The sequence below is a fragment of the Pantoea sp. AS142 genome (genome assembly GCF_037152305.1).
Taxonomy (GTDB): Bacteria; Pseudomonadota; Gammaproteobacteria; order Enterobacterales; family Enterobacteriaceae; genus Pantoea.
Window position 1 is genome coordinate 172,758 of sequence record NZ_JBBCMO010000003.1, and the last position, 57,671, is coordinate 230,428.

Consider the following 57,671-nt stretch of genomic DNA (forward strand, 5'->3'; position numbering starts at 1 on the left):
GATTCAGCATGCCGAACGATGCGGATTTGATACTGCCTGGATTGCCCAGCACCACTTTCATCAGGATGAAGGCGGCCTGCCCTCACCGCTGGTCTTCCTGGCGCATGCCGCCGCACAGACCCGCACCATCCGGCTCGGCACCGCCATCATCACGCTGCCGATGGAGAATGCACTGCGGGTGGCTGAAGATGCCGCGGTACTCGATCTGCTGGCAGATGGCCGACTGGAGATCGGGCTGGGATCGGGCGGCACGCCAGACTCGTTTTTGCCGTTTGGCCTGACCTTTGCTGAACGCAGTGCCGCGTTTGCAGATAATCTGCATACGCTGCTCAGCGCCTGGCGCGGTGATTCGCTGGGGCATCCGGATAATCATCTCTATCCTGCCGCGCCGCAGCTGGCCAGACGGGTTTGGATCGCCACCTTTTCAGTAGAAGGCGCGATCCGTGCAGCACAGGGCGGACATGGTCTGATGCTATCGCGCACCCAGCCACGCCCGACGGGCCAGCCCGGACTCGCGCTCGATGCGCTGCAGAATCCGCTGATCGATGCCTATCTTGCGGCACTCCCTGTGGGGATTGCGCCACGGATTCTCGCCTCCCGCACCGCCTTTGTCGCCGATTCTGATCACTACGCGCGTCAGGTCGCTGAACCGGGCATTCGCAAGCAGGCCGCCCAGTACCGTGGTGAATTACGCGGGGAAAGCGTTGATGACCTGCTGGGGCAGTTTGATGCTCATGTCGGCGGTATTGAGCAGGTAGAGCGATCACTGGCGCAGGACAGCGTGCTGGCACGCGTCACTGACATCTCTTTCCAGGTGCATTCGGTTGAGCCTTCGCATGCCGACACGCTGCGCTCGATAGAACTGATTGCCGAACATCTTGCGCCCGCGCTTCGTACCGCTGGCGAACCCCACAGGAGAATTTCATGAGTCAACATGACGATTTGATCGCCACGCTGGCGGATATCAATCCCGCGTCCGATCTGGCCCAGGCGCGCCAGACACGTCACGCCGCCACCCTTCATGCCCAGGGAAGCTACAACGTGCTGTTTAACCAGGGTGATGCAGATTTCCCCTTAGCGGAGCGCCGTCTGCTGGCCGCACAGGTTGCAGGCTGGCATGCGCAGCCAGGCCTGCAGGCACACTATCAGCCGCAGCAGACACAGCCCGAGAGTGATTGGATCATAGCGGCACAGGCTTTTGCCCATCGCCTGACCTTTAAACCGGTTGCCGCTGCGCCTGCCCATCTTGAAGCCCTGAAACAGGCGGGCTGGAGCCTACGCGGCATCGTCACACTGGCGCAACTGGTCGCGTTCGTCAGTTTTCAGAGCCGGTTGCTGGCGGGTCTGCGCAGTCTACAGGGCGATGAGGCATTGGGCGAGGTTCCCCCTGTCGTGGCCGGTCACTGGCACGAGGCATTATGGACCGCCAGCGGCAAAACGGCCCTGACCGCGTTTACTCAACGTGAACTCGGCTGGGAGCCGTGGCTGCCCGCAAAACCACTGGCTGAATTCAGCGAGGACGAACAGGCGACGCTGGCAAAATTCGGCCACACCAACTCCGACTATTTTCGCCTGCTGGCACGTAACCTGCCCTTGCTGGAGCAGCGTACCCTGACCGATAAGGGCATTTTTTATACTCCGGGAGGGCTACCACGTGCCGAGCGCGAGCTGGCCGCCACCGTGGTAAGTAAGGTCAACGGCTGCATTTACTGCGCCTCGGTTCATGCCCGTAAAGCCAGCCAGCTCTCAAAGCAGGATGAGGCCGTTCAAAAGCTGCTGAACGTCGCGCCCGGCGCGGTATTATCCCACGGACACGCCCCCCGCTGGCAGGCGATCATCGCCTTTTCGGCGGCGCTGTCGCTGACCCCGGCACAGCCTGCACAGTCGCAGATCTCTGCATTGCGCGAACAGGGTCTGGATACGCTCGCCCTGCTCGACCTGATTCAATCAACGGCCTTCTTTGCCTGGGCCAATCGCCTGATGCTGACGCTAGGCGAGCCTTTTCTGCCGGAATAACAGGGATAATCATGACATTGCCTTTAACCGAACAACTGGTGCAGTGGCGTCGCGAACTGCATCAACATCCAGAACTCTCAAACCATGAATTTGCCACTACTGAACGCATTACCCGCTGGCTGAAGCAGGCCGGAATCCGGCTATTGCCGCTGGGGCTGAAAACCGGCGTAGTGGCAGAAATCGGTCACGGCGCAGACCTGATCGCCCTGCGCGCCGACATCGATGCGTTACCAATAGAAGAAATTACCGAACGTCCATGGCGATCGCAGCAGCCGGGTGTGATGCACGCCTGCGGTCATGACGTTCACAGTGCCGTGATGTTAGGCGTCGCCCTGCAACTGAAACAGCAGGAAGCCACGCTGCCTGGCCGGGTACGTATTCTGTTTCAGCCCGCCGAAGAGACTTTCAATGGCGCGCAACAGTTGATAGAGGCCGGTGCCCTGGAAGGTGTGAAGGCGATTTTTGGCCTGCATAACGCGCCAGACCTGCCGCTGGGCACGCTACGTAGTCGGGCGGGTGCGTTTTATGCCAACGTCGATCGCTTTGTGATCCGCGTTGAAGGTAAAGGCGCGCATGCGGCACGACCTCAGGAGGGCATCGATTCGATCGTAATTGCCAGCCATATTGTGACCGCCTTACAGACCCTGCCGAGCCGGGTGTTCAGCTCGCTGGAGACGGTGGTGCTGAGCGTGACGCGCTTTACCGCCGGAAATACCTGGAACGTGTTACCGCAAAGCGTTGAGCTTGAGGGCACCGTGCGTACCCACAACAATGAGATCCGGGCGCAGATCCCACACCGCATCCGATCGCTGATTCAGGGCATAGCCGCCGGATTTGGCGCGACCGCTGAGCTGGAGTGGACCGAGGGGCCGCCGGCCCTGATTAACACGCCAGGCTGGGTGGATGTGGCTCTGGACGTTGCACAACAGAGCGGCTATCACGCAGAACAAGCTGAGTCGCCGCAGATGGGTGGGGAAGATTTTGCCTTTTATCTGAAACAGGTGCCGGGCGCGTTTGTCAGCATCGGCAGCGCCAGCGAATTTGGCCTGCATCACGCCGCTTTCGATCCGGATGAAGCGTTGATCGGGCCGGCGGTTGAATACTTCACGCAGCTGGTGCCACGCGCGTTGCAGATTGTGGCGGCACAATGACGAGAAAGAGGAGTGCGACTATGTCTGTTCAGGTTCCGCAACCGATTCTGGATCATGCTGTGATTAATGTGGCCGACCAACTGGACAGCGCCAGCGCCCGCTTTCGGCGGCTCGGTTTTCAGCTCACCGAGCGGGGTCATCACTCGCTGGGTTCGAGTAATCATCTGGCGATCTTTGGAGAAAATTACCTGGAGCTGCTGGGCTATGAGCCAGGAAAGGGCAGCCAGCGCGCCGATCTCTGGCAGTCGCCGCTGGGATTGAGTGGGCTGGTATGGAAAAGCAACGATGCCGAGAGTGAGTTTCAGCATCTGCAACGCCAGGATCTGGATGGCGAACCGCCAGCTGCATTTCATCGTCCGGTCACCCTGCCTGACGGTTCAATGAATGAAGCGCGCTTTCGTACCGTGCGGCTGCGCCCTTCGCTGGTCCCTAATGGCCGTAGTTTTTTTTGCCAGCATCTGACGCCCGAGGCGGTATGGCAGCCGGTATGGCAGAGTCATCCCAATGGCGTGCGTAATATCAGCGAGTTTGTGATTGTGGCGCAGGACCCGGCGCTTTCTGCTCAGGTCTATAGCCGCCTGTTTGGTGCGGCTAAAGTTATTGCCTGTCCCCAGGGTGCCTTTGTCCTGCGTGCCGGTGCTGCCACGGTGCGGTTTGCTTCGGCAGAATATGCGCAGCAGCGGTTTGGCCCGCTGCCCGAAGACTATGATGGCAGTGCCCGGATGGTCGCGCTGGGTTTTGAGACGGAGGATCTCGCCAGGATGAGGCGCGCGCTGGTGGCGGGTAAGATTGCATTTCAGGAGCAAGCGGAGGCCCTGGTGGTGGAGTCAGATGAGGGGTTTAACCTTGCGCTACGTTTTTCCTGAGTGCGGATTGTGGGAAAACTAACGCCCCGATAAGGGCGTTAGTGTTAACGAACAACGCTGGCGAGCTGTCAGAGATGCCCTGAACCCGAATGTTTCTGATATAAAATATCGTCAGCAATGTCATTTCTTCCGGTTGACAATAAAGGTAGCGATCGTTTTCTTCTCTATCCAGACGCCGCTCAGAATAAACGAAGATAGAGTGCATTTTCGTAAACTCAATAGCAGGCGCCTTTCCACTAAGATTTCTGCGCTTGCCAAAGCGGAACTTTACGGGCGTCTGATCGCCTTATTTAAAATGCATCTTGATCTGCCTTCAGCCCGCTTTCGCGGACTGATGTTGCATATCGGGGAGGATGTTGAGAAGGAGGCGGATTGTTTTGCCTCTGCGCTCTTGATCCCCGGGATTCAATGAAAAAGAAGAAACTCACGTTGCTTCTCTTCTGGCCTGCATGCAGAAACGACGATCAAATCTGATTTATCCTCAGCATAATAAAAAAGCGCCTCGACTGAGGCGTTCGTCATAAGCTCCACAGGCATACAAATCCGAAGGTGTAGCTCGCGGTCACCGAGAAATTACGCGGTCCACCGTAGACCACTGAGCTGGCTACATTGGTGTCATACTCGTTGTCGAGCAGGTTATTGAGGTTGCCTTGCAGCGACAGATTCCTGTTCACCTGATAACGAGCAAACAGATCCACCAGCGTAAAGCTGCCCTGACGGGTCCGCCATATGCCATTGCCTTCCGGACCACCGACGTCATGCCAGACGCGCATTTGCCCGTTCACGCCGCCACCCAGCGTCAGCAGCTGCAGCATCGGCAGGCGATAGCTGCTGAACAGGTTAAAGCTGGTCTGCAGCAGTTGCGGATTAAAGGTGCTGCCATCGCGGTTTTCGGCAACATAGCGCGTGCTGCCAACGGTCATCTGCAGCGTGGTGTTATTCTGCTCTTCTTCACCGTCTGGCGTTTCACGGTTCAAGTTGGTGGAACGCGCGCCGAAAATCAGGTGCAGCGGGTCAGCGAGCGACAAGCGGGTCGCCATATAAGTCGACTTCTGGCGAGCCAACGGGGTATCACTGGCGGGCTGACGCGGCGTCCAGACGGATTCCGCATACTGGCCGTTGAAGGCGTTGTAGTTACCCAGCGATGCTGAAGAGATGTCCTCAAAGGTGCTGAAGTACTTGTTATCCTGACGGGTATAATTGACGCCCACCATCAGCTCATGCTGATGTCCCAGCAGTTCATAAGGTCCGCAGGCAAAGGCATCGACCGCATCCACTTTGCGTTTACCGGTGTTGTAGCTGTAGAGATAAAACCTAAGCAACTGATACTACACGGTTATTTATAATCAGGTATGATTTTCTTCTAACTTTTATACGATTTTTTAATCATTTGAGATCAAGTAGTTGCTCATGGTTTTGCAGAAAGCACATTGCTTAGTTGATGAACATAAAAAAAGTTTGAACTTTTCTTAAATGTTAATAGCAATAACAATCATTTGCATTTAGTATGCTTGCGCTTACTGAAATTTACCAAAGTTGCCAAAAAGATTTAGCAAGGCTTGGGTGAATGTTTAAGTCAAGAATATTAATTAAATGAAGAGGTTATGGCATGTCTTTCACCCGGGTTAATGCAGAATCTAATCGTGGCGGCAAGTCTCAGCTAACAAGAAACACCACTTTTGCTTTCTCAGTCATAGCGCTGATGGTAGGTAATGCGTTGTTTAGCAGCAGTACAAATGCAGCTGAGCTTTCTGATAACAGAAACGCATCTTCAGAACAGACCCTAACGGTTACTGCAGATGAAGCCGTTACTCCAGCCACATTGGCTGAACAGTCTTATACTGTTCCAGCAACGCGTGCTGGGACTAAACTGAACTTAACCCAGCGTGATATTCCGCAGTCAGTCAGCACGCTGACTGAGCAGCGCATCAAAGACCAGAACCTGCAGAACGTTGGTGATGCTTTGGCGAACGTTACTGGTATCTCAGCCTCACAAAATGACTCTGAACGTGTAGACTTCTATTCACGTGGTTTTTACGTCAACAATTACACCTATGATGACATCCCTTCTACTCAAACGGGTATGTGGAACTTTGGTGAAACTGACGGCGATTCCGCAATTTATGAGCGCATTGATGTTGTCCGCGGCTCTACAGGTTTAATGACTGGCACAGGTAATCCGGGTGCTGCCATAAACATGATTCGCAAGAAAGCTGACAGTAAAATTTTTACAGGTAATCTCTCGACAAGCTATGGCAGCTGGGACAATCAGCGCTATGTTGCCGACCTATCAGGGCCACTTAATGACGCCGGCACGCTGCGCGGTCGTGTGGTGACGGGTTATCAGGATCAAGACAGCTGGGTTGACCGTTACCATAAACGTAAAAAGTTCCTATATGCCACAGTGGCGGCAGACCTCAGCGAAAATACGACGCTTGACCTGGGGTACGACTATCAGTCACGTAATACAGAGGGTCCGACATGGGGTGGCCTGCCAACCTGGTACAGCAACGGGAGCAAAATTCATTACGATCGCAGCGACAATCCATCAGCCGACTGGACGCATTACAATATTCTGTCCCGTAAGGTATTTGCGAACCTGACAACAAACTTTGATAACGGCTGGCAGACACGTATCAATGGCACTCATAGTGAATCAGACTTTGATAGTAAGTTACTGTATGTCGAAGGTTATCCTGACCAGCAAACTGGAATACTGAATACTGCAGGATATGGATATGCGGGTTGGTACAAGGGTGTGCGCACGCAGACAGCTATAGACGCTTATGCCACTGGCCCATTTGAGCTATTGGGAAGGCAACATCAATTAGTGGCTGGCCTGGATTATAGTCGCCAACGCAACAAATATATCTATTCCTCTGAGATAATGTCACCGGCCCAGATTGGAAACTGGAATGAGTGGTCGGGTAACATTGATGAACCCCAATGGCCAGCTTGGGCATTATCCTCGGAAGACACAATACGCCAGAAATCTGCATATACAGCAGCCCGTTTTTCCCTTGCCGATCCCCTTTCCCTTATTCTGGGAGCACGCTATACCCAGTATAGTGCGAATGGCACATCTTCCAATATGGATAAGAATAACATTACTCCATATGGCGGCCTTGTTTATGATATTAACGAAACCTATTCTGCCTTTGCCAGCTACACATCAATCTTCCAACCTCAAACTTATCGAGACCAGCAAGGCAATTACCTAAAACCTGTCACTGGAAAAGATTATGAAACTGGAATCAAAGGCGATTGGGAAGACGGTCAAATTACATCGAGCCTTTCTGTGTTCCGTATTGAGCAGGATAATCTCGGCCAGATCCAAAGCGAGACCTACGTAAATAATAGTAGCGAGAATGCATACAAATCATCTAAAGGCGTTGTAAGTCGCGGTGTTGATTTTGAAATAAATGGTGCTGTTACTGAAAATCTAAAGATGACTTTTGGTGCAACTCGCTATGTTGCTAAAGATGCTTCTGGAGATCGTTCAAATCCCTATATGCCACAAACCAGCTTGAAGCTTTTCACGAGCTATAACCTTCCCATCCTTCGTGAGTTGACTGTAGGTGGAGGTATAAACTGGCAAAACCGGACTTATAAAGAAGCAATTAACCCTTCAGGTGAAACCGAACGCGTTTACCAGGGTAGTTATCCTATTGCTAACCTGTTTGCGCGTTATCAAGTTAACAAAAACCTTTCTGTCCAAGGTAATGTTAAAAACATTTTTGACCGAGAATACAATACTGACCCATCAGGTGGCGTTGCATTCAACGAGCCACGAAATTATTCAGTCAGCCTGAATTACAATTTCTAACTTTATAAAATAACCCTTTAGCCCGGCAAACCACGCCGGGCTTTTTTATGCATCCAGAACATCGATTGCATTCATGCGATTTTGCAATTCATTGATTAAATCATCGCGTCTTTGAATTGCCTCTTTGACATCAATAAGAACATTGAGCATGTCAGCCATAATAGCCCTGTCAGAAACACCCATGATTGCTGCTCCGGCTGAATCAGTCGAAGAGACGTTCCACAGTGACCAGGGTAGCCACTCTACGAGCAGGCAGTTCCGGCAGTTACTGTGGCGTTATCGGATCAGGAAGAGTATGAACCGATGCGGAAACTATAGGGATAACAATCCGATGGAACGCTTCTTCAGGAAGTCTGAAAAACGAGGGGGTGTCGGTGACAGGTTATATAAACTTTAGCGATGTAGCTCTAGCGATCACAGACTATATCGTCGGGTATTACAGCTCGCTAAGGTCACATGAATATAACGGTAGGTTACCCCCAAACGAATCGGAAAGCCGATACTGGAAAAACGCTAAAGCAGTGGCCAGTTTTAGTTAACCCCTACAGGATGCTTCAGGAATTAGGTGGGGTGAGAAAACACATCCGACTTTCCACGAGCCAAGGTCTTTGTCTGAAAGGCGATATTGGGCGCAGGATATCAACACTGAAACCTTGGCAGGCTATTCAAGTCAAAAAATGACAGATAATTAAATGATGACCGGAACTCTGGCTGGAAAAAGCTGGCTATTTAATATGCGGTTTTGCAGAAGAGGCTTTATGGTTACGGAGACACAAAAACTTTAATATTTATTTTACTTTAGAAATATAAAGTTAAAATACGCTATCATTTCAATGGAACGGCGTAATTCACACAGCAACGATAAGATCCAGCAAGGCGGAGCGGAATGGGCGTTGCCGAGCAGACGCGCCCGTAATACTGGGGTGCTGAAGTTCGAAAGCGTTCATTAATTCATCAATTATATTAATGTTTTTTATGCTGCCACTCTCACGACCATGCATCCTGCGGACATCGCTGCCCTGCTTTTGGTTTGAGTAACCAGATACCCTTCCGTGAGCGCCTGCGCACGGGTGTGATGAATGCCTGAAGCAAATGAGAAATATACGCATTGCGATTACCATTGCAAGATGTTGTTAACAAATAATGCGAATTTTTTAGGAAATCGTCTGCCCCCTGACAGGATGCAGCATTGTAAGACATGCAGAAAAGTGCGTATGTGCGTAAGTGTGCCTGCAGATTTAACAGAGAAGCGCAGATGCCGTTTCGCTTTCAATAATTATAAAATTCTGCGATACCCCATCATTGAACCGAAGTTGTCTACTTTTATGCCACAATAGCCGCCTTAGCCCTTTTATTTCCTTATTTAACACCAGATATTGCAGGAATTCGTACATGCGCAAAATTTCTACTCTTAAAGCGCTGATGATGACGACCACCATTTTCAGTGTTTTTTCAGCTTCTTCCGCCACGCTTGGTCAGAATGTGAGCGCAGGCTGGGAAAATTTCAGTGATAAAGTCGCCACAACCTGGCAGCAACCTGAGGGTATCGATTTTTATCTGCCCGCGATTACCTGGCATAACCGCGCCACTTACGATCGGGAACATATCAATAAATATAATGAAAGACCCTGGGGTGCGGGTGGCGGTATCTCCCGCTACGATGAGAAAGGTAACTGGAACGGCATCTACCTGATGGCATTTAAGGACTCCTTTAATAAATGGGAGCCCTTTGGTGGCTATGGCTGGGTGGCGACATGGCGTCCGCTGGCCGATCAGAATTTTCACTGGGGCGCGGGTTACACGGCGGGTGTTACGGCCCGACATAACTGGAATTATATTCCGGTGCCCGCTTTACTGCCTCTGGCCTCCATCGGTTATGGCGATCTTGATTTCCAGATGACCTATATTCCCGGCACCCATAACAACGGTAACGTCTATTTTGCCTGGCTGCGCTACCACTTCTGATTGCGAGAGAATGACAGACGTTAGCGCGACATCGCCATAACGGAGAGATCGCCCAGCGTAAGGGTTTCGCCATCGTAGCGATGTCGCAGCAAATGATAACTTTCGCACTCTATAATCTGTTCAATCGCTGCGGAAAAGGTATCCATGGCGCTGCGCATCTGGCTCAGATAGTCATGGGTGTCATAGACCCGGTCGATTCCTTCCAGCGCATGGTTCATGATTTTACGGGCGACATCATTAGGCGTGTCGAGCGAAGAAAGTTTAGAACGTGCGGTCCGGCGCAGGTCGCGCGGCGTAAAAGCCTCCAGCCCCAGTCCACGTGGGGCGCGGATCATCCGGCGCAGTGCCTGATTTAATGCGCCCTTTGACAGCGGCTGCTGTGGGTCACGGGGGGAGGGAACCAGCCAGGGTGAGTCGGGATCGGCGACACTCAGCAATGCTTCGATACACTGACGCATCAGCGGTGAAATGGGCAGCACATGTTCCCGCTCAGATTTATTGCGTGTGCCCTGCATCCATAAACCTAACTGCAGATCGAATTCCGCTTTCTGCGCCTGCACAATTTCATCCGGACGGCGGGCGCTCACCAGACATAAACGCAGCGCCCAGCGCGCCTGTTCAGATAACGCCCAGTTATCCAGCCCGTGCCAGAAGACCCATATTTCGGCATCGGTGAGTTGCCGACTGCGAGGCGGCGTAGCGCGACCGGCGACATCCCTTTTTTTCATTGAAGCGATAGGTGAATGTTCGAGATAGCCCTGCATCTCAGCCCAGGCGAGAAATTGTTTAGTCAGGGCGAAAACCCGACGCGCCTCCTCTTTTTTACCGTCGGCGATCAGAATGTTGTACAGCCGGTTGAGGCGTAAACGGTTGAGCATTTTGAGTGGCTGCGAACCAATGTTGGGCAGGACATGTTTCAGTAACGAGGAGATGGCGATCTCAGGACGACGCCGACTCATCAGCAGCGAGAGTTTTACCCAGACCTTCATCACCTGCTCTACCGTGCCTTCATCGCCAAAATTATCCAGTTCGCCCAGTGAGGCGGTTTTAACCTGCTTAAGCCAAATCAGTACATGGCGACCCACATGGGCTGATCGGTCGGCGGTGACTCTCTCGTTGGTTTTCACATTTCTGCCCAGTATCACCCTGAAAGGGACCATTTTAACGACTGACTGTCTATGACTCCAGACCTGATAAGTCTGGAGTCATAATGACGCATTCTGAAGCAATCAGCAGATTTTTCTGGTGTGTAACCCAAGGCCACAGACAGGTAAATGGCCATTACCTGCGGCCTCTCATCAAAAGGGTAAATAAATAGCCCAGTGGCAGGGAATGTAAAGGTGGCTTACCGAGATATACAATGATAACTATTATCATTATCATACGCATTTGCTTACAAACCTTAATAATTCAGGGAGATTTTCTAAGTGAATGTAACTATGCGTGTCCATAAGCGTCCTGTGGCGCTGTTACTGGCCGGTTTGTTGAGTACTACTGCTAACGGCGCTAATCAGGAAGAGACGGAAAAGTTGGCTGATGATGAAACGATGCTGGTCACTGCTGAACAGGAATTGAAACAGCAGCCCGGCGTTTCGGTGATTACCTCGCAGGACATTGAAAAAAACCCGCCGGTCAACGATCTCTCCGACATCATCCGCAAAATGCCGGGAGTTAATCTAACCGGTAACAGCGCCAACGGTGTGCGTGGCAACAATCGTCAGATCGATATTCGTGGCATGGGGCCGGAAAATACGCTGATTTTGATCGATGGCGCGCCTACCACCTCACGCAATTCAGTGAGATATAGCTGGCGTGGCGAGCGTGATTCCCGTGGTGACTCTAACTGGGTGCCACCAGAAATGGTTGAGCGGATTGAAGTCATTCGTGGACCCGCGGCTGCCCGTTACGGTTCCGGCGCGGCCGGTGGCGTGGTTAACATCATCACCAAACGCCCGACTAACGACTGGAGCGGGTCGCTGTCACTCTACACCAACCAGCCGGAAGATGATAAAGAAGGGGCAACCCGACGCGCCAACTTCAACCTGAGTGGCCCACTGGCGGGTGATGCCCTGACGATGCGGCTCTATGGGAATATTAATAAAACCGACAGTGATGCTTTCGACATTAATCAGTCGCACAACGGTTCTGGCGCAGCGGGTCGTGAAGGCGTTCGCAATAAAGATATAAATAGTGTGCTGTCGTGGAAGATTACGCCATTACAGGTGCTGGATTTCAGCTACGGATACAGTCGTCAGGGCAATATTTACGCCGGTGATACCCAGTACAGCAATGGTGCCGGTAATGCGCTGATCGAATCTCTTGATGGATCGGAAACCAACCGTCTTTATCGTCAGACCTGGGGCCTCGCTCATAATGGCATCTGGGACTGGGGACAATCGAAACTCACTTTTAACTATGAAAAAACCAATAACACCCGCCTGAATGAAGGCACAGCGGGTTCTGGTGAAGGGCGAATCAACAGCAACACATTTTCGACCAGCCGCTTTGAAAGTTATCGGGCTGGAGGAGAAGTGAGCTTCCCGCTGGAACTGCTTCGTGAACAGACTGTTACGCTGGGGGCCGAATGGAACCGTGATGAGCTGAACGATCCTAACTCAATGAACGGCACCAGCGCGCCAGGCGTGTCTATTAATGGTGTCAGTGGTGATACAGGCAGCCGCAACAGTAAAAACAGCGCGACGCTGAGTTCACTTTATTTTGAAGATAACATCGCCGCGACCGATAGCACGGAAGTGATCCCTGGTCTTCGCTTTGATTATCACGATACCTTTGGTGCGAACTGGAGTCCGTCGCTGAATATTTCTCAGGCTCTGGGAGAAAGTTTTACCCTGAAAGCGGGTATCGCACGCGCGTTTAAAGCCCCTAACCTTTATCAGTCCAGTGAAGGTTATTTACTGGCTACGCGGGGAAATGGCTGTCCGATCAACGTTACCCGCGGCAGTTGCTATCTGCTGGGCAATGAAAATCTGGATCCTGAAGTCAGCGTCAATAAAGAGCTGGGAATCGAGTTCAGTCAGGATGGCTATATCGCGGGCATCACCTGGTTCCGCAATGACTACAAAAACAAAATCGTCTCCGGAACAGAGGTGCTGGGTTACGCCTCCAATGGCAACAATATCCTGCAATGGAGTAACGGCGGCAAAGCGGTTGTTGAAGGACTTGAAGGCAATGTCACTATTCCGCTGGTCACTGACACGCTGGAGTGGCGAACTAACGCGACTTACATGATTGAGTCGAAGGATAAACAGACCGGAAATCCGCTGTCGATCATTCCGAAATACACCATTAACTCTATGCTGGACTGGCAGGTAACGCAGGATTTTTCTACTGCTCTGAACTGGACGATGTATGGTCGTCAGAAACCGCGCCAGTATGCGGAGTCACGCACAGAAAGCAGCGCGATGTCGAACCGTGAAGTCGGGGCTTATTCGGTATTTGGCGTCAATTTCAATTATGACATTACCAAAAATCTGCGTGCCACTGCCGGGATGAGTAACTTGCTGGATAAGCAGTTGTACCGCGAAGCAGAGGGTGCCTCGACTTATAACGAGCCGGGTCGTGCTTATTATGCGGGCCTGACCATCTCCTTCTAATCCGCATCACTGTATCAGCGCTTTCAAATGGAAGCGCTGATTATCAACGTTGGTTAACAACCTCCTTTCTACACTCTCCTCCGTTGTCCTGTTAAGGGTAAGGTCAGGCCAGGGTTGAACGAACATCCAGCAACCCAAATCGCTGAGACGACATTAAATAGTGTTATTCGGCCTGAAAAGCGTAACGCCAGGTAACTAACTTCGCGATTCCTGTATCCCGTACCACATTACGCCTCAGAGTATGGCTATGCTCTGTAGCGTTCAACATACAACTATGACTACCAGGAATTGAGTGATGAAAAAATTATCAGTAATTGTTATTGCTACCGGTCTGTTTCTGTCCGTAAATTTAGAGGCTAATGCCGAAGGATGTCTGAAGGGAGCCGCTGTGGGAGGCGTGGCAGGTCATGTTGCTCACCATGGTGTGGCCGGTGCTGCAGCGGGCTGCGCGGTCGGACATCATATGGCGAAGAAAAAACAGAAAGAAGCTGAGAAAAATCAACAGACACAGCCGGCACAGAAATAAGCTGAGGTTGTCGTGAAAAGATAATTTAGCTGATGGCCGGGCAACATTCTTGCCCGGCCATCATTTGCACGCATCGATCGGACTCGGGCATAGTTGAAAATCACTCGGAATGAAGAAACGTTATTTCCCGGATGATGACTTATGCGGGATAGCTGTCGGTTCAGGAAACAGTGCTAATACGGTGACGACAGATAACGCCCTTCCCTACTATTCATAAAGCTGCGTCTTAAATAGCAATAGAGTCCAGGCAGGCTGGATGACTTTCTCATTTTTATGACATGACCGATCAGACAATAACTTATTAAAAATTCTGGCGATTGATTACTCAAGCGCCATGACTATTACGCCAGTCATCGACCATTTCTTTCGTAATCTCTTTTTTATAACAGACAGGGGCGTATCCTCCCTGCTTGCTCCATGCACTTCGTCTGCCACAGCTACTTCCATTACGCGCAGCGTTAAAAGGACAGGCACACACGCCAGGATAGGATGCGATTGAATCTTCAATAATAAGTTTGCGGATTTGATCATCGGTTTGCTTCAAGGTTTTAGCTTCAGGCGCACCAACCCAAAATAGACACATGACCATAACCAGAGAAGCGACAATTTTGCTGTTATTCATGATTACCTCCAGAAGTGAGGAGGATAAGTTAACGCAGTGCAATCTTATGCAATCGTTCGAAAAAGAAGCGATGCCTTAGCTATTCTGACGGAATGGATTTGCACCACAAACCTGAGTTAACTGAAACCCGCCGGACCGTCCCAGGCCTGGCGGGAAGCGACCTGGATGAGATGCCGCTAAAAAGGAATATCTACGCTGGGGCGAATTCAGCAAGAATAATGGCCATTTTGAGGGTTCACACTTCATCAGGCTGGCCGGGCATGACGCTATTACAGATAGTGTTAAATGTGGAAAAGTTGTCAGAAAATGAGTGGACTGAGACTTTTTCGCCCATTTATCATGGTGAGCAATGTAAGATACTGATTGATCATTTGGGTATTCAGGCACAGACCATTTCAGACATCCATCAGAATGAATCGGCCTGAACAGACTCAACATACCCAGATTCATAGCTTACCCGCAGGGATGATGGCTACCTGTTGTAAAACTTACCCTGCCTTTTTATCAGGGCTTTCAGCTCCCGACGCTATGCTCGCCTGTTATTAACAGCAGATATTATTTTAAATGATGCTTAACGATGACCAGCACGGCATTGTTATGTAATGGACCAGAACGTTGAATAGGGTAAGCATATGTTTAATTCTGATACTGGAAAGCGTCTTTTAAAAAAACGCCCTTTATCCACCCAACCGCACAAGACCGTGCCCTCTAAGCACTCAAGCACAATCATTGTTCTTCTTCTTTTTTGTCGCCGGACAATAGTGCCCACCGCGATCACAGGGATGCCTTAACAGCAGTATTTCCGGCTTCGCTAGTGGTATTTATAAGTATCGTCCTGACAATAAAATCATTACTTTTTCTCAGATCTTCAATCTCTGGCTGAAGTTTTCCATATATCCTCATACCTTCCAGCATCATGAAAATGCTTTGTGCCATTACTCTCGCCTCTTCATCCTGACGAAAGATCCGCTGAACCTGGCCTTTAATTAATATGCACTCTAATTCGCTACGTATATGTGTGAATTTAGAGGAAACTTTAGCTTTTACCTCTTCATCACCGGGTAAAAGTTCACTGGCTGCTGCAATAGTAAAACAACCTCTTTCGCCAACAGGCGCAGATGATAACTGGGCCACAAATTCAAGTATTTCTCGCAATGCAGCTTCCGGTGACCGGTCTGCATTTGTTTTCACTGTTCTTGAAATGCCTTCGTCGATGTACCGCTGCAAAGCAGCAAGATAGATAGCCCGCTTATCTGGATAAAGTTTATAAATGCTGGCACTTGCCAGACCTGATGCTTTCATCAGGTCCGCCATAGATGTTGCCTGATATCCGTTCTGCCAGAAACATTCAAGTGCAGTGTTGAGGAACACCTCGGGATCAAATTCTCTGGGTCTGCCTGCAGCTGTTTTCATAAGTTTCTCCTGGAGTGATGACTGATTGTAGATCGATCAATCTACAATTGGAAGGTTTTGTATAAACCCTGAGTCTGAGGTCATACTTAATGCCCGGTAAAATTTGTGTGAATTCAGCCTCGCGGCGGGTGCAGGTGATTTACAGGCCGTGTTATGGCGGCGGCCGGCATTGAGTCAGAAAGGCGTGACAGTCTGGATATGGTGCAGGAACATGTAAGGATCTGATAGCAGCTCAACTTGCTTATCCTCCCGATAGGTGACAGCAATTTGATACTTTTCGCCCGCAAAGGCTTTAACTGCCTTTAAATCTTCCTAATACGTGGCCAGGAAGACATGCTCCCCTTCACCCTGCGTGTCTCTGCGAACATACGCGCCCAGACTTCCTGCCGTCCCTTATGAATGTCAACACCGGTCTTCTGCAGCTGGGTTGCAAAACCTTCTGTAGGCCGGACGGGTACACATCCGTGCAGGTTAAGACAATCACGTCGCTATCCTCATGTTGTGTAAACGTTTTAACCCTGGCATGAACTGGACGAACAGAGATTCATGAATAGGTGAGGACAATGAGATGTTCAGAAACTGCGCGCCGGCCCGTTACAGGTTTTCTTGCAACAAAAAATGCCGGAGTTCAGCTGTAACGTCTTCTGGAGCTTCTTCAGCCATGTGGTGACCGCTGGCTATCGCTATCCCCCGAACATCTGGCGCCCAGGATTTCCAGATGCCCAGTACGTCACCGTATATATCTTCCAGATCATCATATTTTGACCACAAACAGAGCGTCGGGCATTCGATCAATCGCCCATTCTGACGATCATAAAGCTCATGCTCCTTGTCTATAGTCAGACCGGCTCGATAATCTTCAATCATCCCATGTACAGTCTCCGAATCATGTATGGCTCTTCTGAATTCAATGTATTCTTCATTGCCCATGGTTTCAGGCTGGCCTCCATACCACTTGTCAGGATCGGCTAAAATTGCCCGCTCGGGTTTTTCTGGCTGCGCAAAGAAGAACCAGTGATACCACTGACGGGCAAACTTCTCATTACACCGGTTGAGCGCTTCGAGTATGGGAATGCAGTCCAGTACAGCGAGTCGTGTAATTCGCTCTGGATAATCAAGCGCGGCCCGGTAGGCGGTGTAGCCTCCTCGGTCATGTCCCACTAGCGCGAATTGCTCAAAACCTAAAAAGCTCATTAATTCAAGACAATCTTTTGCTTTTGCTCGTTTAGAAGAACCCGCGTGATTAGGCTTGTCAGCAGGTTTAGATGAGCTGCCAAATCCCCGTAAATCGGGACAAACAACGGTAAACGATTTGGCAAGTTCCGGCGCCACCTTTGACCAGGTTACGTGGGTACGGGGATGTCCATGCAACAGCAGAACCGGAGGGCCATTACCTCCATAGCGTACATTAAGCACTGCCTCCGAAAGGCTGACTTGTGTATGAGTAAATCCCTCAAACATTTTTATACCCCCCGTCATGAGTTTGGTAACAATTATAGGCTGAGGCTTGGTAATCTTTATTACAAATAACTCAATGCTGGGAACGCTAAAACAATTAAGTCCAATTTAGGGCGATTATTGGATCATTTGCGATAAATCAGTGCTGCAAGACAACTATGCCCGAAACCTGACGGGCTGAAATGAGAACGTCAAAGCGATGTAGGGGAGATATAGCCATACCGGTTCAGAAGTGTGCTTTTTCCGCTTCCGGATGGGCCGGTCAGTAAGACGAAATCGCCTTGATATAACTGCAGAGAAGCCGGTTGCAGCCGCTGACGATCCCCGACTGAAAAAAGTGATGTCCTGCACATCCAGCAGGGGTAAGTCTCTGCCCATGTTTACGTCTCAGGACCTGACAGATTGAGAGTGGTTAGGTGTTGGTATCCGTTGAAAACAGGAACTCTCCTTCTCCGACAGCATACCTGAACTGTTCTTCACAGCGCGTTGATGAAGCAGGCATGACGGGAAAGTGCATCAGACTGTAAGAGATAAGATAAGACATTTAGATGTGGCGATTCATCTTCTGGGTAAAATCGTGGTGTTAGGGTGGCCACAGGCCAACACCCGATAAGATCCTGCGCGAGTCGCCTGGCCGGTACTGTGTTTAAAGTCGGGTGGCAGATCCGCTGTCACCCGAACATTATTTGTTTTTCCCGCGGGTTAAGACCGGAGATTTTTATACTGTTTTCCCCTAAGTTTATAGGCGCGGTTCTGCTGCACAATGGCTTCGCCAATATCCGCCATCCAAATGATTAGAAACAATCTAATTCAGTAACCCCGCGCCGACATTTACTGACAGACCCAGAATAGCCAGATTAAAAATGAAAGAGATAACGGACTGCAGCAACGCCAGTTTACGCATCTCTGTGGTCCCGGTTGCCACATCCGCAGTTTGCGACGCAACCGCAATAGTGAACGAAAAGTAGAGGAAATCCCAATAGCCAGGATGCACCGTTTTTTCAGGAAACATCAGCGGACTCACGCTGTTATTCCGGTAAAGATAGTGCTGATGGGCATAATGCATCGCAAACGCGCTGGGTAACATTGCCCATGAAGCAATAAGTGTTATCGCTGTCAGCAATAAATGCAGCAGTCGCGGTGTCCCGGAGAGACTTTTAAGGGTAGGGAGTTCACTGAGAATGGCCACAATACTGACCATACACGCCACGATAACCATCCCCAGAACCAGCGCAGCACTCTGGTCCTGCTGCTGAGCAATGCGCCTGATTCCTTCCGCTCCTGTACGCAGCATGCGAAACCAGAGGATACAGAGATAGATCCAGGCCCAGACGTTCCAGCTAATCAGGAGACGCTGCATTTGCCCGAGTTGAGCAGAGAGCAGAAAATAGCACATCAGCCCGGCAGTGATAGAGAGTAGCAGACGTAAGCGTGCATAAAGCGTAGATGTTAAAGATGTCGGCATCGTAAAACCATTCTGGTTTAATCGCGGTGATATCAACTGTAGCTAAAATCGGCACAGCCATAAGAAGAGTGCTCGCCTGTTTACCGGTTAGCCAGAGCATGCTTTTCTCTGGCAAACCGGTTATCCAGCTGAATTATGCGGCCCTGGCCCGTCATCTCGCTAAGGGGTTGTTAACCGGGCGATTACGGCATCATCCTGCGTAGCGTGTCATCCCGAAGAAAATAGTGATGAAATAACGCCGCCAGCGCATGCAAACCAATTAACCAGTATCCCAGCGGAGCCAGGGTTTCGTGCCAGTCAATCAGCATACTCGCAGTGGCGGGATCAGGAGAAGTTGCGACAGGCATGTTTATCCCAAACAAGGCCCACTCTTTACCGCGCAGGTAGCGCGAGGTCAGCCCAAGAACGGGTAAGGCAACAAATAGTGCATAAATCAGCGTGTGTACCAGATGTGAGACGCCCGTTTGCCATCGCGCTACGGGCGGCGTAATCGGCGGCGTTTTTGTGCGGGTACGAAGCCAGAGACGCGCAATCATCAGGATCATGACGCAAAAGCCTGCGGTAAAGTGAGTGATCATAACCACATTCCGCTGCAAGGTTCCCTTCTCGGCCATCCAGCGCAACTCAATCGTGGCGTAGGCCACAATAATCAGCAATACCGTCAACCAGTGAAAAAGGATTTGTGAAGCACTGTATTTTTTCAGCATAGATAAACTCCCGTCACTATTTTTTCGCGTCACTATACCATTTAATTATTAGGTGTTTATGAGGAGTTTATGTGTTCATGATGACAGGCGAATCAGCAGTTCGGCCCCTAAACCGGCTGATGAATTCGGCAGTAATTGGCCCAGCCGATTGAAGGCATCAGCTTAATCTGACGGGATTGAGGATTTATCGAAAGAGTATTGGATAAACCGGTTATCAAGCGTTGATCCCACGACAAGGCAAGCTGGCATCGCCCTGCTCCAGCCGGTAGCAAAAAGCAGAGCCGTCAGCAACAGTTTGGCTGGAAGGCCGCTACCATCGACGATCACGCTTGTTAGTCGTGTTGCGATACTGTTTGCAAACCTGCCGTTGATTTCAAGGGGTGGGCTTTAGTCAAGCCGTGACGGCCAGAGTAAAAAGCTCGTGAGTTAAGACAGCGATAAATCTTAAATTTACACTCATGTTGATTCTGGATATTGACTGAAGCACAAAACTAAAGCGCTGCCTGCATCTATAAATATATTGCCCACTGGAACGATTCATCAGCCAAATGCGAGCGTTTATTTGAGATAAATCCGCCCCCCACGGCAATGACACGTTATCGCCTCGCTTATTCATAGTTCCAGCGCAAGCTGGAGTTAAAGTAACGTACGTTATCGTAACCTTAGATCTCTATATTTCTTATTCAAAAACAGTAACTTCTCCTCTGATTACAGTTGGCCTATGCTGGCTGCTCACTACGATTTGCGTCAGAGGGATCTGTTATGTTTATTGTGCCCGCATCCTACAGTGCAGAGTCTGTTCAGTGCCTATATGAAATCATCGGCATTCTCAACCTGAACGGCATATGCTGCCACGTTATCTTTGACAGTCAGGCATCCCGCGCCGCAGTGATCGAGGCGGCCGCGACAGAAGAACACGGCGAAATGCGCCATCCTGTGTTGGCTTTGCTGGAGATGGAGCGCGTCACGAGTATCAACACCCTATTGCGCATAAAATCGTTCTGGACCGATTCGGACGTGGCTCATTCAGGCGTTGAACCTGGCAGCCTGGCAAAGGCGTTATATAAAGCGCTGACCACAAAAAAACACATTACGCTGGTGGGATTGTAAAATATTCAGAAGCCCGTGCAGTGCGGGCTTTTTATTGTCTGGAGGTGATCTCCCTGCGACGTTTGAGACTCAGCGATGATGCCGGACTGGCATAAGGGGATAAGAAATGGATCGCTACCCGTTTACCGAAGTTACGCATCCGGTCGGGAAGCATTGCGCAAGCAGCAACGAGAAACAGACTGATGCCTGGTATTTTCCATGAGCCACAGTGAAGAGTCAGCCATCCAGCGATGAATTGCATTGCCAGGTGGCCCATGCCGGTTACCGGACATTACAGGTTTCTGTGAGTGCAAAGTCTGCTGGGTTATGACTATCCTTAAATGCACCTCCATTCCGATGCGTCGTCCTATCTCTGCGTCGACTCTGTACACAGGATGGTGCCATTGCCCGATTTTGATGTGTTCAATTCAGCATTAAAACCAGGTTATGTTATGGACAAAAACAGTTGCAGGCCCTGACTAATTGAACGTGTCAGAAATCTGAGCACTCCTGACGATTTCAGCCAGTTTGATTTGCTGTTGACAAAAACAGCATTGAAGCAGCCCGCAATAAGGAAATGCGCTACCCTACTGGCTACGATAAAAATCAGTCTAAGTCAGAAACCATGTCCCGTATGGCTGCTTCACAAAGAGTGATAACACCGATGCTAGTCCGCTGGAACTTCGTACATCACGCGAACGTAATGGGCGCTTTGAACCCTAACGGGTGAAGAAAACCATAGCCGGGTTATTGGCACGAATACCCGATTTAATCGTTAGCACGGTGTTACCGACCGATGCTCCGGTGAAGAAGGTCGCATGGCTGGCAGCATCAAAGAAGTGGACAATGTCCTTGCAGACCTGCCGTATGGCAATGAGTCGCTATATTGTCCCGTCCGGTGACCGCCGGGACGGTCACTACTGAGAAAAGGCATTTATACAAAATGGTGTAGCGGATCTATCAGTACAGGATACACAATGGTATCCCGTCGACATTTCACCATTTCCCCGATTTTATTTGTGCATAACGACCCGCGTCAGTTAAGGCTTAAGGATAACTTTCGTCCATCCTTCATCACGATCGTCAAAGTGCTTATATCCCATAGGCGCCTCTTCAAGCGAAAGACGGTGTGAAATGATCTCGCCCGGGCGAGCTTTACCCTGATGGATTAGGCGGGCCAATTGACGATTATAGGCTTTGACGTTCGCCTGGCCGGTACGGATTGCCTGTCCTTTAAACCAGAAACTCCCGAAATCAAAGGGCATTTTGCCTTCTTTAGCAAGGCCTGATGCAGCCCCCGGATCCTGAGGAACAAATACACCAACGACACCAATTCCTCCTGTTGCTTTCGTTGACGCAACAAGACTGTTCATGGTGACCGAGTTGTCTTCATGGCCATGTTTGTTACAGCACTGATAACCCACACATTCACAGCCACAGTCGGTGCCGCGTCCATCCGTCAGGTCGAGAATTCTTTGCACGGCTTCATCGCCGGTCGCATTGATGCCCGTCGCCCCCAGTTTCTCTGCTAAAGCCAGACGGTCTTTGTGTGTATCCACAACAAAAACCTGCGAAGCACCTTTAATAATGGCTGAGTGTGCCGCCATCAAACCCACCGGCCCCGCGCCATAAATGGCGACACTTTCACCAGGCTTTAACCCGGCGAGTTCTGTGGCATGCCATCCGGTAGGGAAAATGTCCGAGAGCATTACATAATCGTCTTCTTTTTCTGCTGCGTCAGGCGGAAGCACGAGGCAGTTAAAGTCCGCAAAGGGGACCCGAAGCAGTTCCGCCTGACCGCCCTCCCAGGGGCCCATTTCAGCAAACCCATAGGCCGCGCCAGCGGTACCGGGATTGGTGGTGAGGCAATAGCCAGTCAGACCTTTTTCACAGTTCTCGCAAAAACCACAACCGACATTGAACGGCAGACAGACGTAGTCACCCACCTTAATGCGCTCTACCCCTGAACCAATTTCGACCACTTCACCCAGGTTTTCGTGTCCCAAAATACGGCCCTGCTCAAAGCTGGTCCGACCCTCATACATGTGCAAATCAGATCCACAAATGTTAGTAGTGGTAATGCGGACAAGCACATCTGTGGGTCGGATAATTTTCGCATCCGGTACGTCTTTTACTTTTACATCATAGGGACCGTTGTAAATTACTGCTTTCATGATCGTCTCCTGCTTTCGTCCGGAAAGGAACGGCTGCCCGTGTCGGGTGAGTGTCAACTAAGCTTAGCTGTCATGACTGATAACGCGATCGAAAGCATGGCGAACGGGATTTTTCCTATCGGAATACGTTGAGACTTGCTGGCGGGGGTGATGGATATAGGCAGCCGGGAAAAGATCACACCCGGCTGTGTCCCTTAATTATCTGAGTCAGAGTAACTGTCTGTTTCCACAATATATTGAACTATGGCCCGATGATCGCGCACCGTCCGAGTGTGGCCTGTCGCAATTGCCATGTTATTGAGGGGCGCTTTAGCCGACCGAAAGAATATCACCGCAAAGCAACACGTTATGGCAAACGGCGAGAAATTATCTGGCAATGCTTGCGATGGTGAAGCGGGGCTGCATCCGGCTTTTGTATCAACGGTTAAGCAATTAAGGGAGACAGCCTGCTGTAGGAAGAAAAGGGTAAAAGGCCCCTTCACTTCCAGCGTTGTGACAAGGCCGGCGGCGTAAACAGCTGCCACCAGTCTCGTGTGATCTTTCGGGTTAACAGCATTTTCAACAATATTTTCCGACAGGTACATGGCAGCACCACCGACCATTGCCGTGTCGTTATTTATATTTGCCGCGTACGTGCCGCAGCTGAATACGCATGCAGAAAAAACAGAGTTGGTAGCAATGGCTTTATTTTCACGACACTCATAGAATTTGCGGACAGGGCAAGCGTGGCCTGATCGATTAATGAGAATGAGGGAGGTAAACGGATGAAAAAATTTAACTTTTTAGCTAATGGCTCCGGGTACAGCCATGGTGTAGGGAAATGTCTCAACCGCGCCAGGTAGTCTCCTGCTTCAGCAAGGCTAGCATCAGGTTAAGCCGCTCACTCCGCTGCTCTTTCGTCAGCCTAGAGAAAGAACGGGTTACCCCCTTTATGCGGGTTTAAACATCCTCTCCTGCCATAAGCCCTCCAAGGGAGGGCTTATAATAACCAATCAAGACTGCCTTTAAGTCCCTGCTCGCTTCTGGCAGACATCTTTCATTATTCGAAAGAAAGTCGTGGCTTCCGGTCATCAAGCTCAGCATCGTAAAACGAATAAAGCAGCAGATCAGATGTTCATCACGAGCATCATTCGGCGTGAGCGATGAGCATGACGCCTAAATGCGAAAGGCATTAACTGCTTCACGTAAAGAGTGAGCCTGAGCTGATAGAGACTGCGATGCCGAAGACGACTCTTCAACCAGCGCGGCATTATTCTGAGTGACGCCATCCATCTGGTTTACCGCAATGCTAACCTGAGAAATGCCCTGCATCTGCTCAGCCGAGGCAAGTGAAATATTATCCATCGCAACAGCCAGTTTTCCGACCATCGCATTAATATCAAGAATACTCTTGCCCGTGCCCGTTGCTACGACAACACCACTTTCTACCTGAGCCACAGCTTCTTCAATCAGATTTTTAATATCTCTGGCTGCCGTCGCGCTGCGCTGCGCCAGCGTCCTGACTTCGCCTGCGACTACAGCAAATCCTCGGCCTTGCTCGCCCGCTCGTGCTGCTTCGACCGCAGCGTTAAGCGCCAGAATGTTGGTCTGAAATGCAATCCCTTCGATAACGGAAGTGATATCCCTGACTTTCACCGCGCTTTTTGAAATATCATCCATCGTCTCTGACATGCGTTGCATATCGTGTTCACCTGAACGCGCCAGCGCAGCGGTTTCGCGGGCGGAGTCCGCAGTCTGCTGTGCGCCCGCTGCGTTACTTTTTACCGTGACGGTGAGTTGCTCAATACTGGCGGCGGTTTCCTGCAAAGCAGCGGCCTGCTGCTCTGTGCGGGAAGAGAGTTCAGTATTGCCCTGAGAAATTTTATCAACGGCCAGCGCTACTGAAGTGGAAGAATCTTTAATATGCGAAACCAGGTTGCGCAGATTGTTCTGCATGCTATCCAGCGAAGCCATCATGCTGGCAGTATCCCCCTGACGAAGTGTTACCGTAGTCGTCAGATCACCCGCTGCAATCGCTGCGGCCAGGCCCTGCGCATGGGAAGGTTCTCCACCCAGCTGAACCTTGATCCAGCGGGTAATCAGGCCGCTCATTACAAATCCCATAATGACAAAGAGGGTGGTCAGCCCAACAAGAGTCATATAAACACCGGAGAGAGCCTGCGTCGATGTTTCCGCCGTTTTACTCGTTACCCTCGCCTGATAATCAACCATCTCATTCACCGCCGTGCGGTAGTGAGAAAGCGCAGGGATCAGTTCGCTACGGAGCTTATCCTGGTACGGAATGGTGTTTAGCATAAACAGATTTTGCGCGGCCTGATTAAGGGGGCCAGATGCCACTTCAATTTTTTTCAATTGCGTCGAAGCCTCTTCGACTTCGGCAAGATTGATCCCCGGAATGTTTTTGGCACCGTTGATAAGCTCCCGAAAATGCGCAGTGGTATTATCACTGTTGGCCTGTAATGCAAAGAACTGAGTTTTAACCGTTGCCTCTGCCTGCGGCTGAGCGTCCGAAACCACGGACAGCAGAAGAACAGCTTGCTGTGCTAAATTATCTTTGAGCGTCTGGAGAGCCTGGAGATCCATCAGCCGCGCGCGAGTCAATTCCTGCTGATCGCTGGCCGTATTGAGTTTAAATCCAGCAAAGCCGGTCACAAAAACGCCCGTTAAGATGACCGTCAGGAACGCCGTAGTGAGCATGGCGCTTAATTTAATTTTTTTATTCCGATACATAGGAGACCCCGACATCTGATTTTTAGGTTATCACCGACGCTCCGCATCTATGGCTCGCTGGTACTGGATCTGTTTATCGGCAGGATGAAGGGAAATTACAGTAGTGAAAGGAGTAAGAGACGATAATTCTTTAGTGAAGCAAACAGGCAAATCATTGGCAGAGGTTATTAAGGCAGTGAGCTTTATTCTACTGACTTGCCGCCAGAGATACGGAGTACGATCCTGGTCCATCTGCCTTTAAAAGGCAGGCTGATACCCAGTCTGAGATCCGGAGGATGCGCAAAGAATGGAAGCGGATTACCGATAAGAGACACCTCCTAAAAAGAGCCGCAGCGTACCTGGCAAAACTGTCTGACTAAGGCGAAAAGAGAAAAAATTTACGGAATGGGGGGAGGAAGCCCGCAGTGATGTTTCTGTTTACATCGAAATGTTTATAGCTGTAGGCATCAGCATGGTTCGGGCAATCAGATACCACCTTCTGCATTCAAAACCCAGAGTATTAATCGTTGTATCGGCTTAATCGTTGCATCGGCGAAATGTCTGAGACTTAATCCCCCAAAACCGATGATTCTGGCTGGATTATCCTGAAGCGTACTAGCCCACTTGCCGAAACCATCATCTTTTAGATCTGTCAGGATTCTTCTCCTCAATAAGCACCTCACCCTGATTAGCGATATTCCCGACCTGGCTGTAGCGGGATCACAGGTGAAGTCCTTTTCAGGCAATGCCGCTTCATATGCAATTTCCTGAGCGCATTCCGGCGTGGTGTCAGCACTGAGCCATTCGCGTACAGTATCCGCACTTAAAACCAGCGGGCGTCAGTCATGGATATCGGCCATGCCTTTGTTACTCGCTGACGTTACGATAACCAACACCTCCAGTCTAGGGTCCTTTCCGTAAGCAGTACTGCCGATAATGGCGAAGAACGGCCGTTCTTTCTCGTTGTGGTCAATAAAATAGGCTGTTTTAGCCGCCCTCCTGTTTCCACGGGTACCAGCCATCAGGTGGAACAATGGCGCGATCATGCTCCCAGCGGTTTACTACGCGTATGGGTAAAGCGGCTGCTTATTCTGCCGACTTTCCGACAGGCAAAAAGTTTCGTCGCTTTCCAAATCGGCCCTTTAGCGTTAATCTATACGAAATGTATACGTTTCATATAAGGCTCCCATGGGAATCGTAAAAATCTCCGACCTGATGCATGAGAATCTGCGTATCGCCAGTCAGGCGATGAGCCGCTCAATTAACGCACAGGCAGAACATTGGCTGAAACTCGGCATGCTGGCTGAACTCTATCCGCAGCAAACCCAACATCAACTGGCGCAAATGCTGATCCGGCTTGAACTGGAAGGCAGCGCTGACATACGCAATATGCTCCCTAAAAAGAGCACCACCACACAAGGAGACGTGTCATGAACACCGTTAAGATTCACACCGCAGCGGAGATTGAGATGGCGCGAGCAGCAGGACAGGCTGCGGCTCAGGTGCTGGCGATGATTACACCTCACGTCCGTCCCGGTATCACTACTGAAGAACTGGATGATATATGCCATGACTTCATAGTTAATGAGCTTAAAGTGATCCCCGCAAACATCGGTTATCACGGTTATACCCGCACTACCTGCACCTCGGTCAATCATGTGGTGTGCCACGGAATTCCGTCCAGCAAAAAACTCAAGGAGGGTGATATCGTTAATATCGATGTGGCGATCATCAAAGATGGCTGGTATGGCGACACCAGCCGGATGTACTTTGTCGGCGCGCCATCAGTACGAGCCAAACGTCTGGTCGATATCACCTATCAGTCGATGGTTGCGGGCATTAAAACCGTCCGTCCTGGCGCGACGCTGGGTGATGTTGGCGCGGCGATCCAGCGGGTTGCGGAAGCTGCAGGCTTCTCGGTGGTACGTGAATATTGCGGTCACGGCGTCGGTGAGATTTACCATACCGATCCGCAGGTGCTGCACTACGGCACGCCGGGCGAAGGGATGCCATTAAAAGCAGGCATGATTTTCACAATAGAACCGATGATTAATGCCGGTAAAGCCGGAACCAGCGTACTGTCAGATGGCTGGACGGTTGTCACAAGGGATCGCTCTCTTTCGGCACAATGGGAACATACCCTCGCCGTCACCGAAGAGGGTTTCGATCTTTTGACGCCCTGGCCTGAGGGTACCGGCGACTATCCAGCCATTTAATCACACAGCCTGAGGCTCGGTTTCAGGCTGCTTTATTCACCCGCCCCCTGACATCACTCTGCGTTTCCATTGAGGCGGCACCCCACACCTGAACATCGTTGTATCAGGCGGTTAGGGCAGTTTATTGGCAATTGATAAATCAGGACGATTCATTTGCAGAATATATTTATGGTTGATTGTGAGTTATTACTGACAAGCCTGTTATTCCTGCGCCGGTAGCCAGGGCAACTAGGATAAAAGGTGGCGCACGCCATTCTCACGCGCGAAAGCAGATTATCTGCGGCCTTTGACCACGGAAGCAGACCAGTTGAAATCGCTGACTTCGCTGGCGGTCAGTGAAGAAGGTTTCTTCTTACGTAGCGGTTTTTTCTTTTCCTTCTCAGCCTGGACTCTCTCCTTTTCCCGTTTACTGGTCATAATGATCTGACGTGCTTCACTATTAAATTCTTTTTCTTTTTTACTATCAGGCTCTTTACCGGTTCGTTGACGGTACTTATCTGCCAGCCCCTTATAGGTCTGCTCGACGGCCAGTCGTTCATCAGCGTTGAACTGATCAATGGAAATCATCTTTTTATCGTTCATAGCGGTGTGTCCTGTGGCGAGTAATCCGGACAAGTGTACCGCATTTGCATTCCGTTAACGCAAGGAATGACATTCACTGGCAGATCGCACATTTCACCAGCCCAGGCCGTCAGGTAATTTTTCTGAAACGCGCAAGTTAGCCCTGCTAAAACCAGGGTTATATCCTAATATAAAACGCATGTTCATCAGGTTTAATGGTAGTGACCACGTCATGCCAGGGAGCTGGAGGAATGATTAAAGAGACCGATCGCCTTTCACAGGCACTTTTAAGGCGGCATGGAATTGGTGTCAAACAAAAACGTATACAATTTCGTGGCAGGAATCTGCTGTTTCTGCTGCATAACGCCCGCTATGATGTTTTCAACGGTGATCGCTGCATTGCCACCGTCGATACCAACAATATCAATGAAGCCATTAAGCAGTTTAAAGCGCTGGACAATCCTGTGGAGGAATAACCATGCCCGATTATCGTCTGTATCAAAAAGAACATGCAGTCAGAGCAGTGAATGTCGGGCGTCAGGATCAGCAGGAGGCGTTAGTAGCTGAAGGCTATAGGATAGTGTGGGACGTTGTGCATGCCAATAACGCTGAAGCCGCCCTACTGCGCTATCAGCAACTGCGTCACGAAGCAGATACTACTGCGCAGACCTTCGCAACAGATTCAGTCGTTGGCAGTCTGTTGAACTTGATATCCCGGTAGGTCATTGTGGGCGACCGGTCTACCAGCAAAGTTTCTGTTAATTCATGGCCTGCTGATTAAAATAGAGAAAATCCTTCTGAATACAGGTTTCTGATGAAAATCACCATTCGCAAAGAAGATGAGCTATTCATGCACAACTTCTTTGCTGCACCCTGCCACACTATTGAAACAGACTCACTCCAGGCACAACAAATTCAGCAATCGCTTCAGCTGGCCATCCAGCAAAAAGGTGCAGAGGCCGATGGCGACTGGAAATGCAGCCTGACCTTTCTGCTGCTGTTTCTCTTTTTGTATGCAGCACTGGGTGCCTCGCTGACGCTTGATCTCAGCACCACAGGCGCGGCCCATAAAAGTATTGAATATGCGCTGGAGGCGATTCCGGTGCTCATTGCCTTCTCCGGATTCTTCATCTCCATTCTCTATCTTTTCCTGACCCGTGCCAGCGCGCGGAAACAACGTGACTGGGAAAAGACGATTCTGGTGCTGGAGAAATACGCCATTGGAAATCTGTTCAAAGTGACTCATACCCAGGGCGGCGGCACCAGTAATTACTCCGTGCCCAGCCTTTCCATCTCGCTCGCGCTATTTATCTGCCTGACCTGGCTGGTGATTTATAACTATCTGACATTTACCACCAGCGGAGTCTTTGGCAGTGTGATCTCCCTGTTCATCAGCACCATGGTTTATGTGATTCTGGATATTCAACTGCTTAAACCATTTGTCCATGCTGTAGAGAAAGATGAACCGCAAAAAAGTGATGCGGATAAAGAGCAGGAGTAACTGACATTTCCAGCGACAAAATAGATACCCGGTCATCGAGCCGGGTATTTTTTTGGCTGATAATGGACGGTTTCGACTGCTGGGCTTTCGCTGCACGGGATTCAATGAAATGGGAAGTTAAAATAATGATTTAGTATGTTGTAACTACAAACAACGCGCTCTCATTCAGGCATTTAACATGCCGGGTTTAAGAGAAAAGGTCCGCTTTCATAGCGGACCAGTGGTGTTACCAGCGGGTTTTCTGCATATCGATGACAAAGCGATATTTCACATCGCTGGTCAGCATACGTTCAAAGGCCGTTTCGACCTCTCCACCGGTGATCATCTCCACGTCAGCCGTGATGTTGTGCTGACCACAGAAGTCGAGCATCTGCTGCGTCTCCTGAATACTGCCAATTGAGGTGCCGCTGATGCTCAGACGGCGAAACACCATAGGGGTCACATTGGGTGACGGATGCGGTTGATCAGGAATACCTACCAGCACCAACTGACCGTTTGTTTTCAGTGTGTTGAGATAGGGATCGAGGTCGTGCGGTGCAGCGACACAGTCAAGAATCACATCCAGTGACGCCTGACAGTCAGCCATTTGTGCGGCGTCTCGCGAGATGACCACGTTTTTAGCACCGAGTCGGCGAGCATCCGCTGCTTTTGCTGGAGAAGTGGTAAACAGAGTGACCTCCGCGCCCAGCGCACTGGCCAGCTTAACCGCCATATGCCCCAGTCCGCCAAGACCCACCACACCCACACGATCACCTGCTTTGACATTGAAGTGTTGCAACGGTGACCAGACGGTCACACCTGCGCACAGCAGCGGTGCCACCGCGTTTAGCGCCAGATTGTCGGGTACCGTGACCACAAAATGCTGGTCGGCTATGACATGCTGTGCATAGCCGCCAAATGTCGTATTACCGGTGTATCTATCCGTGCCATTGTAGGTCGGCGTGAAACCCACTTCACAATATTGCTCTTCCTGCTGCTGACAGAAGTGGCATTCACCACAGGAGTCGACCATCACCCCCACGCCAACCGTCTCACCGAGGACAAATTTTGTGACCTTGTCACCCACCGCGATTACCCGCCCGACAATTTCGTGACCCGGCACCAGCGGATAGCGACTGACGCCCCATTCATTGCGTGCCATATGCAGATCGGAGTGACAGACACCGCAGTAAAGGATTTCGATTTTGACATCGTCAGCCTGCAGCTCGCGTAATTCTACCTGTCCCGCCCGGAGCGGCTGGCCTACCTGAGTGGCTATCAGCGCGTTAATTTTCATCTGTTACCTCTTCTCACCTGGTGCTCATAAATAAAGCGACATACTATAGACACATGGAACTCTTTTTGGTAGTAGTTACCTTTTGGTAACCATTAAATAGGAGAAGGCGTTATGCCGGTCTGGGTTGAAGGGAAACTGTGCTTTTATGCGGATTCACCGCCGCGCCGCCTGATGGAACTTTTTTCGGTGAAGTGGAGCACGATGGTGCTGCATGCGCTCTATCACTGGCCGGAAAATCGGGCGCGCACAGGTGAACTGGAGCGTAGCCTGCAGGGCATTTCAAAGAAGATGCTGATTCAGACCCTGCGCGAGCTGGAGCAGCGAGGACTGGTATCACGCCAGGTCTGGCAGGTGGTGCCACCAAAAGTGGAATATAGCCTTACGCCGCTGGGTCATACTTTTGCGCAGCCGATTGAGCAGATGTATCAGTGGGGTCTGGAGAACCAGGCTGCGCTGGATGAAATGGAACATCACGTGCGCAGCCATCAGGATGATAAGGGGTAAGACGCCGCCAGTTATGCACGCCGTCCGGTTTTAATCGAACGGGAATTCGCGTGCCAGCACCCGGGAAATGACATTCAGCGCACCTTCATCGTTGTTGCTCTGAGTCTGATAGCGCGCCACGGCGGCGACAGCGTCAGCAGCATTGGCCATTGAGAAACTGAAGCAGGCCTGACGCAGCATCTCAATATCGTTGGCGCTGTCACCAATCGCCAGCACTTCACAATCGCTGATGCCCCATTTTTCCTGCAGCAATGCAATGCCATGTGCTTTATGGCAGCCGGGAATGATGAGATCAATAAAACCGAAGCCGCTGGATACCGGATGCATAATGTTTTCCAGCTCGCTCAGACTGGAATGCAGTCTTTGCAGTAATGCATCCACACCTTCGTGCTCCAGTTTCAGCGAGAATTTGAAAATGGTGTCGTCAATGGTATAGAGGTCATCGCGTTTTTCCAGTCGGTAATAGTGGTTTGCAAGCATCGCCATCACCTCATCAGAAGTGGATGAATGCATATAGGCACCGTTGCGTCCACAGACCACGACCGCGATGTCGGATTCATGCACCAGAATATCAAGGATCTTATGCACTTTCTCCTGAGCTAACTCTCCGCAGAAGATCTCTTCATTACCGTCAGATACCCATGCGCCATTTTCCGCCACGAAAGCGATCTCATCTTTGATGTCGGGAAAATAGCGCTGCAATTGGTAATACTGATTACCACTGGCCACCACAAAACGGATACTTTTCTGCTTCAGTAGTGCATATTGACGTGAAAACCGCTGAACGTTGTACTGCTTATTGTCGTCCAGAAAGGTGCCGTCCATATCCACCGCAATCATCTTAACCGCCATCTCGCCTGCCCCTTTACGTTCGCCGTTCTGTCCTTCCGGCTGATTGATTTGATTCATAAAGCTTACTCGCTGTGTGGATTAATGAGAATGCAAATAGTGACATTGCTTATGGCTTTCAGAGCGTTTCGATTGATAAGTTGTGTCACCACGCACGTTTTTAAGCGTTAAAAGAATGTTAACCTCGACCGCTTATTACGAATGAAGGTTTTTTTATTTACATTCGTAACTCCACCCCGAATACTCAGGAGCCTGAGATGCGTGATGCAACCCGATCTAACCCTCTACCTGTCGACGTCAAAGCCGCTATCCGCGAGATGAAACACCAGTTGCGTCAACAGATTGGCGATGTTGACGCACTTTTCCTGCAGGTATGCGACAACATCAATACTGCCATTGCTGAAGCAAAAGCGGATGAAAGGCGAACAGGCAGCGCCTGGCCGGTAGTGCTGATGCAGGATCTTGCCGGGGGAACGGTTTCGGATGAAACCCGGACGCTGATTAAACGTCGCGGCTGTGTCGTGATCAAGCAGCACTTCGCGCGTGAGCAGGCGCTGGCATGGGATAAGTCGATGCTCGACTATTTGGATCAAAACCGGTTTAACCAACACTATCGCGGTCCTGGTGATGACTTTTTTGGCACCCTGGCCGCCTCCCGCCCTGAAATTTACCCGATTTACTGGTCGCAGGCGCAAATGCAGGCGCGGCAGAGCACGGCAATGGCTGACGCGCAGTCTTTCCTGAACCGGTTATGGACGTTTGAATCGCAGAGCAAGCAGTGGTTTGACCCGGATGTCAGCATTATTTATCCCGATCGCATCCGTCGCCGTTTGCCGGGTACCACGTCAAAGGGATTAGGTGCCCACACCGATTCCGGCGCGCTGGAACGCTGGTTACTCCCCGCTTATCAGCAAGTTTTCAGTAAGCTGTTGCACGGTGATTTTGCCGCTTACGACCCCTGGGATGCGGCTCACCGTACCGAAGTAGATGAATATGATCTACCGGGCACCACCAAATGTTCCGTGTTCCGAACTTTTCAGGGCTGGACCGCATTGTCCGATATGATCCCCGGTCAGGGCTTGCTGCATGTGGTGCCCGTGCCGCAGGCAATGGCCTATGTCCTGCTGCGTCCGCTGCTTTCAGATGTACCTGAAGATGAACTCTGCGGCGTAGCGCTGGGCCGGGTGCTGCCCATTAATGAACAATGGCATCCGCACCTGATTGCCGGACTCTGTTCAATACCGGCTTTAGAAGCGGGCGATTCGGTATGGTGGCACTGTGATGTGATACACGCCGTGGCACCGGTGGAAGATCAGCAGGGCTGGGGCAATGTGATGTATATTCCGGCTGCGCCGATGTGTGACAAAAACCGCGCCTATGCCCGACGCGTTGCGCAGGCACTGGAGCAGGGACGTTCGCCGGGAGATTTTCCGCCGGAGGATTATGAAGCCGAGTGGGAACAGCGTTTCAGGCTACAGGATCTCAATGATAACGGACGCCGATCGCTGGATTTATCCTGACCCCACGTTATACACCGTTGCGGAATAATCCCTGTTACACTGCACCTCCTGTTTTTCTGCGAAACCTAATTATGAACCCGCGACATCATCAGATTATTCAACTGGTTAATAGCCGGGGCAGCGTAACGGTCAGTGAGCTGGCGCAGCTTAGCGGGGTGTCGGAAGTGACGGTACGTCAGGATCTCACGCTGCTGGAACGCGACCGACTGCTGCGTCGGGTTCACGGCTCCGCGCTGGCGCTGGACAGCGATAACATCGGCACCCGCATGATGACCCGCTACCCCATCAAGCAGGCGCTGGCACACCATGCGGCCAGCCTGGTGCAGGCGGGTGAATCGGTGTTCATCGAAGGCGGCAGTACCAATGCGCTGCTGGCACGAGCGCTGGCTGACCGCGCCGATCTTACGGTGATTACGGTCAGCCACTATATTGCCCAGCTTCTCCGTGAAGCCGCCTGTGAGGTAATTGTGCTCGGGGGAGTGCTGCAGAAAAGCAGTGAATCGGTGGTCGGCCCGCTGACGCGTTATTCAATCCAGCAGGTCCATTTTCACCGGGCATTTGTTGGCGTGGATGGCTGGCATCCAGAGACCGGTTTTACCGGCCGAAATATGCTGCGCTGTGATGTGGTGGATGCCGTGCTGGCTAAAGGCACTGAAAGCTATGCTCTGACCGACGCCTCCAAGTTTGGTCAGATTCACCCCTATCCGCTCTCATCCGGTTATCAGGTCGGGTATGTGATTACCGATGAGACGCTGGATGCGGCAACGGTAGTACAACTCAGAGAGCAGGCAATCGAGGTAATTCAGATCGCGGCGGATTAAGCAGACCCGGGGCCTTTAGTGACGGATTCGCGCAGCATCAGGCTGGCCGTGAAAGGCGTCCGGTTATGCCAGTCCCCCCCATCCAGCATGGTTAACAGACGGTTAATCGTCTCATCGATCATCTCTGTGACCGGCAGTTTCATACTGGATAACGACGGCGTGATATAAGGTGCCAACGGGATATCATCAAAGCCAATCACGGAGACCTGATCAGGCACCGCGATATGGCATTCGGTGAGCCGCTTGATCGCACCAATCGCCATTTCATCATTACTCGCCACCAGCGCACTAAAAGGCACCCCGCGTTCCAGTAGCGTGTCCACGGCCGCCATACCGCTCTGCGCTGTCCATTTACCCGGCACGATTCGCTGTGGATCAGCGTCAAAACCCTGTGCGGCCAGCGCAGCGTGATAGCCGGAAAGACGCTCGACGCCAGTCGGTGAATCCAGTGACCCGGAAATGAATGCGATATCGCGATGCCCTTGATTCAGCAGATGGCTGACTGCCGTGACGCTGCTGGCGTACTGATCGCTATAAATGCAATAGCTCTGGTTGATACGCAGTCGCCGATTGATCACCAGTATCGGCTGTTTGTGCCGGGAGATAATGGCATCCAGCGCGTCGATACTCAGGAAACGTGGGTAGATAATGATACCGTCACAGCGTAGATCGAGCAGAAACTGAATTGCCGCCTGCTCCTGCTCAGCGGTATGTTTGCCGTCCGCCAGGATAAGCTGACGGCCCTGCTGCTCCAGCATGCGCGCGGAATGAGCCATTAACTCAGTGAAGTAGCTGCCGCTGTAGAGCGTATTGGTAATTACCAGGCCGATGGTCTGAGACGTTTTTGCCGCCAGATTGCGCGCCAGCAGATTGGGCCGATATCCGGTTTCGGCAATGGCCTTCAATACTTTTTCACGCTTTTCCTGCCCGACATAGCCGTTACCGGATAGCACACGTGACACTGTCGCTTTTGAGACGCCGGCCCTGTTTGCCACTTCCTTAATCGTTGCCATGATGATGCTCCTTTGCTGCGTCGTTATGCAGTCTACCTAAGCCTCTCTATCTTTAAAATATTTACCCCGCCTGAAAGCGAAGCCACCCACCCCGCTCAGGTGATGGAGTTCACAAAACACAAATCGGACTAATTTTTACGCTTGTCGACGCTTTAAAAGCACTTCATGATTTTGTGAAACCGGTTTCCTATTTGCCTGCCCGCAGGCGCAAAAACATAAAAATTTTGACCGATTTCCCCTACAGAGAAGAGCGATCATGCCCAGAAATGATGCCGAGGTGTCACGCGCCATCGTCGATGCGCTAGGCGGCCTCACCAATATCGAAGCCGTAACCCACTGCATGACCCGCCTGCGGTTTGTAGTGAAAGATGAAACCCAGGTTGACTGTCCCCGGCTCAAAGCGATCGATGGCGTCATGGGTGTGGTGCACCACGATACCCAGTACCAGGTGATCATCGGTAATAACGTTTCGCAGGCTTATCAAGCGGTGCTGGAAATGGGATCGCCCGCCGCGTCATTGTCTGTACCGGTGACACGCAAATTCACCCTGAGAGGCATTGGTGCAGGCATTCTTGATGCGCTGGTGGGCACGATGTCGCCGCTGATCCCGGCCATTATTGGCGGCTCAATGGTTAAGCTGCTGGCGATGATCCTTGATATGGCAGGCATATTCGAGAAAGGCTCATCAACGCTGGTGATCCTGAACGTGATTGGCGACGGCGCGTTCTTCTTTCTGCCGGTGATGGTCGCCGCCTCTGCGGCGCTAAAATTCAAAACCAACATGTCGCTGGCGATTGCCATTGCCGGTGTACTGGTCCATCCCAATTTTGTTGAGCTAATGGCAAAAGCGGCGCAGGGTCAGGCAGTTGAATTCGCTTATATTCCGGTGACCGCAGTGAAATATACCTACACGGTAATCCCGGCGCTGGTCATGACCTGGATCCTGTCGCACATTGAGCGTGGCGTGGATCGTATTACTCCTGCTGTCACCAAAAACTTCCTGAAACCGATGCTGATTGTGCTGATTGCAGCCCCCGTCGCCATTGTGCTGATTGGCCCGATTGGCATCTGGATCGGCAGCGGCATCTCCACGCTGGTCTACTCCGTGCATGGCTATCTTGGCTGGCTTTCCGTCGCGATTATGGGCGCAATCTGGCCGCTGCTGGTGATGACCGGGATGCATCGGGTGTTCACACCCACCATCATCCAGACCATTGCCGAAACCGGCAAAGAGGGCATGGTGATGCCGTCAGAGATTGGCGCCAACCTCTCGCTGGGGGGATCGTCGCTGGCGGTGGCGTTTCGTACCAAAAACCGTGAACTCCGCCAGACCGCGCTGGCGGCGGCGGCCTCAGCCATTATTGCCGGCATTTCAGAACCGGCCCTGTATGGCGTTGCGGTCCGCTTAAAACGGCCACTAGTCGCCTGTCTGATCAGCGGGTTTATCTGCGGCGCGCTAGCGGGCATTGGCGGGCTGGCCAGTCACTCAATGGCCTCTCCCGGCCTGTTTACCAGCGTGCAGTTCTTCGATCCTGCCAATCCAATGAGTATTGTCTGGGTCGGAGCGGTAATGATTTTGTCTGTGGTGCTGTCGTTTGTACTCACACTGCTGTTAGGGTTTGAAGATATTCCTGAAATCGTACCCGGACACACAGCGCAACCCGCGCCCGCTACAGAACGCGCTAACGCGATCCATAGCCACTAAATGGGTCACGCTGACCCGGAAAAGAGGAATGCATGTCTGATTCAAGGTTTCCGCAAGGATTTTTATGGGGCGGCGCGTTGGCCGCCAACCAGAGTGAAGGCGGTTATCGTGAGGGTGGAAAGGGCTTAACTACCGTCGATATGATCCCGCATGGCCCGCACCGTATGCCGATAAAACTGGGCCTGGAAAAGCGTTTTACCCTGCGTGACGATGAATTTTATCCCAGCCATGATGCGATCGATTTCTATCACCGCTATTCAGAGGACATCGCGCTGATGGCCGAGATGGGGTTCAGCGTATTCCGCACCTCTATTGCCTGGAGCCGCCTCTATCCCAACGGTGATGAACTGACGCCCAATCAGCAAGGCATCGACTTTTACCGCGCGGTCTTTGAGGAGTGCCGGAAATATAATATCGAACCGCTGGTCACGCTCTGTCATTTTGATGTGCCGATGCATCTGGTAACTGAATATGGCTCGTGGCGCAATCGAAAAATGGTCGACTTTTTTGCCCGCTATGCCCGCAGCTGTTTCGAAGCCTTTGATGGCCTGGTGAAATACTGGCTGACCTTTAATGAGATCAATATCCTGCTACACAGCCCGTTTTCCGGTGCCGGTCTGGTGTTCGAACCCGGTGAGAATAAGGAGCAGGTGAAGTATCAGGCGGCACATCATGAACTGGTCGCCAGTGCGTTGGTCACCCGGCTAGCGCATGAAGTGAATCCGGCTAACCAGGTCGGCTGCATGCTGGCAGGCGGCAACTTCTACCCCTGGTCCAGTAAACCGGAAGATGTCTGGGCGGCACTGGAAAAGGATCGCGAAAACCTGTTTTTTATTGATGTGCAGGCGCGCGGTGCCTATCCGGCCTACGCTGCCCGCGTGTTCCGTGAAAAAGGGGTGACGCTGGAAATCGCTGACGGGGATACCGAACTGCTGAAAAACAGTGTCGATTTTGTCTCATTCAGTTATTACGCCTCACGGTGCGCTTCGGCAGAGATGAACGAGCAGAACAGCAGCGCCGCCAATGTCGTGAAATCCCTGACTAATCCCCATGTGCCACGCAGTGAATGGGGATGGGGCATCGATCCGCTGGGGTTACGCATTACCATGAACATGATGTATGACCGCTACCAGAAGCCGCTGTTCCTGGTAGAGAATGGCCTGGGCGCACGCGATGAAATTGATGCGGATGGCGAGATTAATGACGACTACCGCATCCGCTATCTGCGGGAACATATTCGCGCCATGGGCGACGCCATTGAAGATGGCGTACCAGTAATAGGCTACACCAGCTGGGGCTGTATCGATCTGGTTGCCGCTTCAACCGGTGAAATGAGCAAGCGCTACGGTTTTGTCTATGTTGACCGGGACGATCGGGGTAACGGCACGCTGGCGCGCACGCGGAAAAAATCTTTCTGGTGGTACAAGAAAGTGATTACCAGTAACGGCACAGACCTTGAGTGACAATGTCACTTAAGAGTTAGCTTTCTGGCTTTTAATGAGTCAATAACTGTGCCGTTGTACTCTGGCGTTTATTATCGTATAACCACTGTCTCCGAGGGGTGCCCTGTAATGGGCTGAGATGGCGTAAGCCGAACCCTTTGAACCTGATCTGGGTCATGCCAGCGAAGGGACGGGTCGGCAGATTTTCTGCGTTTTCTCCTGCATCATTCCCTGTTCCAGACCGTATGCCCGGATCTCCCTGTTACTGGAGATCCCATGTCACATCCGCTTTTCGATACCGGCTTTTATGGTCGTCTGCGCCAGCAGGCTGGCACTCATTGGCAAGCCTATATTGCGCACGATTTTGTGCAGCAGCTCGGTCGGGGCACGCTGCCACCGGTCGCTTTCCGCCATTATCTCACCCAGGATTACCTGTTTCTGCTGCACTTTGCCCGTGCCTGGGGTCTGCTAATTAGCAAACTCTCTGAGCCAGCAGCCTTACATAGCGCAACGGCATCGCTTAACGCCATCGTCAGCGAACTGCCGCTGCATCAGAGTTACTGCCAGCACTGGGGCATCAGCGAGGCGGCAATGGCGAGCGAACCTGAGGCAGTGGAAACGCTCAACTACACCCGCTACGTGCTGGACGTGGGTCACACCGGGGATGCGCTGGAGCTGATGACGGCGCTGATGCCATGCGTTGCCGGTTACGCTGAAATCGGTCTGACGCTACTGGATGATCCCACAACCCGCTTTGAGGGCAATCCTTACGCTGCATGGATAGAGAATTACGGTGATCAAACTTACCTGGCCGGTGTCCACTCCTCACTTTCACTGTTTGAAACCCTGGCTCAACAGCACGCCGGGAGAGAGCGCTTTGATCGGCTGGCGATCATTTTTACCACCGCAACCCGGCTGGAATCCGCTTTCTGGCAGATGGGTCTCAATCAAGCTGCCGCTGTTCGGATCAGTCCATGAGCCAGGGGTGCGATGTCGTGCCAGCTGGCATTTCAATTCGCCAGCTCTGCGTGAATTTCGGTCAGCAGAAACTCTTCAGCCAGTTAGATCTGGAGGTTGAGGGCGGCAGATTTACCGCTTTACTGGGTGCCAGCGGCGTCGGTAAAAGCAGCCTGATGCGGGTCATTGCCGGTCTGATGCCTCCAACCTCGGGGCAGATTAGCGGCAGCGATGGTCAACCTCTGACCGGACGGATCGCCTGGATGGGTCAACAGGATTTGCTCTACCCGTGGCTAACGGTTGAACAAAATGTCTGCCTCGCCAGTCGCCTGAAAGGTGAGAAAGCCGATCGCGACTGGGCGAACCATCTGCTGGAACGGGTGGGTCTGAGTCACTGCGCCACCGCCCGCCCTGCGGCACTCTCCGGCGGGATGCGTCAGCGCGCCGCTCTGGCACGCACCCTCTATACCCGTCAGCCCATTGTACTGATGGATGAGCCTTTCTCTGCTCTGGATGCATTGACCCGCAGTCAGATCCAGACGCTGGCCGCAGAAGTGCTGGTCGGGCATACCGTGCTGATGATTACTCATGATGCCGCAGAAGCCTGTCGGCTTAGTCACCAAATACTGCTGGTAGGTTCAGCGGGGGTTGAAGCTTGCCCGCCACTGCAGGGCCAGCCACCACGGGCAGCAGAAGACATCCACTTAATCCAGAGTCAGGCCGCATTGCTGAACCAACTGAGCAGGATAGCAGGATGAGATTACGCATGGGTTTCGCTAGTGTTCGCCGTGGCGTGATGATCGCTGTCGGGCTGATTACGCTGTGGTGGCTCGCCACACTGACTGACATTCCAGCCTTTCTGCTGCCCTCACCCGCTGCGGTCGCCACCGCGCTGTGGCAAAACGCGGGCTATTTTGGCCATCACACTCTGATTACGCTGACCGAGATCCTCTGCGGCATGGCTCTCGGCGTGCTGCTGGGTGGTGTGCTGGCGCTGAGCATGACCTTTTCGCCCTGGCTGCAGCGCTGGATGATGCCGGTGGTGATTACCAGCCAGGCGATTCCGGTATTTGCCCTGGCGCCGTTGCTGGTGCTCTGGTTTGGCTTCGGCATGGGTGCCAAAGTCGCGATGGCAGTACTGGTGATCTTTTTTCCGGTGACCTCCGCCTTTTTTGATGGCCTGCGTCGCGTCACGCCCGGCTATCTCGATCTGGCTCGCACTCTGGGCGCGTCACGTAGAGCGCAGCTGCGCCATGTCCGGCTGTTAGCCGCGCTGCCCGCCCTGGGGTCAGGATTGCGGATGGCGGCAGCAGTAGCGCCGATTGGCGCAATCATCGGTGAATGGGTCGGATCGGCCGAAGGTCTGGGTTATGTGATGCTGAATGCCAACGCCCGGATGCAGAGTGACCTCTGTTTCGCTGCCCTGTTTATTCTGGTGCTGGTGACGCTGGCCCTGTGGCTGACTACCGACCTCCTGCTGCGCCACCTGATTACCTGGGCACCGGAGACACTTTAATGACCTCTACAGATGAGAAATCCCATGACTAAAATGCCTCTGTTTACCTTGCTTTTCAGCACCACCTTCGCCACAGAGGCTCTGGCGACGGAAAAACTGACGCTGGTGCTCGACTGGTATATCAATCCCGACCACGCGCCCATTATGGTGGCCCAGCAGACGGGCGCATTTGCGGCAGAAGGGCTGGAGGTCAACATTATCCCACCTTCCGATCCGGCACTCCCGCCGCGTCTGGTGGCGGCGAAACAGGCGGACCTGGCGATTACTTATCAGCCGCAGCTGAATCTCTTCGCCGATCAGGGTGTGCCACTGATACGGGTTGGCACGCTGATTAATATGCCCCTGAACACCCTGATAACACTCGATAAAACGATTAAGCGTCCGGCAGATTTGAAAGGTAAGCGTATTGGCTATTCGGTCAGCGGCATTGAACAGGCAACACTGGCCACTGTGCTGAACCATGACGGCATAAAGGTCGATCAGGTTAAGCGGGTTAACGTCAATTTTCAGCTCACCAGCGCCCTGATAACCGGAAAGGTAGATGCAGTTATCGGCGGGTATCGCAATATCGAAGCACAGGAGATGAAACTTGCGGGTAAAGAGCCAGTGGTGTTTAACGTCGAGGATTATGGTGTGCCGCCTTATGACGAACTGATTATCGTCGCCAACCGTGATGAGGCCGGTCAGGAGAAAATCAAAAAGTTTTTGCGGGCACTGAAGAGGGGGAATGCTCAGTTGCAGGCGCATCCAGAGGAGAGCTGGCAGGCCTTTGCCCGCGCACATCCGGAGTTAAACACGCCGCTAAACCATCAGGCATGGCGTGCCACCCTGCCCCTATTCGCCGCCGATCCGGCAAAACTGGATCGCGCACGCTATCAGGCTTATGAGCAATTTCTGTTTGATAACAAGCTGATTAAAAGCATCACCCCGGTTGAGCGGTACGCCACTGGCAGTGAGTAAAAAGAGCGCCCGCAGCCATTGCTGCGGGCCAGTTGACTAGCGTGACTTCTGATAAAGCCAATGTTCAATGTCGCTGGCTGGCAGCGGTTTTGAAAAGAAGTAGCCCTGGATTTGATCGCAACCGTAAGTTTTCAGCAACCCCAGTATCGCTTCCGTCTCCACGCCCTCGGCCAGCACGACGTAATTCAGCTCTTTCAGCATCAAAATAATGCATCTTACGATGATTTTAGATGCCTCATCTTCACCCATCCGCGAGATCAGTGACCGATCGATCTTGATCACATCCAGCGGAATATCCTGCAGATAGCTGATGTTGCTATAACCTGTGCCGAAGTCATCCAGCGAGATCACAAAACCGTGCGACTTCAGCGCTTGCAACCCCTTAATCGCCACATCGCTTTTGGTGATCAGTTCATTCTCAAGACATTCGATGCCCATAATGGCGTTGGGTAACTGAGCCGCTGCTAATTTCGCCACCAGCTTTTCGGCAAAATCGGGCTTTGCGAAATCGCGCTCGCTGACGTTGATTGAAACCGGTATCAGATCGTACTCGCGATCCCAGCGCGCCAGTTGCTCAACGGTATGATCGATTACCCAGTTGGTCAGATCGGAAATCAGGTTGGTTTTACCCGCCAACGGAATAAATTCTGATGGGAAAAGCTCGCCCCGCTCAGGATGATTCCAGCGGATCAGCGCCTCAAGCCCGACCGTTTTACCGGTTTTGAGACACACTTTAGGCTGCCAGGCCAGGTAAAGCTCTTCGTCTTTATTCAGCGCCTGTGCGAGATCGTTCATGATCATAAAGTCATCGGTGCGCCGCGAGTCGTAACTCTCATCAAAGAACATCCCACTGATATTTTCATCAATCGCCTCATGCAACGCGCTCACGGCCTGACGCACTGTTTCATTCGCATCCATCTGGCCCGGTACAAACTCTGTTTCACCGACAAAGACATCCAGGTCGAGCGTGATATTTTCCGCCAGATCGGCCTTCATATCTTTGAACAGGTCGATCATATTTTGTGATGTAAAGCGACCCGACCAGGGCTGCACGAACGCGAAACGGCCAGGTGCAAAAGAATAGAGTGTTTCGTTCTCCGGAAGAGTGATCCGGTGTGCGACATCCTGTGCCATCTGCTTCAGCAGTCTCTCCATCGGCGCAATGCCCACCGCGCGGGAAAGCTCATAAGCACGAATAATGTCGAGGCAATCGATAAGAATCAGGCGAAAGCGACTCTGTGGCGCGGTAAGGGTCAGCTGCTGAATATCACGAATCAGGCGAGAGCGATTCGGCAGGTGCGTAATAACATCGGTAAAACCCGCGTTGTTCCATGCATCCAGAAAGGAGGTGACCAGCGTAGCCAGTGAGCGCAGCGTAGCAAGTTTATCATCCGTAAAAGGATGTGGCTGAGTATCGGTCACGCAGAGCGTGCCCAGCACCGTGCCGTCGAGATTCTTAAGCGAAACACCGGCATAAAAACGAATGTGCGGATCGCCTGTCACAAACGGGTGCGTAACAAAGCGCTCATCCAGTAAAGTGTCAAACACCACCAGATAACCCTCACCATCGATGACGTGTCGGCAGAGAGATTCATCACGGGTCGATTGCTTAAGATCAAAGTTCTGTGACGCTTTAATATATTGATTATGATCGTCAACAATTGAAATGAAGCTGCCAGAAATACCCAGCACCTGGCTGGCGAGATTAACAAATCTCTCCAGTACTTTATCCCGGGCTTCATCCGGTGACAAAAGTGTCTTCATCGCATTCAGACGTTTTACGTCGCTGCCATTTTGCTCGTTATGCACTGAAACCTCTCCTATGCAGGCGCAAAAAATTGAAAATAATTCAGCTTAAAAAATGCTCAATTAGCGCCTAATTATCAGATAAATAGCGGCTCAACCTGACAGTACTTTCACAGCGAAACAGTGTCGCACGATATCTGATCGCTGTCGAAATCATTTATTTCTCTTCCTGCACGCGCGCAATCTGCGGCGACTCCGTCCTGAAGCCGAGACCGATCAGGCGACCCAGCACAAAACGCAGAAACGGCAGTCGACGGATAATTGCTGGAACCCTGCTGCTGCCTGTGGGTTTTCTTCTGGCTTTGTTGCGACTCATCTTAATCTGTAAGTACTGCGTGGCGACAGTGGGGAACTGACGGCGCTTCTGCACTTTTTCCAGATCGCGCAGTTGTAGCTCACCGTTTTTCAGGGGAGTGGTCAGGATATTTGCCGTTGCCACCGCATCCTGAATTGCCAGATTTACGCCAACCCCGCCAATCGGCGACATGGCATGCGCAGCGTCACCAATGCAGAGCACGCCAGGTTTTGCCCATTTATCCAGTCGGTCAATACGTATCGACAGCAGTTTAAACGCCTCCCAGCTATCAATTTCCGCCATGCGCGTCACCTCAAAAGGCGACAGTGTCGCCACTTCAGCTTTAAACGCGTCGAGTCCTGCGGCCTGTTTCGCTTCAAACTCCCCTTTCGGAATGGTCAGCCCGCACTGCCAGTAGTCGCCGCGATCGATAACGATAAAGTTCTGCCGTGGCCCTTTGTGCCCCATGCCAAGATCGGGGTCCTGCGGCTGCTTACTTAACCGGAACCAGATGACGTCGCGTGCTGCGCCAAATTCCTGTCCGGTCAGCCCGGCCGCTTCGCGCACGCGTGAATGACGGCCATCTGCACCGATCACCAGTTTACAGCGGATATGCAGTTGCTGATTCCCGCGTGAGGCCGTCACGCCGCTGACCGTGCCATTCTCATAACTCAGCGATTCAAATGACGTCGATTGCTGCAGGCTGAAACCCGGATATCGGGCGCTCCGTTCTGCCATATAGTTCAGGAAATCCCACTGCGGCATAAAGGCGATAAAACGACACTGAACCGGCAGACGCGAGAAGTCGGCCATCGTAATACTCTCTCCTGCAATTTCCGCTTCCAGCTTTTCGGCACGCTGATGCGGCAGCGCCAGGAAGGATTCCAGCAGTCCGAGCTGATGCATAATTTCCAGCGTGGAAGGGTGAATGGTGTCACCGCGAAAATCGTGCAGAAAATTGGCGTGCTTTTCGATTACTGCCACGCGCAGGCCTGCGCGGGCAAAAAGATAGCCCAGCATCAATCCGGCCGGGCCACCGCCGACAATACAACAGTCAGCGGTGAGAATTTCAGTGGAATATGGCTGCATGTCAGCTCCCTGTCGCGCCAGTATTGCTAAGATTATTGCATCGACCATGGCGACGTTGCCGCAGTCGGTCGATGGTGCTGTGCTCAGGCTAATCACTCAAGGCGATTAATACCAACTGAAAACGGCTGAAGACCCGAACTTGTCTTCAGCAGTCAGGAGATCATCATGAACGTGATCCGAAACACGCTGTTTATTCTGCCGCTGGTAAGCCCACTGGTTTTGGCAGCCGCGCCCGGTGAAACGCTGCAGTTTGCGTTGAGCCAGCAGCAGATAACTAATGATCTTCGCCAGAAGTGACTGTTACCACCCGCAACCTCTGATGAAAAACTGCGCAAGGCGTTTCTCAACGATAAGCAGGATCAGGCGACAATGATCGCGGCGGCTCAGGCACTGAAAAATCAGGATAACCCAGCCTACCGCGAACGGATGTCGCAAGTGGTTTGTCCACCTAAGACGGATTAGCCATTACCGCAGAGGAAATTGATCCTGCCGTTTGTTTTCACCTTGTCACTCAGTACACTGTGCCGCTGATCTGGTTGAACAAGAATGCCTTTAAATGAATGAAGAATCACCACAGTTGGTATCCGTTCCCCGCTCCATCGCGGCACGCAGCCGGATGTTTCGCGCACTGCTCTACCGTGATAAAACACCGCTGGCGATGCTGTTTTGTGCCGCGCTGGTCGGTACCCTGGTTGGCCTGGCGGGCGTAGCGTTTGCCTGGGCCGTAGAGACAATCCAACAGTGGCGCGCCCATTTGCTAACCCCTGCACAGTTTCAGGGCGGGATGCTCTACGTCGCCGCTTTTGCCCTCTCGGCTTTACTGGCGATGGTCGGATATTTTCTGGTCAGACGATTTGCACCCGAAGCGGGCGGCTCCGGCATACCTGAAATTGAAGGAGCGCTGGAAGAACTGAGGCCGGTGCGCTGGTGGCGGGTGATTCCGGTAAAATTCTTTGGCGGCATGGGCACATTGGGTGCCGGTATGGTGCTGGGCCGTGAAGGCCCGACCGTGCAACTGGGAGGGAACATTGGCCGCATGGTGACGGATATTCTTGGGATGCGCAGCAATGAGGCTCGTCATACATTGCTGGCAACCGGCGCTGCAGCAGGTCTGGCAGCCGCATTTAATGCGCCTCTGGCGGGCATCCTGTTCATCATTGAGGAGATGCGTCCGCAATTCCGCTATAACCTGATTTCGATTAAAGCCGTGTTTACCGGTGTGATCATGGCAAGTATTGTATTTCGCTGCTTCAACGGTGAACAGGCGGTGATCTCAGTCGGCAAGCTGGCTGATGCGCCAGTGCAGACGCTGTGGCTTTATCTGGTGCTTGGCATGATTATCGGCATGGTCGGCGTGCTGTTTAACCGCCTGGTATTTATTACGCAGGATCTTTTTGCCCACTTTTATGCGGGTAAAACGGCACGCATAGTGCTGGCAGGCGCATTGCTGGGCGGTAGCTGCGGTATTCTGGGCCTGCTATTCGCTCCTGGCGCAGGCGGCGGTTCAGAACTTATACCGCAGGCGGTTCATGGCCTCTTCCCTTTCACCCTGTTGCTGGTCATCTTTCTGGTGAGGCTGCTGACTACTTTGCTCTGTTTTGGCTCAGGTGCACCGGGCGGTATTTTTGCGCCGATGCTGGCACTGGGAACGCTGCTGGGGACAGCCTTCGGGGTAGCAATGACGGATCTGTTCCCGTTTTATCATCTGGAAGCGGGAACCTTTGCTATCGCGGGGATGGGAGCCCTGTTTGCGGCCTCGGTAAGGGCACCGCTCACCGGCATCGTGCTGGTGCTGGAAATGACCGATAATTATCAGCTGATATTGCCGATGATTATTACCTGTCTCGGTGCAACGCTGCTGGCGCAGTTTCTCGGGGGGAAACCTCTCTACTCATCGATACTGGCCCGAACGCTGGCACGTCAGTCAGAGGTTACCCGCCCAGAGGGTAGGTAACCGGCTCAGTTACTTACCCTCAAAATAGTTAACAGGCATCTGTCCCGGTGCCTGATTAATCACTTCATCATTATCTGGTCCTTCATTCTTCATATAAGTCACTTTCGCAAATTCTGGAATAATCACATACGGATACGCCGGGCCTTGGTCGCGGAAGCGGTACATATCCTCAATGAAGTCATTCTGATAGCAGATGGTTTTTTCCGGATGCTGACCTTCACCGGCAATCCACTGCGGGAAGAAGATGGTACCGTGAACGATAGTGCGATTCAGATCAAACAGTAGGCTGACACAGGTACCGGTTGGTTCATGCCAGTCGACTTTATAGATGCCCGGGGCGAACTGTACCGCATGCATTACCTGGTTAGTGACCCAACGACCACCCACCAGGCCCTGGTGAATACGGTAATCGCAGGTCGTGGCGTTGCGGGCATACCACTCATATTTCCAGCCATTATCATAGGTATAGACAAAATGCGTACCCATAAACTGAGAAAGATCGCTGGCGATATCTTCTGGAGATTCTTTAGACATTTTCACCTCTTTTAAAATTGCGTGTCTCATATACGCAGATGAATTTTAAAAATAAGCGATAGCGCAATGAATCGGTGAATATTCACTATCGCGCAGATTGGTTTTTCCCATGACGGATCAGAAAAAGCCTGCTGGTGTCTGAAACAATCTACAAAACCAAGTTAAACGCGCTTTTACCGACAAATTTATTAAAAACAGCGTTAAAATAGTCTGCACATCCAAAAAATAGCCTATTAACCTAACGCCAGGCCACTGAATGCGAGAATAACCTCCCCTCACGATATTGAATAAAACTACTAAATATCAATAATTTAATGATATCCTGCCGATATCTTTACTTCTGACATTCAATCACCCTTTTTTTTCCAGATGGCTGTTCCGGGGAAGGCGTGAATAATAACGACCGAACATCAAAATAATTGAATATTAATCAGTGCGTTAAACATCAGACATCACTGCTTCCTTATTCACTCTGTAATGAGGATAAATGTACTTTCGTTAACTAAGTGGCCTTTCTGCAGCTCAGCCATGCTGATTATGGAGGAGTCAATTTATTAGGTGCCGGACATTCTTCTATAAGGCTTAGCTGGATGGCCTCTTCATCACTGATCACAAACTTAGTGACTGCCAGTTAATAATGGAAGAGTCGAACCTGTACGAAAAATTCAGATAATGAGAAGAGTAATGAACTAATGAACTAATGAACTAATGAACTAATGACCCAGGTTCAATGAAATTGTGTGAGATTGCTGTTTATATTCACCGCGGCCTAGTGAAAGATGCCTTAATCATTATGGAAATTTAGGCGGAGCGCTTAAAGGATAAAAGCCCTGACTGAAGTAGCCAGGGCTTTTAAGGTACTACTGATTTAACATTTACCATTAACTAACTTAATTGATAGGTACTGCTTTGGTGCTACTATTTATGAACAGATCCTGCGGATAATAATGATCACGATACTAAATGTCACTATTATTAACGGTTTCAACCACCTGATAGTCTTTCAGGAGACAAAGACAGGTCAGGCCCGTATAAATCTGCACACCCCCATCGCGATATATATTCTTTGATGCGTTGCCTTACTTTCATTACGACGTCTAAACCGCAATCGTATCCTGTCGTAACGTAACGTTCAGAACTACGAGGCCTTACATCATCGCGACGCGATACTGCATACTTCTTAAAGACTTACTTCGACTCCATTTAACAGGGTTATCATTAACTTACAAACAGTTTATAAAAACAATGCTTAACAGAACCGCCGGCAATTTAAACTAACAAACTGGCCGACACCCTTTACTCATAACATCTTTGGTTTTCAAGTGAATCAGGGCAACTGCACGCCGCTGATGAGTTCTACTTTACGGATATAAAAAACGATGTCAACACTGGTTTTAAAAACATGTTTTTATTTTCAGTGATATTTTTCAGCGCCATAATTTAGCCATCAAAACGTGCCATCTATTTATTATCAGCAAAGAAAAATAGAGGGCTAATCTATTTAAAACGAATAATTTAGCAGGTTACTACCACGCTGACATTCAGCAGTAGTAATTAAAAAGGCGTCCGCAGGCGCCCTTTACACGCATTATGCTATCAGACGCTTTTAGTCGCGAGATTTGACAGTAAAACCTTCGCGGTCTCAGCTGACGAACCTGGATTCTGCCCGGTAATCAGTAAACCGTCCTGAACAGTATAGGATTGCCAGTCATCACCCCGGGAGTAGAGACCCCCGTTCTGTTTCAGAACATCTTCCACCAGGAACGGAACCACGTCGGTCAGGCCAACACCCTCTTCTTCACTGTTAGTAAAACCTGTGACTTTCTTACCTTTCACCAGAGGTGTGCCATCAGCATTTTTCACATCACGCAGGACACCAGGAGCATGACAGACCAGCGCAACCGGTTTGCCCGCCTGCAGGGTTTCCTCAATCAGCGAAATGGAGTGTTTGTCGTTGGCCAGATCCCATAAAGGGCCATGACCACCAGGATAGAAAATGGCATCAAACGCTTCCTGATTAACAGTATCAAGCTGGATGGTCGACGCCAGTACTGCCTGAGCAGCAGAGTCGGCATGGAAACGGCGGGTCTCATCAGTCTGAGAATCGGCTTCATCGCTTTTTGGATCGAGTGGTGGCTGTCCACCCTTTGGAGAAGCCAGGGTAATCTGTGCGCCTGCATCAAGAAATGCATAGTAAGGCGCGGCAAGCTCTTCCAGCCAGAAACCGGTCTTCTTACCGGTGTTGCCCAACTCATCATGCGAGGTCAAAACCATTAAAATTTTCATTTTCGCTCCCTATTACAGTCAGTTTCAGGTGTAAGGATAGTCAGAACCAGCATCCAGACCGCCATATTCTGTGCTAACCCGTTAATCATGACGAGTTTAGATATATTAATGAAATTTATTTCTTTAATTCCAGATATTCACATAGCATTATATCTCTATGAAATACGATCTAAATCTATTACCGGTTTTGCTGGTCATGATGGAAGAGCGCAACGTTACCCGCGCAGCCGAACGGCTTGGCATAACCCAGCCAGCGCTTTCTAATGCCTTAAACCGGCTGCGTGAAACGCTCAACGATCCGCTATTTATCCGCGAACGTTACGGGATGCGTCCAACCCCGAAAGCGGAACAGCTGGCCCAGGTGGTCGGTGCTGCCCTGTCATCTATCGATAAGGTGATTCTCGGCCAGCAGGACTTTGACCCGCTTCACGCCACCCGACTTTTTACTCTTGCACCCAACAGCTACGTCGAATTCATCATGATACCTGCCATCGTGGCTCGCCTGCGGGCCTGCGCGCCCGGGATTAGGCTTCGTCTCACCCCTTTTGGCAATGACGTCACGGAAACCGGTGTGATTTCAGGTAATACCGATATGGTGCTGGGTCGTATTGTTGAGCCTTCCGATAATCTGGTCGTGCAGCACCTGATGGAGGAAGGTCTGGCCTGAGTGATACGCGCAGATCATCCGCTGGTGGGCGAAAACCTCAGCACAGAACATTATGAGCAGCTAAAGCACGTCAACGTCCTGCCGCCCGGCCGTATGCGCGCCGGTTTGTTTCAGGCGCTTGAGCAGCATGGCCTGCGCCGCCAGGTTGCAGTCTCCGTCACACACTTTCTGGCCGTGCCGGAACTGATTGCGGTCACCGACTACTGTGCTACCCTGCCGCGCCTGATCTGCCAGCATCTTTCAAGAGATCAGCGGCTCAGAATTGTTCCCGCGCCGGTTGACCTCGGCACCTTTCCGGTTGAGATGGGCTGGCATGTACGCTATCGCGACGATCCTGCCCATCGCTGGTTCAGGTCTCTGATTCTGGAGACGGCACAGACGCTTTCTGACTCTCAGACCGCCTCGTTATGATGTTAATCATCGAATAAACAATAGTTAACGTTCATATGATAACCATAGATATTATTATTCTTATTGGAGGCCAGCCGAGACGCCGTTCAATCAGAAATAGGCCCTGCAAAACGTAAAACACGCCTGATTGCCGCACTTGCCCCCCTTTCATGTTCTCCTTTGGCATTTGGCAGCTTTACCGAGAGCATCTCTGTCACTTCTTCAGGGATGGTGCAGAATCTAAAATCGCAGTGCAGGAACAGGGTGCGCAGTGGAAAATCAGGACAGTGAACATCAACAACCGTCTTCACATGACCGAAGAACTGTATAAATAACAGATGGTCGCAAACAGATTTGCCAAAAGAGGCTGCCCAATCGGCGGCTTTTTTTTACCCTTTCAGGCAAGACGGATGGCGGGAGAACGCCCGGTGCGCCACCATAAAATCAGTGCCGTCAGCGCTATCGCGCCGAGGACAGCGAACGCAGTACTGTAGGAATAACGTGCGGCAATCATGCCTGTCATGGCAGGACTTAGCGCCGCGCCTGCGCCCTGCATCAGCATAATGACGCTTTGGCCGGCGTTAATGTGGCCGGTGCCCCGCAGCAGGGAAACAATGTAGCCAGGCACCGCCACACCGAGAATTCCGGCTGCAATACCATCCAGAACCTGTACCGGAATGACAAAGATCTGCTCGGTAAAGCCTGCCGCGATGATCGCGCGCAACGGTAAAATCATCAGGGCAACCATGATAAACAGGCGATAGCCGTGTGTTTCAACCCGTTTAGACACCCATAACGCTACCGGGATCATCACCAGTTGGGATATCACCACCGTTGCCGCAGCGTACAGACCAGCACGGCTCCCCGCCTGGCCGCCCGCCGAGGCAACGCGCATGCTCAGCATCGGCAGCAGCGCGGCATTGGCAAGATGAAACAACAGCAGCGTCACCCCCGTAATCATCAGCGCTGGTTTACGCATCAGCATCGACAAGCGCAGCGTTGGCTGACGCGCTTCATGCTGTTCATAACCGCGCGCCACCTCGTTATCGATCTCATCACCGCGAATTACCAGCGTCGCAAAGGCAGCGAAAATCGCCATTACCATCATGAGAACAAAAACGGCACCCATGCCCCAATACCACGCTGAGAAACCGGCCAGCAACGCAGCAACCGTGTTACCACCATGATTAAAGGCTTCATTACGTCCCATCTGCTGGTTAAAGCCACGCTGCCCCGTTAGCCCCAGCGTGATCCCTGCCACCGTCGGGCCGATAAACGCCGCAGCAATTCCCGCCACAATTTGCGAGACCAGCGCCGTCCAGGTCTGATTGCTGTACCACAGCAGCAACGTGGCAACGGTAATCACCAGACAGCCCAGCAGTACAATCATTTTTTTATGGCGAGTCGCATCGGCGGCGATCCCTGCAGGCAGCGTGGCAAGTAATCCGGCGATTCCGCCACAGGTCATTACCAGACCGATTTCATCGGGTTTCCAGTGTCGCTCTGTCAGGAAGATACCCAGAAAAGGCCCCAGACCATCGCGGACATCGGCCAGAAAAAAGCTCATTAAACAGAGCGCGGAGAGAGAACGCTGAGACATGTTATTTCCCTGGAAGGTCATTATTAAAGGCCGTTGCGCTTCGGTTAAAAGGGAAATTATGTGTGACAACGTAGCAAGTTACATGTCGTTATAGTAACAAAATGAAAAAGACCACCTGTAACCCTGTACGGATGGCCTTTTGCGCTTTACTTTTTGAAAAAGGCGAATTATTTATCCGTGCCAAAGCCCTGCTTCAGCAGGGCTGCCAGCACATCCGGGAAGTAAATGTTTTTATAATAACCACTGACGCTTTCACTCCAGCTCTCACCGTCTTCACGACCGATGTTTTTCCAGTGCTGAATCATCTCTTCGTTGTAAGCCGCAATCTGCTGCTCCAGACCCTGCGTCTGATAAGCCTCATCATGGCGGAACGTTGCCAGAGGCAGACGCGGTTTCTGATGAGCCGGTTCGTCCACATGACCGATAACCACACCCGCAACCGGGAAGGTCAGCGGCGGTAGTTCCAGCAGTGAAATCATCGCCTGCGGATCGCGACGAATACCCCCAATCGGCACAATTCCCAGACCTTCCGCACGCGCGGCGGCCATTACCGACCCCAGCGCAATACCGATATCCGTAGAACCCGACACGATACTCTCAATGCTCTGATGGGCGACCTGCTGCTGATCAACTGCGGCCATTCCCACTGCTGATTTATGCATATCCAGCACAAAAGTGATAAACACCGGTGCTTTGGCGATCCACGGCTGACCGCCTGCAATGGCGGCGATCTGTGCGCGACGTCCGGCATCACGCGTAATAACGACAGAAACCTGCTGCGAGTTTACTGATGTTGGTGCGCGGTAAGCGGTACTGATAATACGATCCAGTACAGTTTCATCGACAGGTTCCTCTGTGAAACTGCGTTCACTTTTGTGACGTGTAAAAATATCAATCAGTTCGCTCATGGTTCCTCCCATTTAAAACGCAAGAATAGCAGTAAGTCACAGGGGAAAACTTAACCGCACTGGTCATGCTTTCCTGGCATTTTCAGCCTCCCCAGCGGCTTTTAAGATAGCTCACCGCCTGCTGAGTCTGCGGCTGATTCAGATAGTTCTCTCTGAACAGAATAGTACCACCAATATTGGGGTTGGATTCATTAAGGTCGAGTTGCTTTTTCAGTTCAGGCACGCCCCCCTCACGCGTCCAGTCAGGCTCAATTTTTGACGGTTCGCCCACTTTATAAAGAGCAAGACCGATATAGAGCCGGGTTCTGGTCGGTTTCACGACCTCAGCCCACCAGTTTGCCAGCACGTCGTAACGGGCAGCCTGACGGGAAAAAGGCCAGTAGAGCTGGGGGGCAATGTAATCCAGCAAGCCTTGCTGCACCCAGCGACGGGTGTCCGCAAAGGCTTCGTCGTACGCTGCCGCCCCCCGGGTATCGGAACCGGCAGGATCATGAGACAGATTGCGCCAGACGCCCGCCGGGCTGACACCAAACTCCACGTCCGGCTTGAGTTGCTTGATAGTGCGTGACACCTGCTCAATCAACTGCTGAGTATTATGACGCCGCCAATCCGCCTTGCTGGAAAAACCCCCACCATAGCGGCTGAAGGTCTGTTTATCGTTGAGCAGCGAACCGGCCGATTCGGCATAGAAATAGTCATCGAACTGCACACCGTCGATGGGATATCGCGCTACGACCTCGGCCACAATGCTGGTAATCCAGTCACGTGCTTCGGGGATACCCGGATCGATCACATAGCGATCGCCTGCGGTGCGGATCCAGTCGCGATGCAGCACAAAAACGCTGGCCGGATGCAGTGACAGCGTGCGATTCATTTCGTTGACGGTAGAAGGTTGGGTATTCACCGATACCCGGTAAGGGTTGAACCAGGCATGGACTTTAATACCGCGCTTGTGCGCCTCATCCAGCATAAACTGCAACGGATCATATCCCGGATCGTCGCCGATTTTGCCGGTCAACATATCTGACCAGGGTAGGATTTTTGAGGGCCAGAGCGCGGTGGCATCAGGCTTGACCTGGAAAAACACCGTGTTGATACCCAGGCTTTTCAGCTTATCCAGCTTATCGGTCAGCGATTGCTGCTGCAGGCGGATACGCTGCGATGAACTGGTGCCATTTACCGATGTCACGGGCGGCCAGTCCAGACGCGACACCGTGGCTAACCAGACGCCCCGCATCGGTTCATGAACATGATGCTGCGCTGGCTGACCTGCCGTCGGTAACGGCTGTCTGGTCACTGGCGGAAAAGGCGTCACCAGGGATTTCGGCGGCTCAGATGCGCAACTGACCAGCAATAACGCCGTAACCAGCGCGGCGCCTCGCTTAATAGCCGCTCTGGCCGGTGCATTAAAAGGATTAAAGACGATGATAAACTCCAGTATTGTCTGGTCAGGGCGCAAAGAGGTGTATTCTCGGTGACGCTGATTAAATGTCAATGCGTTAGCGCAGGGGCAGCAGTGAGACTACCGCCCTGCAACAGAAGCCCCATGAAGCGTTAGCGCTGCGGATTGAATACAATGCCGGCGGAAGCAAGACAGGCTTTGAGTGTGCCAAACGCATCCTGACACTGCCTCTCATTGACGCAGGCGTAACCCAGCAGCAATCCACGTTCCTCCTGAAGGCTCATATAATATTGTGAAAGCGGCCGCACTTTAACCCCGCGCTTAAGCGCCTCTGCAGCGATGGCCACGTCATCCGCGCCCGCTGGCAGCGGTATCACCAGATGCAGTCCCGCTTCATGATTGAATGCCGGTAAAAAGGCTGGCCCCAGATAGCGCTCAATCAGCCGGCAGAGAAACTGCCGCCGCTGACGGTAAAGCAGCCGCATCCGTCGGATATGCTCCATGTAATGGCCCAGCCGGATAAACTCCGCCAGCGCCCGCTGAATCAGCAGATGTCCTCCACGATAGAGCTCCGCCGCCGCGATGCGCAACGGCTGTGCCAACGGTTTTGGCACCACCATGTAGCCAATGCGCAGGGCGGGATAGAGCGTTTTGCTGAACGTTCCCATATAAATGACCGGTGCATCCGCCTCCAGCCCCTGCAGTGAGGGATGCGGCTGCCCGGAAAAACGAAACTCGCTGTCGTAGTCATCCTCGACAATCCAGCTCTGATGACGGCGAGCCAGGGAAAGCAATGCCTGACGACGAGCCAGACTCAGATGCACACCCAGCGGATACTGGTGCGACGGCGTTACAAACACCATCTTTGGTGGTGGGCCGCTGTCTGGCACCAGGCCCTGTTCATCCACCGGCATGGCCCGAATCTTCAGGCCATTCATGCGCAGCAGATTGCGCGTTCCCCAGTAGCCTGGCTCCTCCATCCAGACCCGATCGCCGGGATCACATAACACCCGCGTCACCAGATCAACCGCCTGATGAACCCCTTCGGTAATCAGGATCTGGTCGGCATCGGCCTGCACTGAGCGTGCCACCCGCAGATAATCCACCAGCGCATGACGCAGGTCGGGACAGCCACCGCCACTGCTATAGACCAGGCGGTGTACGTCAGGCTCACGGTTCAGCCGCGCCTGAATCTGACTAAACAGTTTGTGGGGGAATTCGGTCACATCGGGCGCACCCGGTACAAACGCGCCCCATTGCCAGGGTGAGGCTGTAGCATGCCCCAGCAGCGTGGCGCCTCGCTTTGACAGCGTCGCCGGCCGCTGTGCCCTCACAGCCTCAAGGTCAGCAATCGCATCACTTTGCAGACAGTTTTCCGGCAACGTTTCGGCAATCCAGGTGCCGCTGCCGGTGCGCGCAGTGACATACCCCTGCGCCATCAGGCTTTCATAAACGTGCATAACCGTGTTTCGCGACACGCCCAATTCGCGCGCCAGATCGCGGGTGGGCGGTAAACGGCTCCCGCGCGGAAACACCTCTTCAGTGATCGCGGCCTGCATACAGTTCAGCAGCCGCTGATGTAATGAGCCCGTTCTTAAAAACTGTAACCGCGCTAATAGATGATCTGCGTACAACAGTCGCAATTGGCTCCACCTTTCCTCTGACAATTGGCTCTGGCAACTCACCTCGCCTCAGGCATAAATAAACGTGTTTGTCGGGAATTGTAAATACGCAACTCAACGAGGTGGATTAAATGAGCGAAAAAAATAACCTGATGCAGCAGCGCAAAGCACAGGCTCTGCCCAAAGGCATCGGTACGCTGTGCGATTGGTACGTTGCCCGGGCAGAAAACGCCACCTTATGGGATCAGGCAGGTAACAGCTGGATCGACTTCGCGGGCGGTATCGCGGTGCTGAATACAGGCCACCGCCATCCACGCATCGAACAGGCGATTGCCGATCAGTTAACAAAGTTTACTCACACTGCCTTCCAGATTACCCCTTACGAAAGCTACATCGCACTGGCCGAGCGCATTAATCAGCGGGTGCCGATTGCCGGGACGGCGAAAACGGCCTTTTTCACCACGGGCGCGGAAGCGGTTGAAAATGCAGTAAAAGTGGCGCGTGCCTATACCCGCCGACATGGCATTATCACCTTTGGTAACGCGTTCCATGGCCGCACCTTTATGACCATGGCGATGACCGGCAAAGTGGCGCCCTACAAGCGGGATTTCGGCCCGATGCCGCCATCGGTTTTTCATGCACGCTATCCGAGCGCGGTTCAGGGAATCAGCATTGA

Annotated in this window: 52 protein-coding genes, 5 pseudogenes and 1 riboswitch (2 of these 58 cut by a window edge); of the genes and pseudogenes, 32 read left to right on the top strand and 25 right to left on the bottom strand. The window is 51.8% G+C overall.

Translation table 11 applies throughout. The features are described from left to right. The 4 genes in view from WFO64_RS08775 to WFO64_RS08790 are tightly spaced (at most 20 nt apart) and all read left to right on the top strand, a layout consistent with a single transcriptional unit that may run on beyond the window. Nucleotides 1-928: the 3' portion of a putative FMN-dependent luciferase-like monooxygenase gene (locus WFO64_RS08775; protein ID WP_337010806.1), read on the top strand. The gene continues 80 nt to the left of window position 1, outside the view; the window shows 928 of its 1,008 coding nt (coding positions 81-1,008); the start codon falls outside the window, past its left edge; it ends in the stop codon at nt 926-928. Continuing rightward, nucleotides 925-2,016 carry an alkylhydroperoxidase domain protein gene (locus tag WFO64_RS08780; protein ID WP_337010808.1) on the top strand — a complete coding sequence of 364 codons (1,092 nt, stop codon included), beginning with the start codon at nt 925-927 and terminating at the stop codon, nt 2,014-2,016. The genes WFO64_RS08775 and WFO64_RS08780 overlap by 4 nt, the downstream gene beginning before the upstream one ends. Nucleotides 2,017-2,027: 11 nt before the next feature. After that, nucleotides 2,028-3,167 carry an amidohydrolase gene (locus tag WFO64_RS08785; protein WP_337010810.1) on the top strand — a complete coding sequence of 380 codons (1,140 nt, stop codon included), beginning with the start codon at nt 2,028-2,030 and terminating at the stop codon, nt 3,165-3,167. A 20-nt stretch (nt 3,168-3,187) separates the two neighbouring features. Further along, entirely contained in the window at nt 3,188-4,033 is an 846-nt protein-coding gene (locus WFO64_RS08790) for a VOC family protein (RefSeq protein WP_337010812.1), read from the top strand. Nucleotides 4,034-4,551: 518 nt separating this feature from the next. On the opposite strand, the pseudogene WFO64_RS08795 reads toward WFO64_RS08790, so the two are convergent. Further along, nucleotides 4,552-5,331 (bottom strand): annotated as a pseudogene (locus tag WFO64_RS08795) (ferric-rhodotorulic acid/ferric-coprogen receptor FhuE); the annotation flags it as partial. 311 nt (nt 5,332-5,642) lie between these two features. On the opposite strand from WFO64_RS08795, the gene fhuE reads away from it, so the two are divergent. Beyond that, entirely contained in the window at nt 5,643-7,859 is a 2,217-nt protein-coding gene (gene fhuE / locus WFO64_RS08800; protein WP_337010815.1) for a ferric-rhodotorulic acid/ferric-coprogen receptor FhuE, read from the top strand. Nucleotides 7,860-7,904: 45 nt separating this feature from the next. Here fhuE and WFO64_RS08805 read toward each other — a convergent pair whose 3' ends face one another. After that, entirely contained in the window at nt 7,905-8,042 is a 138-nt protein-coding gene (locus WFO64_RS08805) for a hypothetical protein (protein WP_337010817.1), read from the bottom strand. 34 nt (nt 8,043-8,076) lie between these two features. Here WFO64_RS08805 and WFO64_RS08810 point away from each other — a divergent pair. Then, nucleotides 8,077-8,398: pseudogene (locus tag WFO64_RS08810) on the top strand (IS3 family transposase); the annotation flags it as partial. An 853-nt stretch (nt 8,399-9,251) separates the two neighbouring features. After that, entirely contained in the window at nt 9,252-9,824 is a 573-nt protein-coding gene (gene pagP, locus WFO64_RS08815; RefSeq protein WP_337010819.1) for a lipid IV(A) palmitoyltransferase PagP, read from the top strand. Nucleotides 9,825-9,844: 20 nt separating this feature from the next. On the opposite strand, the gene WFO64_RS08820 is transcribed toward pagP, so the two are convergent. Then, on the bottom strand, nt 9,845-10,951 hold the full coding sequence (locus WFO64_RS08820) for a tyrosine-type recombinase/integrase (protein WP_442956138.1): 1,107 nt from the start codon (nt 10,949-10,951) through the stop codon (nt 9,845-9,847). A 312-nt stretch (nt 10,952-11,263) separates the two neighbouring features. On the opposite strand from WFO64_RS08820, the gene WFO64_RS08825 reads away from it, so the two are divergent. Next, nucleotides 11,264-13,438 carry a TonB-dependent siderophore receptor gene (locus WFO64_RS08825; RefSeq protein WP_337011040.1) on the top strand — a complete coding sequence of 725 codons (2,175 nt, stop codon included), beginning with the start codon at nt 11,264-11,266 and terminating at the stop codon, nt 13,436-13,438. Between the two features lie 295 nt (nt 13,439-13,733). After that, nucleotides 13,734-13,964: a hypothetical protein gene (locus WFO64_RS08830; protein WP_337010823.1), complete on the top strand. Its 231-nt coding sequence runs from the start codon at nt 13,734-13,736 to the stop codon at nt 13,962-13,964. Nucleotides 13,965-14,289: 325 nt separating this feature from the next. Here the strand turns inward: WFO64_RS08830 and WFO64_RS08835 are convergent, their stop codons facing one another. Further along, nucleotides 14,290-14,586 (bottom strand): hypothetical protein, encoded by a 297-nt coding sequence (locus WFO64_RS08835; protein WP_337010825.1) that lies wholly within the window; start codon nt 14,584-14,586, stop codon nt 14,290-14,292. Nucleotides 14,587-14,684: 98 nt separating this feature from the next. On the opposite strand from WFO64_RS08835, the gene WFO64_RS08840 reads away from it, so the two are divergent. After that, complete coding sequence (locus WFO64_RS08840; RefSeq protein WP_337010827.1) at nt 14,685-15,011, top strand: hypothetical protein; 327 nt, start codon at nt 14,685-14,687, stop codon at nt 15,009-15,011. A gap of 349 nt (nt 15,012-15,360) precedes the next feature. On the opposite strand, the gene WFO64_RS08845 is transcribed toward WFO64_RS08840, so the two are convergent. The 6 genes and pseudogenes from WFO64_RS08845 to cybB all read right to left on the bottom strand — a co-directional run bounded on the left by WFO64_RS08845 (nt 15,361) and on the right by cybB (nt 19,629). Beyond that, entirely contained in the window at nt 15,361-15,999 is a 639-nt protein-coding gene (locus tag WFO64_RS08845) for a TetR/AcrR family transcriptional regulator (protein WP_337010829.1), read from the bottom strand. A 174-nt stretch (nt 16,000-16,173) separates the two neighbouring features. After that, nucleotides 16,174-16,469, bottom strand: a pseudogene (locus WFO64_RS08850) (hypothetical protein). 124 nt (nt 16,470-16,593) lie between these two features. Continuing rightward, nucleotides 16,594-17,460: an alpha/beta fold hydrolase gene (locus tag WFO64_RS08855; protein ID WP_337010830.1), complete on the bottom strand. Its 867-nt coding sequence runs from the start codon at nt 17,458-17,460 to the stop codon at nt 16,594-16,596. 188 nt (nt 17,461-17,648) lie between these two features. Further along, nucleotides 17,649-17,810, bottom strand: coding sequence for an ATP-binding cassette domain-containing protein (locus WFO64_RS08860; protein ID WP_442956139.1), 162 nt, complete (start codon nt 17,808-17,810; stop codon nt 17,649-17,651). Between the two features lie 452 nt (nt 17,811-18,262). Then, nucleotides 18,263-18,922, bottom strand: coding sequence for a DUF1345 domain-containing protein (locus tag WFO64_RS08865; protein WP_337010832.1), 660 nt, complete (start codon nt 18,920-18,922; stop codon nt 18,263-18,265). A gap of 182 nt (nt 18,923-19,104) precedes the next feature. Further along, nucleotides 19,105-19,629 (bottom strand): cytochrome b561, encoded by a 525-nt coding sequence (gene cybB / locus WFO64_RS08870; protein ID WP_337010834.1) that lies wholly within the window; start codon nt 19,627-19,629, stop codon nt 19,105-19,107. Nucleotides 19,630-20,391: 762 nt separating this feature from the next. On the opposite strand from cybB, the gene WFO64_RS08875 reads away from it, so the two are divergent. Then, nucleotides 20,392-20,739 carry a hypothetical protein gene (locus tag WFO64_RS08875; protein ID WP_337010836.1) on the top strand — a complete coding sequence of 116 codons (348 nt, stop codon included), beginning with the start codon at nt 20,392-20,394 and terminating at the stop codon, nt 20,737-20,739. Nucleotides 20,740-21,758: 1,019 nt separating this feature from the next. On the opposite strand, the gene WFO64_RS08885 is transcribed toward WFO64_RS08875, so the two are convergent. Further along, nucleotides 21,759-22,892 (bottom strand): glutathione-independent formaldehyde dehydrogenase, encoded by a 1,134-nt coding sequence (locus WFO64_RS08885; protein ID WP_337010838.1) that lies wholly within the window; start codon nt 22,890-22,892, stop codon nt 21,759-21,761. Nucleotides 22,893-23,167: 275 nt separating this feature from the next. On the opposite strand from WFO64_RS08885, the pseudogene WFO64_RS08890 reads away from it, so the two are divergent. Then, nucleotides 23,168-23,328 (top strand): annotated as a pseudogene (locus WFO64_RS08890) (IS5 family transposase); the annotation flags it as partial. A gap of 22 nt (nt 23,329-23,350) precedes the next feature. Here the strand turns inward: WFO64_RS08890 and WFO64_RS08895 are convergent. Both WFO64_RS08895 and WFO64_RS08900 read right to left on the bottom strand, forming a co-directional pair. Then, a pseudogene (locus WFO64_RS08895) lies at nt 23,351-23,572 on the bottom strand (fasciclin domain-containing protein); the annotation flags it as partial. Between the two features lie 475 nt (nt 23,573-24,047). Beyond that, nucleotides 24,048-25,622 carry a methyl-accepting chemotaxis protein gene (locus tag WFO64_RS08900; protein ID WP_337010840.1) on the bottom strand — a complete coding sequence of 525 codons (1,575 nt, stop codon included), beginning with the start codon at nt 25,620-25,622 and terminating at the stop codon, nt 24,048-24,050. Between the two features lie 1,167 nt (nt 25,623-26,789). Here WFO64_RS08900 and WFO64_RS08905 point away from each other — a divergent pair. Continuing rightward, the gene (locus WFO64_RS08905; RefSeq protein WP_337010842.1) at nt 26,790-27,035 is read left to right on the top strand and encodes a ParD-like family protein; all 246 of its coding nucleotides are present in this window, start codon (nt 26,790-26,792) and stop codon (nt 27,033-27,035) included. After that, a complete protein-coding gene (gene map / locus WFO64_RS08910; protein ID WP_337010844.1) occupies nt 27,032-27,817 on the top strand; it encodes a type I methionyl aminopeptidase in 786 nt (261 codons plus the stop codon). Before WFO64_RS08905 ends, map begins: the two co-directional genes overlap by 4 nt. Before the next feature lie 273 nt (nt 27,818-28,090). Here the strand turns inward: map and WFO64_RS08915 are convergent, their stop codons facing one another. Then, nucleotides 28,091-28,399 carry a hypothetical protein gene (locus WFO64_RS08915; RefSeq protein ID WP_337010846.1) on the bottom strand — a complete coding sequence of 103 codons (309 nt, stop codon included), beginning with the start codon at nt 28,397-28,399 and terminating at the stop codon, nt 28,091-28,093. Between the two features lie 230 nt (nt 28,400-28,629). On the opposite strand from WFO64_RS08915, the gene WFO64_RS08920 reads away from it, so the two are divergent. From WFO64_RS08920 to WFO64_RS08930, 3 genes are all read left to right on the top strand, one after another. Continuing rightward, on the top strand, nt 28,630-28,854 hold the full coding sequence (locus tag WFO64_RS08920) for a hypothetical protein (protein WP_337010848.1): 225 nt from the start codon (nt 28,630-28,632) through the stop codon (nt 28,852-28,854). A gap of 2 nt (nt 28,855-28,856) precedes the next feature. Then, a complete protein-coding gene (locus WFO64_RS08925; RefSeq protein ID WP_337010850.1) occupies nt 28,857-29,099 on the top strand; it encodes a hypothetical protein in 243 nt (80 codons plus the stop codon). 93 nt (nt 29,100-29,192) lie between these two features. After that, nucleotides 29,193-29,879 (top strand): RipA family octameric membrane protein, encoded by a 687-nt coding sequence (locus WFO64_RS08930; RefSeq protein ID WP_337010852.1) that lies wholly within the window; start codon nt 29,193-29,195, stop codon nt 29,877-29,879. A 226-nt stretch (nt 29,880-30,105) separates the two neighbouring features. Here WFO64_RS08930 and WFO64_RS08935 read toward each other — a convergent pair whose 3' ends face one another. Next, entirely contained in the window at nt 30,106-31,155 is a 1,050-nt protein-coding gene (locus WFO64_RS08935; protein ID WP_337010854.1) for an NAD(P)-dependent alcohol dehydrogenase, read from the bottom strand. 111 nt (nt 31,156-31,266) lie between these two features. Here WFO64_RS08935 and WFO64_RS08940 point away from each other — a divergent pair, with 111 nt between their 5' ends. Continuing rightward, on the top strand, nt 31,267-31,659 hold the full coding sequence (locus tag WFO64_RS08940) for a winged helix-turn-helix transcriptional regulator (protein ID WP_337010856.1): 393 nt from the start codon (nt 31,267-31,269) through the stop codon (nt 31,657-31,659). Nucleotides 31,660-31,689: 30 nt separating this feature from the next. Here WFO64_RS08940 and WFO64_RS08945 read toward each other — a convergent pair whose 3' ends face one another. Beyond that, nucleotides 31,690-32,511, bottom strand: a complete 822-nt coding sequence (locus tag WFO64_RS08945) for a Cof-type HAD-IIB family hydrolase (protein ID WP_337011042.1) — start codon at nt 32,509-32,511, stop codon at nt 31,690-31,692. A gap of 254 nt (nt 32,512-32,765) precedes the next feature. On the opposite strand from WFO64_RS08945, the gene WFO64_RS08950 reads away from it, so the two are divergent. Beyond that, nucleotides 32,766-34,028 carry a DUF1479 domain-containing protein gene (locus tag WFO64_RS08950; RefSeq protein ID WP_337010858.1) on the top strand — a complete coding sequence of 421 codons (1,263 nt, stop codon included), beginning with the start codon at nt 32,766-32,768 and terminating at the stop codon, nt 34,026-34,028. Between the two features lie 71 nt (nt 34,029-34,099). Beyond that, nucleotides 34,100-34,849: a DeoR family transcriptional regulator gene (locus WFO64_RS08955; protein ID WP_337010860.1), complete on the top strand. Its 750-nt coding sequence runs from the start codon at nt 34,100-34,102 to the stop codon at nt 34,847-34,849. Here WFO64_RS08955 and WFO64_RS08960 read toward each other — a convergent pair. After that, a complete protein-coding gene (locus tag WFO64_RS08960) occupies nt 34,846-35,862 on the bottom strand; it encodes a LacI family DNA-binding transcriptional regulator (RefSeq protein ID WP_337010862.1) in 1,017 nt (338 codons plus the stop codon). The genes WFO64_RS08955 and WFO64_RS08960 overlap by 4 nt on opposite strands. Before the next feature lie 256 nt (nt 35,863-36,118). Between WFO64_RS08960 and ascF the strand changes: the two genes are divergently transcribed. The 6 genes from ascF (at nt 36,119) to WFO64_RS08990 (ending at nt 42,442) form a co-directional block, all read left to right on the top strand. Then, complete coding sequence (gene ascF / locus WFO64_RS08965; RefSeq protein WP_337010864.1) at nt 36,119-37,567, top strand: PTS cellobiose/arbutin/salicin transporter subunit IIBC; 1,449 nt, start codon at nt 36,119-36,121, stop codon at nt 37,565-37,567. Nucleotides 37,568-37,599: 32 nt separating this feature from the next. Beyond that, nucleotides 37,600-39,030 carry a 6-phospho-beta-glucosidase gene (locus WFO64_RS08970; RefSeq protein ID WP_337010866.1) on the top strand — a complete coding sequence of 477 codons (1,431 nt, stop codon included), beginning with the start codon at nt 37,600-37,602 and terminating at the stop codon, nt 39,028-39,030. A gap of 84 nt (nt 39,031-39,114) precedes the next feature. Further along, nucleotides 39,115-39,217, top strand: a riboswitch (TPP riboswitch). Nucleotides 39,218-39,285: 68 nt separating this feature from the next. After that, a complete protein-coding gene (gene tenA / locus WFO64_RS08975; RefSeq protein WP_337010868.1) occupies nt 39,286-39,987 on the top strand; it encodes a thiaminase II in 702 nt (233 codons plus the stop codon). Continuing rightward, nucleotides 39,984-40,724: an ABC transporter ATP-binding protein gene (locus WFO64_RS08980; protein WP_337010870.1), complete on the top strand. Its 741-nt coding sequence runs from the start codon at nt 39,984-39,986 to the stop codon at nt 40,722-40,724. The genes tenA and WFO64_RS08980 overlap by 4 nt, the downstream gene beginning before the upstream one ends. Then, nucleotides 40,721-41,482 carry an ABC transporter permease gene (locus tag WFO64_RS08985; RefSeq protein ID WP_337010872.1) on the top strand — a complete coding sequence of 254 codons (762 nt, stop codon included), beginning with the start codon at nt 40,721-40,723 and terminating at the stop codon, nt 41,480-41,482. The genes WFO64_RS08980 and WFO64_RS08985 overlap by 4 nt, the downstream gene beginning before the upstream one ends. Nucleotides 41,483-41,506: 24 nt before the next feature. After that, complete coding sequence (locus tag WFO64_RS08990; protein ID WP_337010874.1) at nt 41,507-42,442, top strand: ABC transporter substrate-binding protein; 936 nt, start codon at nt 41,507-41,509, stop codon at nt 42,440-42,442. Between the two features lie 36 nt (nt 42,443-42,478). On the opposite strand, the gene WFO64_RS08995 is transcribed toward WFO64_RS08990, so the two are convergent. Both WFO64_RS08995 and WFO64_RS09000 read right to left on the bottom strand, forming a co-directional pair. Next, nucleotides 42,479-44,251 (bottom strand): sensor domain-containing phosphodiesterase, encoded by a 1,773-nt coding sequence (locus WFO64_RS08995; RefSeq protein WP_337010876.1) that lies wholly within the window; start codon nt 44,249-44,251, stop codon nt 42,479-42,481. A gap of 154 nt (nt 44,252-44,405) precedes the next feature. Next, the gene (locus WFO64_RS09000) at nt 44,406-45,632 is read right to left on the bottom strand and encodes an FAD-dependent oxidoreductase (protein ID WP_337010878.1); all 1,227 of its coding nucleotides are present in this window, start codon (nt 45,630-45,632) and stop codon (nt 44,406-44,408) included. A gap of 165 nt (nt 45,633-45,797) precedes the next feature. On the opposite strand from WFO64_RS09000, the gene WFO64_RS09005 reads away from it, so the two are divergent. From WFO64_RS09005 to clcA, 3 genes are all read left to right on the top strand, one after another. Continuing rightward, a complete protein-coding gene (locus WFO64_RS09005) occupies nt 45,798-45,929 on the top strand; it encodes a hypothetical protein (RefSeq protein ID WP_337010880.1) in 132 nt (43 codons plus the stop codon). After that, nucleotides 45,930-46,094: a YicS family protein gene (locus tag WFO64_RS09010; RefSeq protein WP_337011044.1), complete on the top strand. Its 165-nt coding sequence runs from the start codon at nt 45,930-45,932 to the stop codon at nt 46,092-46,094. A 154-nt stretch (nt 46,095-46,248) separates the two neighbouring features. Continuing rightward, a complete protein-coding gene (clcA, locus tag WFO64_RS09015; RefSeq protein WP_442956141.1) occupies nt 46,249-47,586 on the top strand; it encodes a H(+)/Cl(-) exchange transporter ClcA in 1,338 nt (445 codons plus the stop codon). 9 nt (nt 47,587-47,595) lie between these two features. On the opposite strand, the gene WFO64_RS09020 is transcribed toward clcA, so the two are convergent. Together WFO64_RS09020 and WFO64_RS09025 are read right to left on the bottom strand one after the other, a co-directional pair. Then, the gene (locus tag WFO64_RS09020; protein ID WP_337010884.1) at nt 47,596-48,120 is read right to left on the bottom strand and encodes a phenolic acid decarboxylase; all 525 of its coding nucleotides are present in this window, start codon (nt 48,118-48,120) and stop codon (nt 47,596-47,598) included. Nucleotides 48,121-49,716: 1,596 nt separating this feature from the next. Further along, complete coding sequence (locus WFO64_RS09025; protein WP_337010886.1) at nt 49,717-50,406, bottom strand: type 1 glutamine amidotransferase domain-containing protein; 690 nt, start codon at nt 50,404-50,406, stop codon at nt 49,717-49,719. A 157-nt stretch (nt 50,407-50,563) separates the two neighbouring features. On the opposite strand from WFO64_RS09025, the gene WFO64_RS09030 reads away from it, so the two are divergent. Both WFO64_RS09030 and WFO64_RS09035 read left to right on the top strand, forming a co-directional pair. Next, nucleotides 50,564-51,073 (top strand): LysR family transcriptional regulator, encoded by a 510-nt coding sequence (locus WFO64_RS09030; RefSeq protein WP_337010889.1) that lies wholly within the window; start codon nt 50,564-50,566, stop codon nt 51,071-51,073. Continuing rightward, a complete protein-coding gene (locus tag WFO64_RS09035) occupies nt 51,074-51,484 on the top strand; it encodes a LysR substrate-binding domain-containing protein (protein WP_337010891.1) in 411 nt (136 codons plus the stop codon). 376 nt (nt 51,485-51,860) lie between these two features. On the opposite strand, the gene WFO64_RS09045 is transcribed toward WFO64_RS09035, so the two are convergent. The 4 genes from WFO64_RS09045 to pdxR form a co-directional block, all read right to left on the bottom strand. After that, complete coding sequence (locus WFO64_RS09045; protein ID WP_337010893.1) at nt 51,861-53,063, bottom strand: MFS transporter; 1,203 nt, start codon at nt 53,061-53,063, stop codon at nt 51,861-51,863. A 167-nt stretch (nt 53,064-53,230) separates the two neighbouring features. Further along, nucleotides 53,231-53,971, bottom strand: coding sequence for a nitroreductase family protein (locus WFO64_RS09050; RefSeq protein WP_337010895.1), 741 nt, complete (start codon nt 53,969-53,971; stop codon nt 53,231-53,233). Nucleotides 53,972-54,053: 82 nt separating this feature from the next. Continuing rightward, complete coding sequence (locus WFO64_RS09055; protein WP_337010897.1) at nt 54,054-55,430, bottom strand: glycoside hydrolase family 10 protein; 1,377 nt, start codon at nt 55,428-55,430, stop codon at nt 54,054-54,056. A gap of 95 nt (nt 55,431-55,525) precedes the next feature. After that, a complete protein-coding gene (gene pdxR / locus WFO64_RS09060) occupies nt 55,526-57,016 on the bottom strand; it encodes a MocR-like pyridoxine biosynthesis transcription factor PdxR (protein WP_337010899.1) in 1,491 nt (496 codons plus the stop codon). A gap of 110 nt (nt 57,017-57,126) precedes the next feature. On the opposite strand from pdxR, the gene gabT reads away from it, so the two are divergent. Next, nucleotides 57,127-57,671, top strand: partial view of a 4-aminobutyrate--2-oxoglutarate transaminase gene (gene gabT / locus WFO64_RS09065; protein ID WP_337010901.1) — the 5' end (the start) only. It continues 742 nt past the right edge of the window; only the first 545 of its 1,287 coding nucleotides appear in the window; the start codon lies at nt 57,127-57,129; its stop codon lies beyond the right edge, outside the window.

What these genes read in the sequence shown, in the direction of transcription:
- WFO64_RS08780 (WP_337010808.1), top strand. Translation starts at nt 925, where the DNA reads ATGAGTCAACATGACGATTTGATCGCCACGCTGGCGGATATCAATCCC.
- WFO64_RS08785 (WP_337010810.1), top strand. Translation starts at nt 2,028, where the DNA reads ATGACATTGCCTTTAACCGAACAACTGGTGCAGTGGCGTCGCGAACTG.
- WFO64_RS08790 (WP_337010812.1), top strand. Translation starts at nt 3,188, where the DNA reads ATGTCTGTTCAGGTTCCGCAACCGATTCTGGATCATGCTGTGATTAAT.
- fhuE (WP_337010815.1), top strand. Translation starts at nt 5,643, where the DNA reads ATGTCTTTCACCCGGGTTAATGCAGAATCTAATCGTGGCGGCAAGTCT.
- WFO64_RS08805 (WP_337010817.1), bottom strand. Translation starts at nt 8,042, where the DNA reads ATGGGTGTTTCTGACAGGGCTATTATGGCTGACATGCTCAATGTTCTT.
- pagP (WP_337010819.1), top strand. Translation starts at nt 9,252, where the DNA reads ATGCGCAAAATTTCTACTCTTAAAGCGCTGATGATGACGACCACCATT.
- WFO64_RS08825 (WP_337011040.1), top strand. Translation starts at nt 11,264, where the DNA reads ATGCGTGTCCATAAGCGTCCTGTGGCGCTGTTACTGGCCGGTTTGTTG.
- WFO64_RS08830 (WP_337010823.1), top strand. Translation starts at nt 13,734, where the DNA reads ATGAAAAAATTATCAGTAATTGTTATTGCTACCGGTCTGTTTCTGTCC.
- WFO64_RS08835 (WP_337010825.1), bottom strand. Translation starts at nt 14,586, where the DNA reads ATGAATAACAGCAAAATTGTCGCTTCTCTGGTTATGGTCATGTGTCTA.
- WFO64_RS08845 (WP_337010829.1), bottom strand. Translation starts at nt 15,999, where the DNA reads ATGAAAACAGCTGCAGGCAGACCCAGAGAATTTGATCCCGAGGTGTTC.
- WFO64_RS08855 (WP_337010830.1), bottom strand. Translation starts at nt 17,460, where the DNA reads ATGTTTGAGGGATTTACTCATACACAAGTCAGCCTTTCGGAGGCAGTG.
- WFO64_RS08860 (WP_442956139.1), bottom strand. Translation starts at nt 17,810, where the DNA reads ATGTGCAGGACATCACTTTTTTCAGTCGGGGATCGTCAGCGGCTGCAA.
- WFO64_RS08865 (WP_337010832.1), bottom strand. Translation starts at nt 18,922, where the DNA reads ATGCCGACATCTTTAACATCTACGCTTTATGCACGCTTACGTCTGCTA.
- cybB (WP_337010834.1), bottom strand. Translation starts at nt 19,629, where the DNA reads ATGCTGAAAAAATACAGTGCTTCACAAATCCTTTTTCACTGGTTGACG.
- WFO64_RS08875 (WP_337010836.1), top strand. Translation starts at nt 20,392, where the DNA reads ATGTTTATTGTGCCCGCATCCTACAGTGCAGAGTCTGTTCAGTGCCTA.
- WFO64_RS08885 (WP_337010838.1), bottom strand. Translation starts at nt 22,892, where the DNA reads ATGAAAGCAGTAATTTACAACGGTCCCTATGATGTAAAAGTAAAAGAC.
- WFO64_RS08900 (WP_337010840.1), bottom strand. Translation starts at nt 25,622, where the DNA reads ATGTATCGGAATAAAAAAATTAAATTAAGCGCCATGCTCACTACGGCG.
- WFO64_RS08905 (WP_337010842.1), top strand. Translation starts at nt 26,790, where the DNA reads ATGGGAATCGTAAAAATCTCCGACCTGATGCATGAGAATCTGCGTATC.
- map (WP_337010844.1), top strand. Translation starts at nt 27,032, where the DNA reads ATGAACACCGTTAAGATTCACACCGCAGCGGAGATTGAGATGGCGCGA.
- WFO64_RS08915 (WP_337010846.1), bottom strand. Translation starts at nt 28,399, where the DNA reads ATGAACGATAAAAAGATGATTTCCATTGATCAGTTCAACGCTGATGAA.
- WFO64_RS08920 (WP_337010848.1), top strand. Translation starts at nt 28,630, where the DNA reads ATGATTAAAGAGACCGATCGCCTTTCACAGGCACTTTTAAGGCGGCAT.
- WFO64_RS08925 (WP_337010850.1), top strand. Translation starts at nt 28,857, where the DNA reads ATGCCCGATTATCGTCTGTATCAAAAAGAACATGCAGTCAGAGCAGTG.
- WFO64_RS08930 (WP_337010852.1), top strand. Translation starts at nt 29,193, where the DNA reads ATGAAAATCACCATTCGCAAAGAAGATGAGCTATTCATGCACAACTTC.
- WFO64_RS08935 (WP_337010854.1), bottom strand. Translation starts at nt 31,155, where the DNA reads ATGAAAATTAACGCGCTGATAGCCACTCAGGTAGGCCAGCCGCTCCGG.
- WFO64_RS08940 (WP_337010856.1), top strand. Translation starts at nt 31,267, where the DNA reads ATGCCGGTCTGGGTTGAAGGGAAACTGTGCTTTTATGCGGATTCACCG.
- WFO64_RS08945 (WP_337011042.1), bottom strand. Translation starts at nt 32,511, where the DNA reads ATGGCGGTTAAGATGATTGCGGTGGATATGGACGGCACCTTTCTGGAC.
- WFO64_RS08950 (WP_337010858.1), top strand. Translation starts at nt 32,766, where the DNA reads ATGCGTGATGCAACCCGATCTAACCCTCTACCTGTCGACGTCAAAGCC.
- WFO64_RS08955 (WP_337010860.1), top strand. Translation starts at nt 34,100, where the DNA reads ATGAACCCGCGACATCATCAGATTATTCAACTGGTTAATAGCCGGGGC.
- WFO64_RS08960 (WP_337010862.1), bottom strand. Translation starts at nt 35,862, where the DNA reads ATGGCAACGATTAAGGAAGTGGCAAACAGGGCCGGCGTCTCAAAAGCG.
- ascF (WP_337010864.1), top strand. Translation starts at nt 36,119, where the DNA reads ATGCCCAGAAATGATGCCGAGGTGTCACGCGCCATCGTCGATGCGCTA.
- WFO64_RS08970 (WP_337010866.1), top strand. Translation starts at nt 37,600, where the DNA reads ATGTCTGATTCAAGGTTTCCGCAAGGATTTTTATGGGGCGGCGCGTTG.
- tenA (WP_337010868.1), top strand. Translation starts at nt 39,286, where the DNA reads ATGTCACATCCGCTTTTCGATACCGGCTTTTATGGTCGTCTGCGCCAG.
- WFO64_RS08980 (WP_337010870.1), top strand. Translation starts at nt 39,984, where the DNA reads ATGAGCCAGGGGTGCGATGTCGTGCCAGCTGGCATTTCAATTCGCCAG.
- WFO64_RS08985 (WP_337010872.1), top strand. Translation starts at nt 40,721, where the DNA reads ATGAGATTACGCATGGGTTTCGCTAGTGTTCGCCGTGGCGTGATGATC.
- WFO64_RS08990 (WP_337010874.1), top strand. Translation starts at nt 41,507, where the DNA reads ATGACTAAAATGCCTCTGTTTACCTTGCTTTTCAGCACCACCTTCGCC.
- WFO64_RS09000 (WP_337010878.1), bottom strand. Translation starts at nt 45,632, where the DNA reads ATGCAGCCATATTCCACTGAAATTCTCACCGCTGACTGTTGTATTGTC.
- WFO64_RS09005 (WP_337010880.1), top strand. Translation starts at nt 45,798, where the DNA reads ATGAACGTGATCCGAAACACGCTGTTTATTCTGCCGCTGGTAAGCCCA.
- clcA (WP_442956141.1), top strand. Translation starts at nt 46,249, where the DNA reads ATGTTTCGCGCACTGCTCTACCGTGATAAAACACCGCTGGCGATGCTG.
- WFO64_RS09020 (WP_337010884.1), bottom strand. Translation starts at nt 48,120, where the DNA reads ATGTCTAAAGAATCTCCAGAAGATATCGCCAGCGATCTTTCTCAGTTT.
- WFO64_RS09025 (WP_337010886.1), bottom strand. Translation starts at nt 50,406, where the DNA reads ATGAAAATTTTAATGGTTTTGACCTCGCATGATGAGTTGGGCAACACC.
- WFO64_RS09030 (WP_337010889.1), top strand. Translation starts at nt 50,564, where the DNA reads ATGAAATACGATCTAAATCTATTACCGGTTTTGCTGGTCATGATGGAA.
- WFO64_RS09045 (WP_337010893.1), bottom strand. Translation starts at nt 53,063, where the DNA reads ATGTCTCAGCGTTCTCTCTCCGCGCTCTGTTTAATGAGCTTTTTTCTG.
- WFO64_RS09050 (WP_337010895.1), bottom strand. Translation starts at nt 53,971, where the DNA reads ATGAGCGAACTGATTGATATTTTTACACGTCACAAAAGTGAACGCAGT.